58 protein-coding genes, 1 pseudogene and 2 riboswitches (2 of these 61 running past the window's edge) are annotated in these 57671 nt (G+C 41.6%); of the genes and pseudogenes, 13 read left to right on the forward strand and 46 right to left on the reverse strand.

What is annotated here, in order from left to right:
* Together rnjA and AWH49_RS06285 are read left to right on the forward strand one after the other, a co-directional pair.
* Nucleotides 1-1037, forward strand: the 3' portion of a protein-coding gene (gene rnjA, locus AWH49_RS06280) for a ribonuclease J1 (RefSeq protein WP_034285704.1). Its footprint begins 631 nt before the window's first position; the window shows 1037 of its 1668 coding nt (coding positions 632-1668); its start codon lies off the left edge, out of view; its stop codon occupies nucleotides 1035-1037.
* 60 nt (nucleotides 1038-1097) lie between these two features.
* Nucleotides 1098-1622 carry a C39 family peptidase gene (locus tag AWH49_RS06285; RefSeq protein ID WP_063964998.1) on the forward strand — a complete coding sequence of 175 codons (525 nt, stop codon included), beginning with the start codon at nucleotides 1098-1100 and terminating at the stop codon, nucleotides 1620-1622.
* Between the two features lie 15 nt (nucleotides 1623-1637).
* Here AWH49_RS06285 and AWH49_RS06290 read toward each other — a convergent pair whose 3' ends face one another.
* The 14 genes and pseudogenes from AWH49_RS06290 to AWH49_RS06350 form a co-directional block, all read right to left on the reverse strand.
* Nucleotides 1638-2297, reverse strand: coding sequence for a potassium channel family protein (locus AWH49_RS06290; RefSeq protein WP_018392207.1), 660 nt, complete (start codon nucleotides 2295-2297; stop codon nucleotides 1638-1640).
* A gap of 77 nt (nucleotides 2298-2374) precedes the next feature.
* The gene (locus tag AWH49_RS06295; RefSeq protein WP_063964999.1) at nucleotides 2375-3394 is read right to left on the reverse strand and encodes a cytochrome d ubiquinol oxidase subunit II; all 1020 of its coding nucleotides are present in this window, start codon (nucleotides 3392-3394) and stop codon (nucleotides 2375-2377) included.
* Nucleotides 3391-4734, reverse strand: coding sequence for a cytochrome ubiquinol oxidase subunit I (locus AWH49_RS06300; protein ID WP_034285711.1), 1344 nt, complete (start codon nucleotides 4732-4734; stop codon nucleotides 3391-3393). The genes AWH49_RS06295 and AWH49_RS06300 overlap by 4 nt, the downstream gene beginning before the upstream one ends.
* Before the next feature lie 226 nt (nucleotides 4735-4960).
* Nucleotides 4961-6082 (reverse strand): N-acetyldiaminopimelate deacetylase, encoded by a 1122-nt coding sequence (locus AWH49_RS06305; RefSeq protein WP_063965000.1) that lies wholly within the window; start codon nucleotides 6080-6082, stop codon nucleotides 4961-4963.
* 69 nt (nucleotides 6083-6151) lie between these two features.
* Nucleotides 6152-6862 carry a 2,3,4,5-tetrahydropyridine-2,6-dicarboxylate N-acetyltransferase gene (gene dapD / locus AWH49_RS06310; protein ID WP_018392203.1) on the reverse strand — a complete coding sequence of 237 codons (711 nt, stop codon included), beginning with the start codon at nucleotides 6860-6862 and terminating at the stop codon, nucleotides 6152-6154.
* A 71-nt stretch (nucleotides 6863-6933) separates the two neighbouring features.
* Nucleotides 6934-7824, reverse strand: coding sequence for a transcriptional regulator CcpC (locus tag AWH49_RS06315; RefSeq protein ID WP_063965001.1), 891 nt, complete (start codon nucleotides 7822-7824; stop codon nucleotides 6934-6936).
* 5 nt (nucleotides 7825-7829) lie between these two features.
* On the reverse strand, nucleotides 7830-9281 hold the full coding sequence (locus tag AWH49_RS06320) for an MDR family MFS transporter (protein WP_063965002.1): 1452 nt from the start codon (nucleotides 9279-9281) through the stop codon (nucleotides 7830-7832).
* 52 nt (nucleotides 9282-9333) lie between these two features.
* Nucleotides 9334-9774 (reverse strand): cyclic-di-AMP-binding protein CbpB, encoded by a 441-nt coding sequence (gene cbpB, locus AWH49_RS06325; protein ID WP_034285719.1) that lies wholly within the window; start codon nucleotides 9772-9774, stop codon nucleotides 9334-9336.
* 131 nt (nucleotides 9775-9905) lie between these two features.
* Entirely contained in the window at nucleotides 9906-10166 is a 261-nt protein-coding gene (locus AWH49_RS06330; RefSeq protein WP_018392199.1) for a YkuJ family protein, read from the reverse strand.
* A 129-nt stretch (nucleotides 10167-10295) separates the two neighbouring features.
* The gene (locus AWH49_RS06335) at nucleotides 10296-10523 is read right to left on the reverse strand and encodes a hypothetical protein (protein WP_063965003.1); all 228 of its coding nucleotides are present in this window, start codon (nucleotides 10521-10523) and stop codon (nucleotides 10296-10298) included.
* 55 nt (nucleotides 10524-10578) lie between these two features.
* Nucleotides 10579-11784, reverse strand: a complete 1206-nt coding sequence (locus AWH49_RS06340; protein ID WP_063965004.1) for an EAL domain-containing protein — start codon at nucleotides 11782-11784, stop codon at nucleotides 10579-10581.
* 100 nt (nucleotides 11785-11884) lie between these two features.
* Nucleotides 11885-11977, reverse strand: a pseudogene (locus AWH49_RS19660) (trehalose operon repressor); the annotation flags it as partial.
* A 147-nt stretch (nucleotides 11978-12124) separates the two neighbouring features.
* A complete protein-coding gene (locus AWH49_RS06345; protein WP_063965005.1) occupies nucleotides 12125-14227 on the reverse strand; it encodes an RNA degradosome polyphosphate kinase in 2103 nt (700 codons plus the stop codon).
* Between the two features lie 19 nt (nucleotides 14228-14246).
* The gene (locus tag AWH49_RS06350) at nucleotides 14247-15773 is read right to left on the reverse strand and encodes a Ppx/GppA family phosphatase (RefSeq protein ID WP_063965006.1); all 1527 of its coding nucleotides are present in this window, start codon (nucleotides 15771-15773) and stop codon (nucleotides 14247-14249) included.
* A gap of 105 nt (nucleotides 15774-15878) precedes the next feature.
* Between AWH49_RS06350 and AWH49_RS06355 the strand changes: the two genes are divergently transcribed.
* Nucleotides 15879-16367, forward strand: a complete 489-nt coding sequence (locus AWH49_RS06355; RefSeq protein WP_051080826.1) for a YkyB family protein — start codon at nucleotides 15879-15881, stop codon at nucleotides 16365-16367.
* A 45-nt stretch (nucleotides 16368-16412) separates the two neighbouring features.
* Here AWH49_RS06355 and AWH49_RS06360 read toward each other — a convergent pair whose 3' ends face one another.
* Nucleotides 16413-17315, reverse strand: a complete 903-nt coding sequence (locus AWH49_RS06360; RefSeq protein WP_063965007.1) for a chemotaxis protein — start codon at nucleotides 17313-17315, stop codon at nucleotides 16413-16415.
* 147 nt (nucleotides 17316-17462) lie between these two features.
* On the opposite strand from AWH49_RS06360, the gene AWH49_RS06365 reads away from it, so the two are divergent.
* Entirely contained in the window at nucleotides 17463-18620 is a 1158-nt protein-coding gene (locus tag AWH49_RS06365) for an aminotransferase A (protein WP_063965008.1), read from the forward strand.
* 40 nt (nucleotides 18621-18660) lie between these two features.
* Here the strand turns inward: AWH49_RS06365 and AWH49_RS06370 are convergent, their stop codons facing one another.
* The 3 genes from AWH49_RS06370 to AWH49_RS06380 form a co-directional block, all read right to left on the reverse strand.
* Nucleotides 18661-19530, reverse strand: a complete 870-nt coding sequence (locus AWH49_RS06370; RefSeq protein ID WP_063965009.1) for an NAD(P)-dependent oxidoreductase — start codon at nucleotides 19528-19530, stop codon at nucleotides 18661-18663.
* Nucleotides 19531-19694: 164 nt separating this feature from the next.
* Entirely contained in the window at nucleotides 19695-21419 is a 1725-nt protein-coding gene (gene ptsP, locus AWH49_RS06375) for a phosphoenolpyruvate--protein phosphotransferase (RefSeq protein WP_063965010.1), read from the reverse strand.
* Nucleotides 21419-21685: a phosphocarrier protein HPr gene (locus tag AWH49_RS06380; RefSeq protein WP_034290203.1), complete on the reverse strand. Its 267-nt coding sequence runs from the start codon at nucleotides 21683-21685 to the stop codon at nucleotides 21419-21421. Before AWH49_RS06380 ends, ptsP begins: the two co-directional genes overlap by 1 nt.
* Nucleotides 21686-21822: 137 nt before the next feature.
* Between AWH49_RS06380 and AWH49_RS06385 the strand changes: the two genes are divergently transcribed.
* Nucleotides 21823-22200, forward strand: a complete 378-nt coding sequence (locus AWH49_RS06385) for a PilZ domain-containing protein (protein WP_063965011.1) — start codon at nucleotides 21823-21825, stop codon at nucleotides 22198-22200.
* A gap of 352 nt (nucleotides 22201-22552) precedes the next feature.
* Here the strand turns inward: AWH49_RS06385 and AWH49_RS06390 are convergent, their stop codons facing one another.
* On the reverse strand, nucleotides 22553-22747 hold the full coding sequence (locus tag AWH49_RS06390; protein WP_018392187.1) for a hypothetical protein: 195 nt from the start codon (nucleotides 22745-22747) through the stop codon (nucleotides 22553-22555).
* A gap of 132 nt (nucleotides 22748-22879) precedes the next feature.
* Between AWH49_RS06390 and AWH49_RS06395 the strand changes: the two genes are divergently transcribed.
* Entirely contained in the window at nucleotides 22880-23095 is a 216-nt protein-coding gene (locus AWH49_RS06395; RefSeq protein ID WP_094777147.1) for a YkvS family protein, read from the forward strand.
* 65 nt (nucleotides 23096-23160) lie between these two features.
* On the opposite strand, the gene AWH49_RS06400 is transcribed toward AWH49_RS06395, so the two are convergent.
* The 3 genes from AWH49_RS06400 to AWH49_RS06410 form a co-directional block, all read right to left on the reverse strand.
* Entirely contained in the window at nucleotides 23161-25290 is a 2130-nt protein-coding gene (locus AWH49_RS06400) for an ATP-dependent Clp protease ATP-binding subunit (RefSeq protein WP_063965012.1), read from the reverse strand.
* A 117-nt stretch (nucleotides 25291-25407) separates the two neighbouring features.
* The gene (locus AWH49_RS06405; protein WP_063965013.1) at nucleotides 25408-26022 is read right to left on the reverse strand and encodes a CPBP family intramembrane glutamic endopeptidase; all 615 of its coding nucleotides are present in this window, start codon (nucleotides 26020-26022) and stop codon (nucleotides 25408-25410) included.
* 65 nt (nucleotides 26023-26087) lie between these two features.
* Nucleotides 26088-26525: a MarR family winged helix-turn-helix transcriptional regulator gene (locus tag AWH49_RS06410; protein WP_018392183.1), complete on the reverse strand. Its 438-nt coding sequence runs from the start codon at nucleotides 26523-26525 to the stop codon at nucleotides 26088-26090.
* 222 nt (nucleotides 26526-26747) lie between these two features.
* Here AWH49_RS06410 and AWH49_RS06415 point away from each other — a divergent pair, with 222 nt between their 5' ends.
* A complete protein-coding gene (locus tag AWH49_RS06415) occupies nucleotides 26748-27740 on the forward strand; it encodes an acyltransferase family protein (RefSeq protein WP_063965014.1) in 993 nt (330 codons plus the stop codon).
* Nucleotides 27741-27745: 5 nt separating this feature from the next.
* Complete coding sequence (locus tag AWH49_RS06420) at nucleotides 27746-29506, forward strand: B12-binding domain-containing radical SAM protein (protein ID WP_063965015.1); 1761 nt, start codon at nucleotides 27746-27748, stop codon at nucleotides 29504-29506.
* Between the two features lie 45 nt (nucleotides 29507-29551).
* Here AWH49_RS06420 and AWH49_RS06425 read toward each other — a convergent pair whose 3' ends face one another.
* The 4 genes from AWH49_RS06425 to AWH49_RS06440 all read right to left on the reverse strand — a co-directional run bounded on the left by AWH49_RS06425 (nucleotide 29552) and on the right by AWH49_RS06440 (nucleotide 36849).
* Complete coding sequence (locus AWH49_RS06425; protein ID WP_063965016.1) at nucleotides 29552-30346, reverse strand: TerC family protein; 795 nt, start codon at nucleotides 30344-30346, stop codon at nucleotides 29552-29554.
* 240 nt (nucleotides 30347-30586) lie between these two features.
* Complete coding sequence (locus AWH49_RS06430; protein ID WP_063965017.1) at nucleotides 30587-33670, reverse strand: efflux RND transporter permease subunit; 3084 nt, start codon at nucleotides 33668-33670, stop codon at nucleotides 30587-30589.
* A gap of 109 nt (nucleotides 33671-33779) precedes the next feature.
* Nucleotides 33780-35165: a Na+/H+ antiporter NhaC gene (nhaC, locus tag AWH49_RS06435; RefSeq protein WP_063965018.1), complete on the reverse strand. Its 1386-nt coding sequence runs from the start codon at nucleotides 35163-35165 to the stop codon at nucleotides 33780-33782.
* A gap of 112 nt (nucleotides 35166-35277) precedes the next feature.
* Nucleotides 35278-36849, reverse strand: coding sequence for a peptide chain release factor 3 (locus AWH49_RS06440; RefSeq protein WP_063965019.1), 1572 nt, complete (start codon nucleotides 36847-36849; stop codon nucleotides 35278-35280).
* A 382-nt stretch (nucleotides 36850-37231) separates the two neighbouring features.
* Between AWH49_RS06440 and AWH49_RS06445 the strand changes: the two genes are divergently transcribed.
* Nucleotides 37232-37483 carry a GlsB/YeaQ/YmgE family stress response membrane protein gene (locus AWH49_RS06445; RefSeq protein ID WP_034290182.1) on the forward strand — a complete coding sequence of 84 codons (252 nt, stop codon included), beginning with the start codon at nucleotides 37232-37234 and terminating at the stop codon, nucleotides 37481-37483.
* Nucleotides 37484-37525: 42 nt separating this feature from the next.
* Here AWH49_RS06445 and metC read toward each other — a convergent pair whose 3' ends face one another.
* From metC to AWH49_RS06470, 5 genes are all read right to left on the reverse strand, one after another.
* Nucleotides 37526-38677 carry a cystathionine beta-lyase gene (gene metC, locus AWH49_RS06450; protein ID WP_063965020.1) on the reverse strand — a complete coding sequence of 384 codons (1152 nt, stop codon included), beginning with the start codon at nucleotides 38675-38677 and terminating at the stop codon, nucleotides 37526-37528.
* 4 nt (nucleotides 38678-38681) lie between these two features.
* Nucleotides 38682-39782, reverse strand: coding sequence for a methionine biosynthesis PLP-dependent protein (locus AWH49_RS06455; RefSeq protein ID WP_063965021.1), 1101 nt, complete (start codon nucleotides 39780-39782; stop codon nucleotides 38682-38684).
* Between the two features lie 63 nt (nucleotides 39783-39845).
* A riboswitch (SAM riboswitch) is annotated at nucleotides 39846-39952 on the reverse strand.
* A gap of 59 nt (nucleotides 39953-40011) precedes the next feature.
* On the reverse strand, nucleotides 40012-41004 hold the full coding sequence (locus AWH49_RS06460; protein WP_063965022.1) for an aliphatic sulfonate ABC transporter substrate-binding protein: 993 nt from the start codon (nucleotides 41002-41004) through the stop codon (nucleotides 40012-40014).
* A 14-nt stretch (nucleotides 41005-41018) separates the two neighbouring features.
* Nucleotides 41019-41777, reverse strand: a complete 759-nt coding sequence (locus tag AWH49_RS06465) for an ABC transporter permease (RefSeq protein WP_034290175.1) — start codon at nucleotides 41775-41777, stop codon at nucleotides 41019-41021.
* Nucleotides 41761-42546 carry an ABC transporter ATP-binding protein gene (locus AWH49_RS06470; RefSeq protein WP_034290173.1) on the reverse strand — a complete coding sequence of 262 codons (786 nt, stop codon included), beginning with the start codon at nucleotides 42544-42546 and terminating at the stop codon, nucleotides 41761-41763. The genes AWH49_RS06465 and AWH49_RS06470 overlap by 17 nt, the downstream gene beginning before the upstream one ends.
* Nucleotides 42547-42812: 266 nt before the next feature.
* On the opposite strand from AWH49_RS06470, the gene AWH49_RS06475 reads away from it, so the two are divergent.
* The gene (locus tag AWH49_RS06475) at nucleotides 42813-43088 is read left to right on the forward strand and encodes a hypothetical protein (protein ID WP_063965023.1); all 276 of its coding nucleotides are present in this window, start codon (nucleotides 42813-42815) and stop codon (nucleotides 43086-43088) included.
* A gap of 35 nt (nucleotides 43089-43123) precedes the next feature.
* Here the strand turns inward: AWH49_RS06475 and AWH49_RS06480 are convergent, their stop codons facing one another.
* The 9 genes from AWH49_RS06480 to AWH49_RS06520 all read right to left on the reverse strand — a co-directional run bounded on the left by AWH49_RS06480 (nucleotide 43124) and on the right by AWH49_RS06520 (nucleotide 49946).
* Complete coding sequence (locus AWH49_RS06480) at nucleotides 43124-44035, reverse strand: diacylglycerol/lipid kinase family protein (RefSeq protein WP_034290169.1); 912 nt, start codon at nucleotides 44033-44035, stop codon at nucleotides 43124-43126.
* A gap of 36 nt (nucleotides 44036-44071) precedes the next feature.
* Nucleotides 44072-44833: a FixH family protein gene (locus AWH49_RS06485; protein ID WP_063965024.1), complete on the reverse strand. Its 762-nt coding sequence runs from the start codon at nucleotides 44831-44833 to the stop codon at nucleotides 44072-44074.
* A 108-nt stretch (nucleotides 44834-44941) separates the two neighbouring features.
* Nucleotides 44942-45811 (reverse strand): cytochrome c oxidase assembly protein, encoded by an 870-nt coding sequence (locus AWH49_RS06490; RefSeq protein WP_063965025.1) that lies wholly within the window; start codon nucleotides 45809-45811, stop codon nucleotides 44942-44944.
* 407 nt (nucleotides 45812-46218) lie between these two features.
* Nucleotides 46219-46857, reverse strand: coding sequence for a thiamine phosphate synthase (gene thiE, locus AWH49_RS06495; protein ID WP_018392169.1), 639 nt, complete (start codon nucleotides 46855-46857; stop codon nucleotides 46219-46221).
* A complete protein-coding gene (gene thiD / locus AWH49_RS06500) occupies nucleotides 46857-47660 on the reverse strand; it encodes a bifunctional hydroxymethylpyrimidine kinase/phosphomethylpyrimidine kinase (protein ID WP_034290164.1) in 804 nt (267 codons plus the stop codon). Before thiD ends, thiE begins: the two co-directional genes overlap by 1 nt.
* The gene (gene thiM, locus AWH49_RS06505; protein WP_063965026.1) at nucleotides 47657-48463 is read right to left on the reverse strand and encodes a hydroxyethylthiazole kinase; all 807 of its coding nucleotides are present in this window, start codon (nucleotides 48461-48463) and stop codon (nucleotides 47657-47659) included. Before thiM ends, thiD begins: the two co-directional genes overlap by 4 nt.
* Before the next feature lie 15 nt (nucleotides 48464-48478).
* Entirely contained in the window at nucleotides 48479-48964 is a 486-nt protein-coding gene (thiW, locus tag AWH49_RS06510) for an energy coupling factor transporter S component ThiW (protein WP_018392166.1), read from the reverse strand.
* 53 nt (nucleotides 48965-49017) lie between these two features.
* Nucleotides 49018-49123: riboswitch (TPP riboswitch) on the reverse strand.
* 1 nt (nucleotide 49124) lies between these two features.
* Nucleotides 49125-49439, reverse strand: a complete 315-nt coding sequence (locus AWH49_RS06515) for a metal-sensitive transcriptional regulator (RefSeq protein ID WP_063965027.1) — start codon at nucleotides 49437-49439, stop codon at nucleotides 49125-49127.
* 69 nt (nucleotides 49440-49508) lie between these two features.
* Nucleotides 49509-49946 (reverse strand): peptidylprolyl isomerase, encoded by a 438-nt coding sequence (locus AWH49_RS06520; protein ID WP_034290157.1) that lies wholly within the window; start codon nucleotides 49944-49946, stop codon nucleotides 49509-49511.
* A 228-nt stretch (nucleotides 49947-50174) separates the two neighbouring features.
* Between AWH49_RS06520 and AWH49_RS06525 the strand changes: the two genes are divergently transcribed.
* Nucleotides 50175-51872 carry an AAA family ATPase gene (locus AWH49_RS06525; protein WP_034290155.1) on the forward strand — a complete coding sequence of 566 codons (1698 nt, stop codon included), beginning with the start codon at nucleotides 50175-50177 and terminating at the stop codon, nucleotides 51870-51872.
* A gap of 40 nt (nucleotides 51873-51912) precedes the next feature.
* Here the strand turns inward: AWH49_RS06525 and AWH49_RS06530 are convergent, their stop codons facing one another.
* From AWH49_RS06530 to AWH49_RS06540, 3 genes are all read right to left on the reverse strand, one after another.
* On the reverse strand, nucleotides 51913-52635 hold the full coding sequence (locus AWH49_RS06530) for an amino acid ABC transporter ATP-binding protein (protein ID WP_034290153.1): 723 nt from the start codon (nucleotides 52633-52635) through the stop codon (nucleotides 51913-51915).
* Entirely contained in the window at nucleotides 52622-53287 is a 666-nt protein-coding gene (locus AWH49_RS06535) for an amino acid ABC transporter permease (RefSeq protein ID WP_063965028.1), read from the reverse strand. Before AWH49_RS06535 ends, AWH49_RS06530 begins: the two co-directional genes overlap by 14 nt.
* A gap of 70 nt (nucleotides 53288-53357) precedes the next feature.
* Entirely contained in the window at nucleotides 53358-54173 is an 816-nt protein-coding gene (locus AWH49_RS06540; protein ID WP_063965029.1) for a basic amino acid ABC transporter substrate-binding protein, read from the reverse strand.
* A gap of 396 nt (nucleotides 54174-54569) precedes the next feature.
* Here AWH49_RS06540 and AWH49_RS06545 point away from each other — a divergent pair, with 396 nt between their 5' ends.
* The gene (locus tag AWH49_RS06545) at nucleotides 54570-55049 is read left to right on the forward strand and encodes a hypothetical protein (RefSeq protein ID WP_018392159.1); all 480 of its coding nucleotides are present in this window, start codon (nucleotides 54570-54572) and stop codon (nucleotides 55047-55049) included.
* A 117-nt stretch (nucleotides 55050-55166) separates the two neighbouring features.
* Here the strand turns inward: AWH49_RS06545 and AWH49_RS06550 are convergent, their stop codons facing one another.
* From AWH49_RS06550 to AWH49_RS06560, 3 genes are read right to left on the reverse strand one after another with little or no spacing between them, the layout of a single operon-like run.
* Nucleotides 55167-55517 carry a 2Fe-2S iron-sulfur cluster-binding protein gene (locus AWH49_RS06550; protein ID WP_082862694.1) on the reverse strand — a complete coding sequence of 117 codons (351 nt, stop codon included), beginning with the start codon at nucleotides 55515-55517 and terminating at the stop codon, nucleotides 55167-55169.
* On the reverse strand, nucleotides 55510-56364 hold the full coding sequence (locus AWH49_RS06555; protein WP_063965030.1) for a family 1 encapsulin nanocompartment shell protein: 855 nt from the start codon (nucleotides 56362-56364) through the stop codon (nucleotides 55510-55512). Before AWH49_RS06555 ends, AWH49_RS06550 begins: the two co-directional genes overlap by 8 nt.
* Nucleotides 56365-56379: 15 nt before the next feature.
* Nucleotides 56380-56952 carry an IMEF encapsulin system ferritin-like cargo protein gene (locus AWH49_RS06560; RefSeq protein ID WP_063965031.1) on the reverse strand — a complete coding sequence of 191 codons (573 nt, stop codon included), beginning with the start codon at nucleotides 56950-56952 and terminating at the stop codon, nucleotides 56380-56382.
* A 258-nt stretch (nucleotides 56953-57210) separates the two neighbouring features.
* Between AWH49_RS06560 and AWH49_RS06565 the strand changes: the two genes are divergently transcribed.
* Nucleotides 57211-57671 carry the 5' portion of an arsenic transporter gene (locus AWH49_RS06565; RefSeq protein WP_063965032.1) on the forward strand. Its footprint extends 895 nt past the window's final position, so 461 of the gene's 1356 nt are visible here — the first part of the coding sequence; it begins with the start codon at nucleotides 57211-57213; its stop codon lies beyond the right edge, outside the window.

A 57671-nucleotide genomic window follows, 5' to 3' on the forward strand; every position in this document is an offset into this window, starting at 1 on the left:
TCGGCGAAAGTATCCGTAACATCTTTCGTAAAGTAGAAGGCCGGCTTATTTTCGCAACGTTCGCATCAAATATTCATCGATTGCAGCAAGTAGTCGAAGCAGCGGTTGAAGACGGCCGAAAAGTCGGTGTATTTGGACGAAGTATGGACAATGCCATTACGCTCGGTCAACAGTTAGGTTACATTCGCTGTCCTAAAGACACATTTGTCGATACACATCAATTGAATAAATTACCTGCCAACAAAGTCACGATTCTTTGTACTGGCAGCCAGGGAGAGCCTATGGCTGCTCTTTCTCGCATCGCGAACGGTTCCCATCGTCAGATTCAAATTCAGCCAAAAGATACCGTTGTCTTTTCATCCTCACCCATTCCAGGGAACACGGTGAGTGTAAATAGAATTATTAATTCATTGTCACGTGCCGGCGCGGATGTCATTCATGGACCTCTTAATAACATCCATACATCTGGCCATGGGAGTCAGGAAGAGCAAAAGTTAATGCTCAGTCTTATTAAACCTAAATTTTTCATGCCCATTCATGGTGAATACCGGATGCAAAAAACACACTGCCAGCATGCGATCGACTGCGGTGTACCGAAAGAAAACTGCTTTATTATGGACAATGGAGATGTACTTGCCCTCTCAAAAGAGGAAGCGCACGTTGCCGGCCGCATCCAATCTGGTTCTGTTTACATTGATGGAAGCGGTATTGGCGATATCGGCAACATCGTTTTGCGTGACCGCCGAATTTTATCGGAAGAAGGTCTTGTGATCGTTGTTGTGAGCATTAATAAAGCAACAAATAAAATTGAAGCGGGCCCTGATATTATTTCACGTGGATTCGTGTACATGCGTGAATCAGGCGATTTAATTTATGAAGCACAATCGGTGTTAAATCGTCATATTAAGCAATTACTCATTAGTAATACAACTCAATGGTCCGACATTAAAAATGAAATTACCGATACGCTTTCGCCATTTCTTTACGAAAGAACGAAACGCCGTCCAATGATTTTACCAATCATTATGGAAGTGTAACATAACAAAAGAGCTTTCCATTTCCTTTGGAAAGCTCTTTTTGATCGGGAGGCATAATTCATGATCCCCGTGAAAGGAAAATCGCAGTACGATGATGATATAAAACCGCAATTCCGTTCTTCAGCCTGTGGTCCAGTCACGGTTTCAGTTATATTAAACTACTGGTTTAGCGGGACTTATCCGATTCATGTGAACGAATTGTATACATCACTGTCCACGACACCGATCGGTCTGTTTCGTTTTATGATGGTTTATAAGCTTCGCCGTCTTCTTGGTCCAGACTGGCTAGTGAAAAGCACGAATCGAATTGATGAAGTAATGGATGAACTGCAAAAAGGACACCCTGTCGCAGCAAAATTCGACAAATATTTTACACTTCGTTTTTTTTCAAAACCGATGTATGCGTATCATTGGGTTGTCATAACCGGCTATGAAATGAAAAATGGTGAAATCATTTTATTCTTTCACGATAACGGGGCACCTGGCCGGGAAAGTAAACGAAGACATGTATCCTATAGAGAGCATTCTTCTATGCTTCGCTTCGTCCTTATTACACCACCTGATTCACAAAAAATCCCACTTTGAAGTGGGATTTTTCATTTAATCATTCATTTTTTTCTCAAAACGGTCAATATCTTTATCCGCTCCGATAATAATTAAAATGTCATTCACAACGATTGTTTCATCCGCCTGCGGTGAAACAATAATTTCTTTTCCCCGCTTAATAGCGACAATATTAATTCCATATCGGACACGAATATCAAGATCGATTATCGTGTTCCCTGCAAGAGCTTCATTCGCAATAATTTCTGTAATGGAATGCTCATCGGAAAGCTCTAAATAATCAAGTACATTATTTGACACAATATTGTTTGCAATACGCCGTCCCATGTCTCTTTCTGGATGAACGACTTGATCCGCGCCAATTTTTAATAATACTTTTTCATGGTAATCATTCTGTGCTTTTGCTGTTACTTTTTTGACGCCAACTTCTTTTAACATAAGCGTCGTCAAAATGCTTGATTGAATGTCATCACCTATCGCAACAATCACATGGTCAAAGTTGCGAATGCCTAGACTTTTCAATACGGATTCATCTGTCGTATCTGCGACAACAGCATGGGACGCAATCGATGCGAATTCATTCACTCGGTCTTCATCCCTATCGATCGCCATCACTTCCATTCCCTGCTCGCTCAACTCTCTGCAAATACTGCTGCCGAAGCGGCCGAGGCCAATAACGACAAATTCTTTTTTCATATTCATTTCCCCCCGCTCTCAAGGCTTAAAAGTGGTTCTTGCTATGAGAGTTTACCACGAATTTATTAAAACTTCGCTTATTTCTTTTTCCCTTTCACATAATCTGCATCGAAAAGGAAAAGTCTCATCAATAAGATAAGTGACGGGATCAGCAAGAGCAGTCCTAGAATAAACGCAATAACGAGTGCCAACGCCATCGTTTCATTCGTTACATTTTCATGGACCGTAATATACGGATACAAAATGTATGGCAAATGAGATGCTCCATAGCCGAAAAAGGCGAAGAAAAACTGCAGCATCACCATAATAAAGGCCGTGCCGTATCTTTTCCCTGTATAAATAAACCAGGAAGCAATACCGAAGCAGAGGAGCGATAACCCGAACATCCACCAATATTCTGTTATGGCTTTATTGTAATGTTCTGGATTGTGCATTTGCAGTGATATAAAGACGAGAAGGCTTGCCACAATTGTCGGCATGCTCCAGAACAGTGCAAACTGCCGGATCGTCCGGCGCGCTTGTCTGTCATCCGCACGATCTGCATAATACGTTAAAAACGTGGCGCTAATATACAAGACCGACACGATAGATAAAAAGACGACACTCCATGAAAATGGACTCGTAAACAACTCTTTAGCAAGGAATGTCACTTTATCATCCGTAACGGCCAAGAAGTCTCCTTCTGAGATCGTCAATACTGTTGATAACGAAGCAGGAATTAATAATCCTGTCGCTCCGTATAAGAAAAGGTAAAATATACTATCACGTGATCCATAATTATTAAACGCATAAAACGAACCACGAATCGCGAGCAAAATAATTGCGACACTCGCTGGAATAAGAAGCGCTGTTCCGAAATAGTACGCCGTAGTCGGAAAAAAACCGACAATGCCGACGAAAAAGAACACGAAAAACACGTTTGTTACTTCCCATACAGGTGATAAGTAACGTGAAATAAGATCATTCATAATATGGTCTTTTTTCTTCCACCTCGCATAGAAAGCGAAGAAACCGGCACCGAAATCAATAGACGATACTATTAAATAGCCATACAAAAATGTCCATAGAACCGTGATCCCGAGAAGTTCTAAATTCATGCTGATCCCTCCCCATTTGGAAAGCGTTTTTCAAGTTCCGCTTCCGCCGGCGAATTTTTAAACATTTTAATCAACACGACCACTGTCATCACACCGAGTACGAGGTAAAGCAGCGCAAACATGACAAACGTAATGCCTACATCATCATTTCTCGTCGCCGCTTCCGCTACTTTCATATAACCGCGTAAAATCCACGGCTGACGGCCCACTTCAGCTAAAATCCAGCCCGATTCATAGGCAATGAGAGAAAGCGGCCCTGATGCAACAACCGCCCATAAAAGCGGCTTATTTAGTTCATTCCACTTTTTCACTTTACTCATGATGACAAAGAGCGCCGTTATCGCCATGACGAACATACCAATGCTGACCATTATATCAAACATGTAGTGAATCCAAAGCGGCGGACGTTCATCTTCAGGCGTTTCATTTAAACCGATTACTTCCGTGTCAAATGAATTACCTGCAAGAAAGCTCAACAGTTTCGGAACACGAATTTCGTTTTCTATTTCGCCATCTTCATTGAGTGTTCCGTAGAAAATAATATCTGCTCCTTCTTCCGTTTCAAAATGCCACTCAGCCGCTGCTAATTTTTCCGGCTGCACTTCCGCTAAAAATTTCGCTGATACATCGCCCGCAATGGCTGTAAGGACCGAGAAAATTAACGTGCACGTAACAGTTAAACGAAGCGCTTTTTGCTCGTATTGACCGCGTTTTCCTTTTAAAATGGCAAACGCCACAATCGCTGCTAAAATGGCCGCTGACGTCATATATGATGTCGAAACAACGTGGAACACTTTTGATGGTGTTGCTGGATTTAACATCGCTGCTATCGGGTCAATGTTGATCGCCTGACCGTTTTTTAAATCAAATCCTTGCGGCGTATTCATAAATGCATTCACTGTCGTAATAAACAATGCAGACGCCGATGACCCAATCATAACTGGAATTGTTAAGAGCCAGTGTGTCCATTTTCCTTTAAACCGGTCCCACGTGTATAAATAAATTCCAAGGAAAATTGCTTCAAAGAAAAACGCAAATGTTTCCATAAATAATGGCAAAGCAATAACCTGTCCCGCTACTTCCATAAAACTTGGCCATAACAGTGACAACTGTAAGCCAATTGCAGTTCCCGTTACAACACCTACAGCGACTGTAATCGTAAAGCCACGTGCCCAGCGTCTTGCTAATAGTAAATAGTGCGGATCATTTTTCTTAATACCGATAAATTCAGCAATGGCAATCATAACCGGTACGCCGACACCGATCATCGCAAAAATAATATGAAACATTAATGTCATCGTTGTCAGCATCCGACTGAGCATGACGCTATCGAGTTCCATTCATATGACCTCCCGAGTGATTCAATTTAAATAAAATTATCACGCTACTCGTATTGTAAACCGAAAACAATAACAATGCTATAAAGGGGGTATGACTATTTTGTGACAAACTTCACAAACATGTCTAAAAAATTTTCTTCTCCTTGTTTATCCTTCTTTCATGTATAGAGACTTATCGAGACCTAACTTAGTTGTTAGGCCTCGATGAACATGTCTTCTATATAATTTACTTATGTCCAAGGGCGGTGAAATAGCGGGTAATAAACGAGATTGCCGTTTCAATGGCAGCTTCATCCGGGTTCAATTTTGCGTGGTGAAGGCCGTATTCAGAACCGACGCCCAGCCAGAACATCATGCCTGGTATTTCTTTTAGCATAAAGCCAAAATCTTCACCGGTCATCGCTTCACGTGAATGAACGAACTGAATATCCGTTTGCGCTTTGGCAAATTGAATAAATCGGTCCGTCACTGCTGGATCATTAAATACTTGATAGTAGCCGCTGCCATTATCAATTTCCGACTCGCATTCAAAGGATGCTTCAATGCCTTTTAATAGTGCTTGAACACGTGCTTTTGCCTTCATCATCGCTTCCGGTGACAACGTGCGGATCGTCCCTTCTAGACGCGCATGCTCTGCAATGACATTTTGCACAGTACCAGCTGTCATTTTACCAATTGTTACGACCGCGCTGTCGAGCGGATCGACGTTTCTAGACACGATCGATTGAAGCTGTGTAACGAAGTATGACGCTGCAACAACCATATCTTTCGTTTCATGCGGATAAGCTGCATGGCCGCCCTTCCCTTTAAAATCAATAAATAACTCTGACGTATTCGCGAACAAAAGACCTGGCTTTGTTGCAATAGTGCCAGCGGGATGTTCCGGCGCAATGTGTAGCGCATAAATTTCATCAGGCATCCATGCTTTTAATTCTTTAGACGCCATGAGCGGCTCTGCGCCACCCGGTCCTTCTTCTGCCGGCTGAAAGATAAAAACAAGATCGTCATTGATCGGATTTTCGGCGAAATGTGTAACAACACCGAGAGCAATGCTCATATGAAAGTCATGTCCACAGGCATGCATCCGGCCTTCATGTATCGATGAAAACGGGAGATCTGTTTTTTCAGTAATCGGTAAACCATCAATATCAGTACGCCAGCCGATTGTTTTCGACGGTTTCAATCCTTTCATTTTAACAATAATGCCGGTACGCCACTTTTTTAGTTCGATCCGGTCCTGCGGCAATGTATGTAAATAGTTTAATAAATATTGTTGTGTTTTCTCCTCTTCAAAGCCAAGCTCCGGAATTTGATGGAGATCGCGGCGAATATCGACAAAACGGTTCATGTGCACAGTCCTCCTCTTTTTTAAAAAGAACGCGTAGGCAACTGCCCACGCGTTCTTCCCTCACCGCTCTTACAGTTTGCGGAGTTCTTGAATAATTTCTGTTTTTGATTTTGTTTTATCATCAATTTGTTTAATAACGCGTGCTGGTGCTCCAACAGCAACCGAGAATGGCGGAATATCTTCTGTTACGATAGCGCCTGCTGCGATAACGGAACCTTCACCAATACGGCAGCCTTCAAGAACGACAGCATTTGCACCGATTAATACGTTATCTTCAAGTACAACTGGCGATGCGGATGGCGGCTCAATAACACCCGCTAGCACAGCTCCGGCACCAACGTGGCAATTTTTACCGACTGTTGCCCGGCCGCCAAGTATTGCATTCATGTCAATCATCGTGCCTTCACCAATAACAGCGCCGATGTTAATTGAAGCACCCATCATAATAACAGCATTGTCACCAATTTCAACTTGATCACGAATGATAGCACCCGGCTCAATACGCGCTGTAATATTTTTCATGTCGAGAAGCGGGATCGCTGAGTTGCGACGGTCGTTTTCAACAACGTAATCCGTCACTTTGTCTTTATTTTGCTCAAGTGCCTCTGATACTTCAGCCCACTCGCCAAATACGACAACGGATTTACCTTCGCCAAACACTTTCGCAGAAGCGCCAAAGTTGATTCCTTCCACGTCACCGTTTACATATACTTTGACTGGTGTTGATTTCGTGCTGTTACTAATAAATGAAATAATTTCATGTGCATCCATCATTTTCATAATTATGTATTCCTCCTCAGACTTTTTATATTAAATTTTTCTGCTTTTACTTTACCAAAGTAAAGCAATTTTCACAAGCAATTTTCATCCGATTTTTCCATAAACCGTTCAACCGTTTCAACAAATGCCTGCACTTGCCGCAGTTCAAACGCAGCATCATAGCCAAGCATCCACGTATCTCGCTGGATCGGTTCTCCGTCGCGGTCTAGAAGCGGCGTTTTATACAAATTATTTTCCTGATTTGAAAGCGTAATCGCCGGCAAAATCGCATAGCCGATTCCATTAAACGCCATTTGACGGCACGTTTCAATTTGATCAACAACAATAGAACGCTTTGGTGTCACCTGAAATCGATTATGCCACCATTCCTGAATTTCCTGATCGTAATTTGAATCACTTTTAAACTGAATGAACGGTTTTTCTGTCGTTAATACTTCTTCTACATCCTGAATGTCTTTATCAACTAAATAAAGCGGATCTTCAAACAAATGAATTTTTCGGCCTTTCCATTCAGGTGTGCCTCGAATGATCCCAATATGAACATCACCTTCATACAGCTCTTTTAAAATTTCACTGCTCCAGCCCGTCATAAGTTGAATTTTCGCATACGGATATCGCTCAACAAAGAGTTTTAATACTTTTGGCAGCCAATTTTGGCCGACAATGCTTGCACAAGCAATTTTTAGCGTTCCATGTACGTTTGGTTCCAGTGATTGCAATTCTTCGAGCAGTCGTTCTTTTTTCTCAAGCGTTTCTTTTGCATAATCAACAATAAGTTCACCTGCAGGCGTTAAAGACAGTCCTTTTGTTGAACGGTTAAATATTTTGTGCGCCCACTCTTTTTCAATCGTTTGAAGCCGCTGGGAAAGTGCCGGTTGAGAGACAAAAAGACGCTCGGCTGCTTTTCTCATATTCATTTCTTCTGCAAGCACCGTTAACAAGCGGATTTCTGAAAAGGACATCTTTTTTATTCCCCTTTCTTCAAAAACAACAGCAGCATGAACGAAACCACTGCAAATAGAAATACGATCCAGTATACGACGTGAAGCGATGTCGTCAACCCTTCGCTTAAAATGAAACGGGCGGATTCGCTCATCTGAACGCCTTCTCCAAGAAGCTCATTAATAGAATCAACGGTTAAATCATCAGACGCATCCGGATTGTTTTGCAAATAAGCAGTAAGACGAATATTCAATATACCACCAAGAAGTGCAGCACCGATCGTATTGCCAATATTGCGCATAAACATATTTGATGCCGTTGCCGCTCCCCGTTCATGCCAGTCGACGGCGTCTTGAATGGAGACAATAAAGGCTGTTGAAGTCAGACCCATGCCAATACCTGTTACAAAAGATGAAGCCGCTGCCCACCAAGGTCCGTAAGACGGATCCATAGAGGCGAACATAAGTCCACCCGTAAGCAGCGCCGCACCGCCAATCAATGTCGTCGTTCGATAGCCAGCAAACAAAATAAGCCTTCCAGACAACGATGAAGCAATCGGCCAACCAATAGACATAGCGGTTAATGTGAACCCTGCTATCGTTGCACTTTTCCCCATTACACTTTGCACATACATCGGTAAAAAGGTCGAAATGCCGATCAGCATAATCCCAGTCGTCAATGAGACAAGATTAGCGATTAAAATCGGACGCATTTTCCATAAATGAAATGGCATCATCGGCACAGCTGTCCGCTGCTCATGAAAGACAAAGAAAACGAGTGAAATCATTCCGACAATGAGAAGCGGAATCATGAAATCGGTTTTCCCTGCCTCGACAAGAAGATACATAAAAGATGAAATACTCATTAAAAACAAAACCGTTCCGATGTAATCAATATTTGGTTTCTTTTTCTCCACTTTTTCATGTAAAAAAAGAAATAGCATAATGATCGAAATAACGCCAAGCGGCACGTTCATCCAGAACACCCAGCGCCACGAAACAAATTCAACAAGCAATCCTCCCAGCGCTGGACCAGATACAGCAGAAATACCCCATACACTAGCTAAATAACCCTGTACTTTCGCCCGTTCTTCTTTCGTATAAATATCACCGACAATCGTTGTCACCACCGGCATGATCGCCCCAGCGCCTATTCCTTGTATAAACCTAAATAAAATCATTTGCTCCATCGATGCTGCAAAGCCGCATAAAACAGAGCCAATTAAAAAGATCGCGATCCCGGCAAATAAAACCGGGCGGCGTCCAAAAATATCGGAAAGTTTTCCATATATTAAAACGGTCGCTGCGTTCATTAACAAATAGGCTGAAAATACCCAGCTGTATAATGAAAAACTACCGAGGTCAGCTACAATATCCGGCATGGCCGTCGCCACAATTGTCGCTTCAATCGCGCTCATAAACATTGCCAGCATCACAGCAACTAGTACGAGGCGCTGGTTTGTTTGTCTTTCTTTCATAATTTGATCCTTCTTTCAACAAAAAAAGACCCGCCCCTTAGGCAGATCCCCGTTAATTCAGCTGATCGATGTAATGATTCAACTGTTTTAAAATGACCCGCCTCGTCAAAATCCCTTCAAAATAACCCTCTTCATCGGTCACACACAAAAAAGGATGATTAATTAACAGACCGAGTGCTTTTCGAAAATGATCATGAACCGTTAAACTCGGCTTATCCACTGCCATGACTTCTTTCACTTTCATATGTTCAAGCCGTTCGAATTCAACTCGTTCAAGACCCAGTATTGCTTCCGTGATCATTGGGATACTGATTAAGCCTTCAAGACGGTACTTTGTGTCCAGCACAGGAATCGCCGTATAGCCGCTTTTTGTCAAAATGAGAAGCGCATGCTCGAGGCTGTTACCGCGCTGAACGAATGCTACTTTCTCCCCTGGAATAATGTAATCCATAATATTTGTCTGTAATACATCTTTGTTTGTGAAGGAAATCATCTTGATTCTCCTTTTTCCTTTTGTAAGCGCTTAACTTATCTTTTATTATAGCAAACCGTGTAAGCAATTCGCCAGGTAGACGAGCCGTTCTTTTAAATTAAAAAAGATTCGGCTCACAAATGGCAACTGTCTTATGCCTGTTCCTGCTGTTTCGCTTCTTGAAGCAGTTCGAAAATTTCAATCGCGGTCATGTCAATATCGTCAAACGGATATTTACTTCCTTTTCCATCTTTATCATACACTTCAAGTTCAAATGTATCTTTATTCGGGAAATATTTCACCTGACAAAGCATTTTTCCGTTCAACTCAAAAAGGCGTTGCTGCACTTCACCCTGCTCTCCGCCCTCCTGCAATGACTTTAAACGCTGTACAATTCCAACTAGTTGCGACATATATTGTCGACCCCTTTCGATTCGTAATCCATTAAGTAAGCACAAGAAATATACCATACATCTATTTGATAATCCAACATTTTTATCCCTTTTTTTCACCGATTTCGCTCAAAAAGAGACGCCAAAAAATTAGCGTCCCCTAAACCAAACGATGAGAATAATACCTGCACAAATCACTGCGACGACCACGTACGTCCAGAAAATCGGATTGAGCGTATAAGGATGACTGCGTACGAGTACACCTAGATTTTCATCCTTTACTTTTCCAGCTGATGCTCGTCTCATGACGGCCACTGTACCGAAAAGCCCGGCAAGCACAACGATTAAACCAATTAGAAAAAATGCGATGACAGCCACCTTCTCATTCTTCGTGATATTTGCTAGTCTCCCCCGCTTTCCTTCTTCTTATACACTAATATAAAAGCCCTTCCTGATCGTACAAAAATTCATAAGGAATGTCGAAAAACAAATATTCATTATCTCTGATTGGACATGAAAACGTGCGAATCGTTTCTCCCGTTTCAATGTCGCTATATAAATCAGAAATAAGTCCACCACCATTTTTCCGCATTCTTAATATATTTTCTAGAAAATAAGGACGCCAGCTCCAGTTCTTATCGAAATACTCCGGCTGAAACACCCACTCGCCTTCTTTTTTAAAATAGTTAGGTGTCAGTTCAAAACCATTTTCATCGCATATATAAAGGCGAAAACACATGCCATCAAAATGCTGCCCAATTTCTTCCAATAGTTTTTCTTTAGAAGCTGATTTTGATTTGGACAAAATCGTATCGAGCTCCATTTCAATTTTATCTGCTAGTGTATATACGCTGTTTAGTGCCTGTTTTTCGTAAGAAATAAACTGACTGCATTTCTCTCGCAGCATAGCTTTTAACTGATCCGGATTTACAAATACAGGAGATGGTTCAGCAAGGTAAAACCCTTGATAATAGCGACCGCCATTTTTCCATGCATATTGCAGTTGATATTCGACTTCTACTGTTTCAAATAAAAGGGATGCGCCAATTTTCCTTGCAAACATAGATAGAGAATAAACTATGTTTTTATATGTTTGATCTCCTGCATCTTTGCGGAGCGCCTGCAGACTTACTTTTAATATATCCGGGGAGTAACTAGCAAAGTGCCGAATATCGTCTTCTGCTTCGCCAAGATGATCTACTGCCAGACGAATGCCAAGCGTCTTGTAATAGCGCAAAACGTTATCCAGCGAAGCGCTGTATTCTGCTGCCGAAATTTCAAGTACGATTTTATCAAGCGTCACCCCTTTATCTGTATAGCTTTCGATGATCGCAAGAAACGATTCACCGTAGTCTTCGAGAAGTCCTGATACCTGCCGATTAATAAATAGAAACGACTTCTGTTTTTCAGCTGTATAATCATCAAGCGCTTTTTTTAAAATAACATCCTCCACTTCATGGCGGTATTCATCCGGCGTATCTTCATCATGAAAAAAGCCGCCAAGACTCTTTGCCTTCTCTCCATCCATATAACGGCCAAGTACTTCGTAGCCAGCAATTTTATGTTCATCAGCGCTAAAGATCGGCTGATAATATGGGATGACCCGGTCGAGATTACTCATTATTTCCAGTGCATCCATTGAAGGACCCCCCCTTTTTTCCATCAAATCGCTTATTATTATACATGACTTTTCTCGAATATGCTTTCATCAGAAAACCCGGCCTGTTTAAGGACCGGGTTCATTTCTTATGACGCCGGGCAAAATCAACAAATCGGAATTTATCCAATCGTTGTCTTGACTCTGTATATTGAAATAGACTTGCATCATCCAATGTATATACAAGTCGTCAAGATAGAAAGAAAACGATTACGCAAAAAAAGACAGCGGAATTCACTGCCCGTTTATTAACATGGAAATTGATTAATCCCTTGTACGATAGAAAAGCTCCGTATAACGACTCTACACGGAGTTTTTCTTTTCACTCTTCGTCTTCTCTTACTCGATACGCAGCCGTTAACGATTCCATCTGGCTGTTAATGTATATATCGCCTTTATTACGTTCCACATAACGGGAATTTCCTTCACTATCTTGGTAACGCGCTTTTGCATTATCTGATAATTGTAATTGAAGGAAATTTGTTAAACGGTCTTTTAATTCATCTTCTATAATGGGGAATAAAATCTCCACCCGTTTAATCATATTACGTGTCATCATATCAGCGGATGATAAATATACCTTCCGCTTCCCCGCATGATGGAAGTAATAAATGCGGCTATGCTCTAAGAAACGACCAATGATGCTAATGACGCGAATATTTTCACTCACGCCTTGTATCCCTGGCTTCATGCAGCATATACCACGGATAATGCAGTCTATTTGAACACCCGCATTTGACGCTTCATAAAACTTCATGATCAAACGTTTGTCTGTTAATGAGTTCATTTTCGCAATAATCCGGCCGTTACCGTGTTTTTTATGAATCTCAATTTCTTCTTCAATCAATTTAATAAATGCCTCTTGAATGTCATATGGTGCGACGACAAGATGATTATATTTTGGCTTATCCATATAGCCGCTCAAATAGTTAAAGAAATTTGTTGCGTCAATGCCAAACTCTTTTTTCGACGTAATCAACCCGTGATCTGTGTATATTTTCGCCGTAGCATCATTATAGTTCCCCGTGCCGAGGTGAACAAATCGTTCAATTTTTCCCGCAAGCTTACGGACGACGAGCGTGATTTTACTGTGTGTTTTCAAATTGTGCATGCCATAAATAACATGGCAGCCTGCCTTTTCGAGCTCTTTTGCCCACTGCACATTATTTTCTTCATCAAAACGTGCTTTCAATTCAACAAGTACCGTCACCTGTTTTCCTTTTTCCGCGGCCCGTTTCAGTGATTCAATAATCGGTGAATCGCCGCTGACGCGATACAACGTCATTTTAATCGCCAGTGCTGATGGGTCGTCTGCTGCCTGTGAAATAAAATCGACGACCGGTTCAAACGACTCGTACGGATGGTAAAACAGAATATCTTGCTGCAATGTCTTTTCAAACACATCTTCACGCGATGATAAATCTTCCGGAAGCTGTGGAATAAACGTTTCGTACGTTAATCCTTCCCTCAATAAACTTAATTTTTTCGTAAATGAGAAGAATAAGGTTAAATCGACCGCACCTTCAATTTCATATACATCTTTATAGTGGATTTCGAGTTCATCCAATAAATAATCAAGCACATGCTGATCAAAATCCTGCGACTTAATCTCAAGGCGAACCGCAGCTCCCCATTTCCGCTTTTTCAACTCTTTTTCAATTTCAAGAAGCAAATCACGTGCGCCTTCTTCATGAATTTCCATATCCGCATTTCGCGTAATCCGGAACATGTTTACATTTTTCACTCTATATCCTTGGAAAATACGATCAATAAAATGAATAAGTACATTTTCTAAAAGGACATACGTTCCTCCCTTTGCATCAGAAGGTACTTCAATGACCCGCTCAAGGACACCTGGTACTTGAACGATTGCCACACGGTCTGCTTCTGCTTCAGGGTCATCATTTTCAAGCATAACAACTAAATTCAAACTTTTATTCAAAAGCATTGGAAACGGACGATACGCATCGATTGCCATCGGGGTCAGCACTGGAAACACTTCATTCTCAAAATAGTCTTGAAGGAACTTTTTTTGTTCAGCATTCAATTCGTTCGGTTTTACGAAATGAAACCCTTCTTCTTCAAGTGCCGGCAAAATTTCTTCTGTCAGGACACGGTTTTGTGTATGTACCAGTTCATGTGCTTTTTCACTAATCGCTTTTAACTGCTGTTTCGGTGTTAATCCTGCTTTGTTTTCCGGTTTATTGAAACCGGCTTTCACCTGATCCTTCAGTCCGGCGACACGCACCATAAAAAATTCATCCAGGTTGGAGCTGAAAATAGCTAAAAATTTCATTCGCTCAAGAAGTGGATTATTTAAATCCGATGCTTCCTGCAATACACGCTGATTAAAATTAAGCCAGCTCAATTCACGATTGTTATAATAACTTGGATTCGCTAAGTCCTTTTCCACCTGTCCATTCACTGGACATCCCTCATTTCAATCATTTTTGTTTAAACTGTAATGTAATCTCTTTATGCAGCGCTTTTTCAAGATGTCTTTTTTGCTTAACACTCTGGTAACGCTCCGCCATTTCATTGCCTTCACAATAGACAGTAATGAGAATACTATCTTGCTTCTCTTTGACATCAAGATCCTGTACGACGCTTCGTTTTGAGCTATTTAAGCTGTAGCATAGTTTCAACAGAGCACCGTATTCACGCATTTTTTGTATTTCTTCTTTAGTAAACCATCCATTAAATTCTTCTAAATACTGCTTTAATGTCGAATTATTTGTGAATGACGCAGTTAATGAAAGATACGCTTTTTCAGAGTGTGTAAATCCATCAAATAATGAGTTAATTAACAAATAAAATGTATGCCTGCTTTTAGAACTTGATGAGATATATTCCCCTAGATAAAATAGCGCTGCTGATTGTTCAATTATAAATCGTTCTTGCTTTGTGACGTTTAGTAAACCTTCTTTTTCAAAACCATTCACCATTTTTTCCATCAACGTCATCATTTGATGATGATGCTCATCGTCATGTCCGTACACTTTTAAAAGCCGTTTAATTCCGTTTCGCTTCACGTCTGCCGCTGTTTTATACTGTCCGCCTTTTATACGTTCAAGCATAATGCCATCGCGGAGCCCGCGTGAACTGACGATTAAGCCGTTTGCATTCGTATGAACGGCTAGCTGGTAAAATACTTCGATCGCTGGCAAAATCAAATCGGCCCGCTCATTGGAAAGACCATCCACCTTTTCCAGTTCTGAATACGATAATGATGACAGTTCTTCGCGCAGCCTATCAAGTGCATCTAACGTTAAATCATATCCATGAACACCGAGCGGCGGATAATTTTCTTTTAACTGCTGCACAATCGCAAGGTTCCGTGCACTTCCTCCAATGGCTGCAATAACGCCATCCGGTGCTTTTTGCAGCCACGGATACCTTGACAATTCACTTTGAATGTATTCCGCCATTTTTTTCTGTTCTTTCGGCTTCATCCGACCTTCTGCAATAAACAGCTGTTTAAGTGAGACAACACCAAATGGAAAGCTATGTGAATATTTCAATTTTCTATTTTCAAACAGTGTAATTTCTGTACTCCCCCCGCCAATATCAATCGTCAAGCCATTGTCTGCGGGCATCGTTTTTAATACAGCTGATAAACCGTATAATGCTTCTTCTTCACCTGATAAAAGCCGGATTTGAAAAGCGGTTTCTTCTTTCACTTTCCGAATGATTTCATCCCTGTTTTTTGCCTGACGGATCGCAGCAGTTGCCGTGCATTCCACTTCTGTTACATCATAATAATCAAGTACTTCACGAAAGTTTTTCAGTGCTTCAAGTAATAGTGCTATTCCTTCATCACTCATCACGCTCGATTCATCTAGAAAACGATTCAATCTGAGTGGCGCTTTTACGTTACGGAATTCCTCAATTCCTGCTCCTTGTTCTTTGTATAAAACGAGACGAACTGTATTCGACCCGATATCAATAATTGCTGTTCTACTGTGCTCCATCGGCTTTCCTGCTTTCTTTTTTATTCATCTTTTCCACTTAAATATACCACTCAAACCATTATGATTGCTTTCAAATCCGCCTGAAAAAGTGTATAATAAGAAAAAATGAATGCGAAAGGAGTCTCAATTGTGAGTAAATTATCTGAACCTTTCACCGAACCTTCATCTGATGATATCCTCGCCAAAGCGATCTTTACAGTTAACCGTCATGCAAAGACGGCTACAAATCCAAAATATTTGTATCAGTTAAAGAAGCAAGCCCTCTTAAAAATGATTAAAGAAGGCAAAGCGAAAAAAAAAGGCCTTCACTTTTCCCGAAATCCAAAGCATAGCCGACAGCAATCAGACGTCCTCGTTGAATGTGGTCATTATACATTCCATATACCGCCATGCAAAGAAGACTTCAATCTACTTCCTCATCTAGGACGCCTCAATGAGGAATTTCGTAATCCGCGATGCTCGATGAGTTTGTCAAAAGCAAAAGGAGTGTTGGAGGCGTATACTGGGATGAAAGAAGATCAGTCAAAACGTAACCCTCCAGGCCGTAAACAGTATACAAAGCCCGTTTTTAAACCACTTGGACAGTCATATTAGAACGAAAAAGGACGCAGCCCGCTTGGCAAGCGTCCTTTTTCTCTTTTACAGTGCAAGTTCGTCAATATATTCAACAAGACGGGCAATTTCCGGTTTGCTCACCTGGGCATCTGCACCGACACCTTTTCCTTTATGACGCAGCTCATCTGTAATGAGAGATGAGAAAATGATCACGGGCAATTTATTTAATTGCGGATGCTCTTTAATACGTTTCGTTAAATGATGGCCATCCATTTTTGGCATTTCAATATCCGTCACGATGAGCTTCACTTTTTCAAAGGTATTTTCTTGTTCAATGGTGGATTCTAAATAGTCGTACGCTAACTGACCATTTTCAAAAAACTCAACTTGATCATACCCTGCTTCACTTAGCGTATCGTGAATTAGTTTACGCAGCAGCGGCGAATCTTCTGCAACAATAAGTTGTTTTTCAGACCGTTCTCGTTTGCCAAGGCTCTGAATTTGATCGATATGAATACCTGAATACGGATTAATATCGACAACAATTTTTTCAAAATCAATCAACAAAATCATCGTTTCACTCATTTTGATCACACCGATAATTTGATTGTCGATGCCTTGGTACATTTCAGATGGTTTCTCGATATCAGTCCAGGAAATACGATGAATACGCGTTACATTTTGTACATGAAAAACGACTTTTTGCTGGTTAAATTCCGTCACGATATATTTATCTGTCGCTTGATTAGCCGATGGAGGCATACCGAGCACTTTCGCCATATCGATGACTGGAAGCACTTCATCACGCAGTTGAATGATCCCTTCAATGTGATCATGCGCATGCGGAATAAATGTAATCGGCATCGGTTGAATAATCTCTTTTACTTTCATGACATTAATACCATATTTGTTGTCCTGCACTTCAAATTCAACAATTTCCAATTCATTCGTGCCTGATTCAAGTAAAATACCATAATCATTTGTCATATGTCATTAGACCCCTTACGCATTTTTATTTTACTATATCACGAAATAAAAAAATGCGTATGGTTGAAAAATTTAGATTTTCTTAACATCGTTAACATTACGTTTACATTATAATAACAATAGTACTTAATAAAGGTGGCTTACAAAATGGAACATCGATTAAACGAACGTGTAAAAGAAATTGAAATATCCGGCATACGAAAGTTTTTCAATCTTGTCGGCACAACTGAAAACATGATTTCATTGACGATCGGGCAGCCTGACTTTCATACACCCGATCACGTAAAGGCAGCAGGTATACAAGCGATTGAACAAAATGCAACTGTCTACACACCAAATGCTGGACTGCCCGAGTTAAAAAAAGCAGCAGCTGAATTTTACAAACAAAAATATGATGTTTCGTACAATGCAGAATCAGAAGTCATTGTCACGGTCGGGGCGAGCCAGGCGATTGATATCGCTCTTCGTACCATTTTGCAATCTGGAGATGAAGTGATCGTACCCGGGCCCGTTTATCCGGGATATGAGCCTATTATTCATTTATGTGAAGCGAAAACGATCATGGTAGATACGACTAAAAATGACTTTCGCATGACAGCAGCCCTCATTGAACAGTCATTGACGCGCCGAACGAAGGCGATCATTTTGCCTTATCCCTCTAATCCAACCGGCGTTAGTTTAACAGATCGTGAACTTCAGGACATCGCACAGCTTGCAAAAAAACATGAATTATTCATTCTAGCGGATGAAATTTATAGTGAAATTATTTATGAACGACCGCACGTATCAATCGCCTCTTACCTTCCCGAGCAGACGATTGTCATTAATGGTCTGTCGAAATCGCATGCGATGACCGGCTGGCGAATTGGTCTTTTATTTGCATCTGAAATTATTACCCGTCACATATTAAAAGTACATCAATACAATGTTTCATGCGCCTCATCTGTTTCACAAAAAGCGGCAATTGCGGCGTTAACAGCCGGCATCGATGATGCAATCCCGATGAGGGAAGAGTATAAAATCCGCCGTGATACAGCTTATGATAAAATCCAAACACTCGGATTGAAAACAGTAAAACCGGATGGTGCGTTTTATTTCTTTGTCAAATTACCGGATGATTTCAGCGGCTCATCCTTTGACTTTTGCCTCACACTTGCGAAAGAGTACAAAGTGGCTGTTGTACCCGGCAGCGCTTTTTCCCCTGCTGGTGAAGGGTGGTTCCGTCTTTCATACGCTTGCAGCATTGAAGACATCCAAGAAGGACTAGCACGAATTGAACAATACCTTAACCATTTAAAAAAGTAAAAAAACAGCAGGTTCTCTTCGACTGAGAACCTGCTTTTCTTTACTTGTTATATGCTTTAATAAGTGCCTGCGTACCATTTTCCGCTTCACCTTGCGCTGCCAGCTTTTCATACATGTCTTTCGCCATTGACAGCCCCGGCAATTTTAAGTCCATCTGTTCTGCTTCTTCAAGGGCAATTTTCATGTCTTTAATAAAGTGTTTAATAAAAAAGCCTGGTGCAAAGTCCTCTTTCATCATACGGGGTGCAAGATTTGACAATGAATAGCTGCCCGCTGCACCGAGCGCTATACTTTTTAGAACTGTTTCTGGATCCAGTCCAGCTGTTTTCGCATAAGTAATCGCCTCGCACACACCTATCATGTTCGATGCAATCGCAATCTGGTTTGACATTTTTGTATGCTGTCCAGCTCCTGCTCTTCCTTGATACACAATATTTTCACCAATTGTATCAAATAACGGTTTCATTTCAGTAAAAATATGTTCATCGCCGCCAACCATGATCGACAACTTTCCTGACTGTGCAAAAATATCTCCACCTGAAACAGGCGCATCGAGTACAGAAATGTCTCTCTCTTTACCTTTTTCATATAGTTCTTGTGCAAGGCTCGGCTTCGATGTTGTCATATCAATAAAGACTTGTCCTGCATGACTCCCTTCAAACAGACCGTTTTCTCCTATGTATACTTGCTCTACATCTTTCGGTTCACCGATAATCGTAAATACAACATCTGTTTTAGATGCCAGTTTAGACGGTGTTTCGCACCAAGTTGCACCTGTCTCGAGTAAATCAGCCGCTTTTGATTTTGTTCGTGTGTAGACAAACAACGGATAGCCTGCTTTTTGCAAATGAGAAGCCATATGTTTCCCCATTACACCTATACCAATAAACCCAACTTTTTGTTTGTTCATCATGTCGCCTCCTTTATATAGTCTTCTTATTGTCGCATATTTCAGAATTTTTTTGCACAAAAAAAGTTCAGACAACGAGTTGTCTGAACAAAAGTGAGAGAAATGGAGAATAAAAACTGGTTACATTCGTATTATTCCCGCTCTCTCTTTTTTTACACCTATTTCTATATTATTTTTTGTGTACTCGCTTGAACACGTTCAACAACTTCTTCTGCTGTTGACAACGTAATGGCTTCAGCTGCCAAAGCTTCCATGTCTGATTTCGACAAATGCTTCAATTGCGCACGTGCTTTTAAAATAGATGTTGCACTCATCGAGAATTCATCAAGACCTAGACCTAAAAGAAGCGGTATGGCTAATTCATCTCCAGCCATTTCGCCGCACATACCCGCCCATTTTCCTTCTTTATGAGCCGCTTCAATCACCATTTTTACGAGACGCAAAATGGAAGGATTGTATGGCTGATACAAATAGGATACACGCTCGTTCATACGGTCAGCAGCCATCGTATATTGAATCAAGTCGTTTGTGCCAATACTGAAGAAATCGACTTCTTTCGCAAATAAATCGGCAATAACAGCTGTTGATGGAATTTCAACCATAATCCCAAGCTCAATGTTTTCAGAAACGGCAGTACCTTCTGATTCAAGCTTTGCACGTTCTTCAAGAAGTACGGCTTTCGCTTCACGGAATTCATTCACTGTTGCAATCATCGGAAACATAATTTTCAAATTGCCATGTACACTTGCCCGAAGCAATGCACGCAGCTGCGTACGGAAAATATCCTGTTCTTCAAGGCAAAGACGAATCGCCCGGAAGCCAAGAAATGGATTCATTTCATGCGGCAAATTCAAATATGGAAGTTCTTTGTCGCCGCCGATGTCAAGCGTACGAACGACAACTGGCTTGCCTTCCATTCCTTCAAGAACTGCTTTGTATGCTGTAAATTGCTCTTCTTCTGTTGGCAAAGAGTCACGGCCCATATACAAAAATTCTGTCCGATAGAGACCGATTCCTTCACCGCCATTTGCTTTGACACCTTTCAAATCTTCATGTGTACCGATGTTCGCGGCCAATTCTACATGATGACCATCAGCTGTCACCGTTTGTTCGTTTACAAGCTTTGCCCATTCTAAACGCTGCTGCTGATACGCTTCACTGCGCTTTTTATACTCTGAAGCCACTTCTTCTGTCGGATTAATATGCACTTCACCTTGAAGCCCATCAATAATGATTAAATCACCATTTTGAATATCAGAAGTCGCATTTTTCGTCCCAACCACTGCTGGAATTTCAAGTGAACGCGCCATAATGGCCGAGTGAGAAGTACGACCGCCAATATCTGTTGTAAATCCTTTCACGAATTCACGGTTTAACTGTGCCGTCATCGATGGCGTTAAGTCTTCAGCGACAACAACCACTTCTTCTGCAATAAGTGCCGGTGCCGGAAGTTCAACACCGAGAAGTGCCGCTAAAATGCGTTTCGTTACGTCTTTAATGTCTGCAGCACGCTCTTTCATGTATTCATTTTCCATCGCTTCAAACATACCAATAAACATATTCGCCGTTTCTTCAAGGGCAAATTCTACATTGACAGAATCACTTTTAATTTTTTCTTCAATAGGCCCTGTCAATTCCGGATCGTTTAATACAAGCAAATGCGCTTCAAAAATGGCCGCCTTATCATCTCCAAGATCGCGGCGCGCTTTCTCCTTAATGACTTCAAGTTCTGTTTCTGATTTTTTTAACGCAGCACGGAAACGTTTTACTTCAGCTGCTGTATCAGATTCTGTCCGCTTTTCAACTGTGAGATCCGGTTCCAATAAACGATACGCTTTCGCAAAAGCAATACCGTCAGAAGCTGCAATCCCTTTTAATAGGCCCACCATCAGTTTGCAAGACCTTCGCTTTTCAATAGCGTTTCAATGGATTCAAGCGCCGCTGTTTCATCACTACCGTCTGCAGAAATCACAATTTCCGCGCCTTTACCGATTCCAAGAGACATAACACCCATAATGGATTTCAAGTTCACCGTTTTCCCATTATACTGAAGATTGATATCGCTTGAAAATTTGCTTGCTGTTTGTACGAGAAGCGTTGCAGGACGCGCATGAATACCTGTATCCGCTATTACAGTATATGATTTTTTAGACATTAGTCAGTCTCTCCTTTATCATTATTCTTCATTGAGGATAGCATGAATCTTTCCCCCACTCAATTATTGCGTTTTCTCTTATTGCTCTTCCTGTTAACTTCTTCTAAAATAGACAATTATAAAGGGGGTATTTATCCATGTATTATAAAAGACAGGAAGCGTTTCGATATTCTTTTTCAGAAACCATTCCCACCATTTGCGAAGTGTATGTACATAAGGACGGCGTAAAAGAAAAAGTACAGTCATTTCAATCATACATTCTGGATTTAAGCCCTAATGGAATGAAAGTCGCTTCAAAAACAGATATTGAATTACGAGATGAATACATTCTCACCTGTTCTTTCCAACTGTCCGAAACTCTTATTCATTTTACCGGAAAAATGATTCGAAAACGATATGCAGGTACTTCATTTGAATATGGCATTCAAAGCGATGGCCATGAAGAACTGAAAAAACAAATTATCGCTTCTTTAAAAACATATTCAAAAGAACATTTGAAAAAACGGCGGACGTAAGGATGTTAAATCATCCTTTTTACCATACCGCCATTGATAATGATATTTTCCCCCGTTATCAATGTATTAGCCAAATCGGCAAGATTTAAATAATTTCGTATTCGGTTCGGACATGATTTTCCGTATCGAGCATCTATTCACAATAGCTGATCCCGAATACATGTGTCTGACTGCTGACTGCTTTACGCGAACAGACAAAGACCTTTGCGGCACTATCGGTTACCATCTTGTCCCAGCATTTCTTTTTATGTCCCGGAGGGACATAAAAAAAGAGACTTCTCCACTATTAATGAGAACATCCACTTGTTCACGCTAATGACCGTTTTTTTAGTAAACAAAGGCGGTCACTCCTCTAACTTCGAGGTATCTCTGTATATTCATAGTCTATATGTCCGCCATGTTGGGCAATTCCTCGGAATTGCTTGAAATCCGGCTGTTTTATTAATTCAGAACGGAACGTTAAAAAGTCTTCCTTTTGAATGCGTATGCGTTTTAATTTTCCATTTCTAAGGAACGTTATATCATTTTCAATTTCATCAATCGTCAAGCACCCACCCCCCTCATCAAAATAGTCAAAAAATTGTAATAACACAGTGTAAATCTCTTTACTATTTTCAAAAAATAAGGCAAACTTTACTTTAATACCTTATCTACTGATTATAGGAGATTACGTGAGAATATGGTATCGTCAATTGTCGAAAAGGAGCGTATTAGGATGACTAAAGCAGAAGTCGGCAACATTATTGAATTTAAAGACGGTCTTCGCGGGATCGTCGAAAAAGTAAATGAAAACTCTGTAATCGTTGATTTAACAATCATGGAAAATTTCGATGACCTAGAAGTGGAAGAAAAAACAGTCGTCAATCATAAAAATTATATCATTCTCCATGCATGAAAAAAAGAGCGGATTGCTATTCCGCTCTTTTTTTATTTATCATCGATTAAAATGGTCGTTTCACTTTATGCTGATACAATGACGATGCTGTCTTCCTGCAGTACAGCTTTTAATTTTGTTGTTTCCGGATGATCATAAATAAAATCAGCGATGCCGTCTTCAATTTGTTCTTGAATGACGCGGCGAAGTGGCCTTGCACCGAATTGAGGGCTATATCCGAGCTCTACTGTTTTCTCTTTCACTTCATCCGTTACATCGATTGTCATATTTTGTTCATGAAGCATACCGTTTACTTCATCAAGCATTAATTCCACGATTTTCTTCAAATCATCTTTTTCAAGTGCCTGAAACTCAATGATCGAATCAAATCGGTTTAAAAATTCAGGTTTAAAGTAGTCTGAGAGAGATTCAAGAACAGAAGCTGCACTCTCGGTCTGCGCTTTTTCAAATCCGACTGTTACGTTCTTCTTGCCCACTCCTGCGTTACTCGTCATAATAATGACGGATTCTTTAAAACTCACCGTGCGTCCTTGGCTGTCTGTCAAACGTCCATCTTCCATAATTTGCAGGAATATGTGCTGTACATCAGGATGCGCTTTTTCAATTTCATCCAATAAAATAATGCTGTACGGATTACGGCGTACCTTTTCTGTCAGCTGCCCTGCTTCTTCAAAACCGACATAACCTGGGGGTGAGCCTATCAATTTTGATACACTATGCTTCTCCATAAATTCACTCATATCAAGACGAATGAGCGATTCTTTGGAGCCGAAAAGTTCTTCAGCCAATGTTTTCGTCAACTCTGTTTTCCCGACACCTGTTGGACCAACAAATAAAAAGGAACCAATTGGACGGCTTTTTGCTTTTAGCCCTGCCCGGCTGCGTCGAACAGCTTTTGCCACTTTTTTCACAGCTTCATCCTGTCCAATAACTTTTCCAGCAAGATTTTCTTCAATGTGCTTCATCTTCTGTTGTTCATCCTGCTGGAATTTCCCGACTGGAATACCTGTTTTACGCTCAATTAACGACTGAATCTGTTCCGCCGTTATGTTCGGTGCCTCATGTGCTGATTCTCCTTGTGCAAGCTTTGCTTCAAGCACGGCTTCTTCATCACGAAGTGTCGCTGCTTCTTCATATGCTTCTTTTTGCAATGCAGCGTCTTTTCTTTTGGCAAGCGCCGTCAATTGCTCTTGAATCGTTTGGTTATCCGTTTCATCAATCGTCAAATTCAGTTTTGATCCTGCTTCATCGAGCAGATCAATTGCTTTGTCTGGTAAAAAGCGGTCCTGAATATAGCGATGTGAAAGAGAAGCACATGCATGAATGGCTTCATCCGTATAAGTAACACGATGGAAATCTTCATAGTACTTTTGAAGTCCTTTTAAAATCTGAACTGTTTCTTCTACATTCGGTTCTGTCACCTGTACCGGCTGAAAACGCCTTTCAAGCGCCGCATCCTTTTCAATTCGACGGTATTCTTTCAATGTAGTTGCACCAATTATTTGCAGCTCACCCCGCGCTAATGCTGGTTTCAAAATATTCCCGGCGTCCATAAAACCTTCTACTGATCCTGCGCCGACGATTTGATGAATTTCATCAATGAACAGCAACACATTTTTACGTTGCTGCAATTCTGCAATCAATTGCTTCATTCGCTCTTCAAACTGACCACGGATACCTGTTCCAGCAACGAGCGAAGCGACATCAAGCACATATACTTCTTTCGATTGCAGTTTCACTGGTACACGTCCTTCTGCAATAAGAATCGCCAATCCTTCTGCAATGGCTGTTTTCCCGACACCCGGTTCACCGATTAATACAGGATTATTTTTATTTCGTCTATTTAAAATTTCAATGACACGCGCCACTTCTTTATCACGTCCAATAAGTGGATCAATGAGGCCCGCTCTTGCCATTTCTGAAAGATTGCGACCGGATTCGTCCAGCAACCCTCCTCCTCCATGACCCGCTGGCGGCGTTTGTGGCTGATTCATCTGCTGTTTTGGCACATTCCCATTGTTCATAAATTCATCAAATGGAAAACCGAATGATTGAAATTTCATATTCATTCCTCCAATAGCCTTTTTTTCTTCTTTATAACAACTATTGCATAAATAATATTGATTTGAGCGTCCGTTGACACGGACACTCATTTGCACATTTACTTCGTTTTGCTGACACTTTTGGCATTTCATCCCTGTCATCCCCTTTTGTTTGACTTTGACTATCTTTGATTAATTATTAGTATACTTTGACCTTCTTTGACTTTCAAGCTTTTTGCTCAAAAAAAAAAGCGTCCTAAATCGGACACTTTAGCCAAGTGGTAAAAAAACAATGAGTAATAAATCAAAAATAAGATGAGATATAATGAGCATTGGAATACTTTTTTTCCATATGTATAGCCCTCCCCAGAAAAAACCTGCACAAAAGGCTGCTATCACCCAGATCCACTGACCTGAATAAAGAAAGACAGATCCAAATAAAGCTGATGCAATAAAAGCTGATGCCCACTCATTCATATAATAACTTAATCGTTTTTGAACAAACCCGCGCCAAAACAGCTCTTCTCCTGGAATGAAAATGAGGACGAGAACGATGTAATGCCAGACAAACTGCGGAGTAAATTGTGCATAAATCGCTGACACATGCGTCGACACGGACAATGGTAGCACACTCATCACCCAAAACCCTACCGCAAATAACGCATAAAGAATAGCACCTGATAATAGTCCGTACATCATAAAGCTGTTTGTTTTTTGTTGATCGTCAATCGGTCCACTAATAATCGAAATGCTCATAAAAAATAAATTAGCAGCTGTATAAATATACCAGAATATGTCTTGATCTGAAAACGTCACAAATAATAGTACATGTGCAGCCGCAATACTAGCAATAAGTCGCCAGTCTTTCACAAAGCCGATTCGCATCTAGAGCCCCCTTTCGTTACTGCCGCCGTCATTTTACCATACCAAATCAGAATGTACCAAATAGATTACGACAAATCTTTCACTGACAGCCCAAGCTTTCGTAATATTTTTGTAGCAGAATCTACCTCTTCTTCCGACAGAACGCTGATCAAGTCATGAATATTTTGTTCATGCTCCGGAAAGACACCCTCAATTAATTCGATGCCATCCTGCGTAATCGCTGCATGAGTAATGCGACGATCTTCCGGACAGGCAACTCGTCTAAGCAGCTGTTTTTTTTCTAATTTATCCACAACATACGTAATGCTTCCGCTTGCGAGCAATATTTTCCCGCCAATTTGCTGAAGCGGCTGTGGTCCTTTATGGTATAACAGTTCCAATACGGCAAACTCTGTCGGATTAAGTCCGGTTTGCTGTATATAACGATTCACCTGTTCGTTTACTACTTTATAAGCTCGTGAAAGCACGATAAATAACTTTAATGATTTTTTACTGTCTTCCATTTATAATCCCTGCCTGTCTATTCATCTTTTTGATCACTCATTAACGAGCAATAAGACCCATTAAATGAAGTTTCACTTTACTATACGTTACACATTTTTCACCTATTTTAAAAGGGTTTAAAGCTTAATTTTATGTTTTTACAAGAATTGATCAAATTTCTGCTATACTGTCGTGTATAATAACGTCATATGTCTATCCTATCATACAGGTGATTATTACTTATGAAAAAACGTGATTATTATTTTGATAATGTCCGGTTTGTACTCATTTTCTTTGTTGTTTTCGGTCATTTGCTCCGGCCTTATATTGATGAAAGCCCGCTTATTTACGCATTGTATATGAGCATTTATTTATTTCATATGCCCGCTTTTATTTTTGTGTCTGGATATTTTGCGAAAGGAATTATGCGCCCAGGCTATATAAAAAAAGTTACCCGCAAACTACTCATTCCACTACTTATTTTTCATGTTATTTATTCGGCCTTTTACTTCTGGATTGAGCACGAAGAAACGTTATCCATCAGTCTGCTTATTCCAGAATGGTCGCTCTGGTTTTTACTAAGCTTATTTTTCTGGAATATATTGTTGCGGATTACGGTAAAGTGGGTGAAACCCTCTCTCGCTATCGTACTTGCTATAGGGCTGGGGCTTTTAATTGGTATGGTTCCCGAATCACTTCATGTGCTCAGCATCGGCCGCACATTTGTCTTTTTTCCATTCTTTTTAATTGGTTATTATACAAAAAGAGAATGGTTTGCGCCACTTTTTACGACACGTGCACGGATTGTTCTTCTTTTGATAGCAGCCATCTTGTTTTTATTTTTTTATAAAAACACAAGTATTCAAATTGAGTGGCTGTTTGGCTCGGGATCATATGACGACCTTGGAGCAAATTCTCTGTCCGGTGTTGCATGGCGTTCTCTTGTTTATATCCTCAATGTGATCATGATTGCGTTTATTTTATCTATTGTGACACATAAGTCGTTTTTCTTTACAACATGGGGGCAAAATACACTTTATGTATACTTACTGCATGGATTTTTCATCCAAACGTCAAGACATTTGAATACACTTGAACGGCCGCCTTCCCTATTTGTTTTATTTTTAACAGCAGCGGCACTGACACTTCTTTTGTCATCGCCGCTCGCTGCTGCTTTGTTCCGGCCATTTCTCGAACAAAAGCGGCCTGGCTTTTTAATTAAAAAAGGAGATTGAAAAACTTGAACATTACCGTATGTACATTAAATGCAAAATACATCCATACGAACCTCGCCATCCGTTATTTAAAATCGTATTGTGAAGATGCCTATAACATTCATATCGCGGAATATACGATTAAAGACCCCGCAATGAATATCGTGACGGATTTATACAGCAAAAAACCTGATGTAATCGGCTTCAGCTGCTACATCTGGAACATTGAAGAGACGATTCGTGTGGCGAGCATGATTAAAAAAGTATTGCCTGACTGTACCATTATATTCGGTGGTCCTGAAGTCACGTATGACGTGCCGTATTGGCTTGATCGTTTAACTGATGTCGATTTTATCGCCATCGGTGAAGGCGAAGAAACATTCCGAACCCTTTTAGACGAACTTTCAGGCAGCCGTGATTTTTCGAAAGTTGCTGGAATCGGTTATAAAAAGGACGGAAAACATCATATTCAACCGCAAACGAATAAAATTGATTTGCGCAAGCTCCCGTCTCCGTTTCATTTTGAAGAGGATCTTCCGTTTCTTTCTAAACGAATTACATACATCGAAACGAGCCGTGGCTGTCCGTTCCGCTGTCAATTTTGTCTCTCTTCCATCGAAACGGGCGTCCGGTATTTTGACCGTGATAAAGTGAAAGAAGATATTCGCTTTTTGATGAAAAATGGGGCCAAGACGATTAAATTTGTGGACCGTACCTTTAATATTAGCCGCAGCTATGCGATGGAAATGTTTCAATTTTTAATTGATGAACATGTGCCAGGTACTGTTTTTCAATTTGAAATTACCGGTGATATTATGCGTCCAGAAGTCATCAATTTTTTAAATGAGCATGCACCTGCCGGACTTTTCCGTTTTGAAATTGGCGTCCAGTCAACAAATGATGATGTCAATGAACTCGTCATGCGGAAACAAAACTGGGAAAAACTTGTCCGTACGGTTACGATGGTCAAAGATGGCGGGAAAATCGACCAGCATCTCGATTTAATTGCTGGACTGCCCGAAGAAGATTATGATTCATTCCGTAACACATTTAACGATGTATTTGCGCTTCGTCCCGAAGAAATGCAGCTCGGCTTTTTGAAACTGCTGCGCGGAACGGGTCTACGTTTAAGTGCAAATCAATACGGCTATGAATACATGGATCAGTCGCCTTATGAAATGCTGTCGAACCGAGTATTGCCGTTTGATGATGTTATTCGTATTAAACAGACAGAAGATGTGTTGGAAAAATATTGGAACGATCATCGAACCGATGAAACAATTGAATTTATTATGGATCACTTAGTCAAGACACCGTTCGACTTTTTCCAAGACTTTGGTGCGCACTGGGAAATGCAAGGCTGGGGAAGAATTGGCCATCAGCTGGAAGATTTATTTAATCGTCTCTCTTCTTTTTTGCAGGCCGCCTATCCGGAAAAAGCAGCACAAGTTGAAAGTATAATGAAATATGATTATTTGAACAACCAACGCTATAAGCCGCGGAAGCCGTGGTGGGATGACCGTCTTGATAAAGCGGCTCGCTCGACTGTATATCGTTCGATGATTGAACAGCCTTCCATCGCCGGAATTGAATTTGAAGCACTCCGCCTTCCTGAAAAAGATTTGTATAAACATACTATGATTGAGCCCGTAACGATGATGAAGCAAGATCGACAATGGGTTGAAATGGCTGGCTATATGGTTGCCTGGTTTGATCCTTCTGGCAGCGGATCCAGACTGTTTTTCTTAAAAGAAGCAGATTTGCCTCTTTCGCAACAGAAAGCATGAAGAACAAAAAAGCAGTGAACCCGAATTGGATTCACTGCTTTTTCATTATATATTTGTTTCTTCAATACCCTTTTGCGAGCCTTTACTACGGGCGACTAAGTAACCACCCACCGCGAGAACGATTAAGACAACCCAAAAGACCGTTTTCCACGGTGTTGATTCCGGGAAATGCTCATCGAGTACGGCAAGTGAAGGATGCGAGAGTGTAAAGACGGCAAGCTTTACTCCTACCCAGCCAACAATCAAAAACGCTGTTGTTTCAAGTGTCGGATATTTCTGAAGCAACTGGACAAACCATGTTGCCGCAAAACGCATAATGACAACACCAATGAAACCACCGGCAAACATAACAAGGAATTGACCTGAATCAATACCGCCAATGTGCCCCCATCCTGTTTCAGGAAGTGTAACAGCGAGTGCAACCGCTGCAAGCATTGAGTCAATCGCAAAAGCGATGTCCGCAACTTCAACTTTCAAGACCGTCATCCAGAAAGAAGAACCTTTGCTTTCTTTTTCGATTCCATGACCTTCAATACCTTCATCTTCGCCTTTTTCTTTCCACTTTTTATACAAGTGGTTAAAACAGATGAAGAACAAGTAAAGTGCACCAATGGCCTGTACTTGCCACACTTTGACGAGAAATGAAATGAGGAACAAGGCACCAAGACGGAACACCAATGCCCCCAATAATCCGTAAAACAATGCTTTTTTCTGTTGTACTTTCGGTAAATGCTTCACCATCACGGCCATAACGATCGCATTATCAGCAGCTAAAATCCCCTCAAGAACAATGAGGACACCGAGTACCCAGGCGTATTCAAGTAATAATACTGTATCCATTTTCCCTCTCCTTCCGGTAATCACGTACCCATTTAAACTGAAACAAGAACGTGCATCAAAGAACACAAAAAGCGAGACCTTTGCCTTTTATTAGGCAAAGGTCTCGCTGAGCATGTCTCGTCTTCATGCCAACAAAGCCGGTGAAATACTATCCACGAATTGACGACTTTGTTTTAGGTTTACACCTAACGCTACTCCCCTTCGACTTACGTCAAAAGAAAATTCAATTATATTACTTTTTTATTGTATCAATTTATCTTCCACGTGTAAACCTTTTTTTCTCAGCATTGGTCGATCAAAGAAACTGAACACGACCGGAATAACAAATAGCGTTAAAAAAGTACTTGATAGTAAACCACCAATGACGACAATGCCTATCGGCTGATTGATTTCCGTTCCCTCACCGATGCCGGATGCGAGCGGTACAAGTCCTAAAATAGTCGTCAGCGCGGTCATTAAAATCGGCCGGACACGGTCCTTCACCGACTGAACAATGGCATCTGTTCCTGAGTAACCTTCCCGCTTTCGCTGTAAAATGTAATCAACGATGACAATTGCATTATTGACGACGATCCCAATGAGAATTAACACACCAATCACAGCGGGAATACTAAGCGGCAGCTGCGTGACAATAAGTGAAAGTGCAACGCCAATAATCATGAGCGGTACGGTAAACATAATAACGAACGGATATTTAAATGATTCATATTGCGCAGCCATTACGATATAAATAAGTACGACAGCGAGAATCATTGCCATGATCATATCATCTTTTGATTTATTCAAAAGCTCTTGATCTCCACTATAGGAGAGCTCTGTTTCATCAGACAAGTTCAAATCTGCGATTGCCTCATCTACTTTCGATGACACATCCCCAAGATTCGTTGTTGCTGCGTACTGTAACGTAAATTGTACGGCATCCTGTCCACCAATTCGCCGTACATTCACAGGACCGTCTTTTATTTCAATATCCGCTATCTCTTCAAGCGAAACGAAAGTCCCCGATGGCGTTTTGACAAGCATACTGCTCAGCCCATTCAGATTTTCTATCACATCTTCATCATATCGAACATAGACGGTCTTCACATTCGATGATTCTTCTTCAATGATTTGCGTCGCAAAAACACCACGCGTTGCATCATTGACGATTTGTGCGACTTGCGCCGGTACGAATCCGGCTGCCTGTGCTTCGGAGCGGTTCACTGTCATTTGAATCTCTTTCACCGTTTTATCGCGATTCGTTTGCACTTCAGTTACACCATTAATACCCATCATCGCCGATTCAATATCGGCTACTGTTTCATCTAGACGATCTTTATTCGCATCGCGGACATTAAATGTTAATGTTTGCGGCGCAGTACCCGATGCCGATTGCAGACTGAATGTGACCTCTGCTGTTTCATTAACTGAACGTGCCGCTTTTTCAGCTGCTGGTTTCACATCATCCACAAACTCAAAAATCGAGCGACTGCGCTCTTCCGTCATTTTCACATACATTTCCGCTTCGTTCTCTTTGCCTGTGCCACGGAACGAATCTTCCTGCGTAGAACCGATTAAACTGACATACACTTGCGTATCTTTTTCTTTCGCCAGCACGTCTTCTACCGCCTTTACCGCTTTATCTGTTTCTTCAAGCGATGTACCGTGTTCGGTTTCAACACGGACTGTGACAAAGCCTTCATCCGTCGGCGGTAAAAATTGTGTACCGACTTTCGTTAAGCTATAAATACCGCCAAGCAGCAGCACAAGTGCCATGCTAAGTACCGCAAAACGGTGAGCTAGCGACCATCTGACCGCCTTTTCAAACAGGACGAGGCGACGTGATTTTTGCCGTTTTATTTCGACATTTTCAGGCATTGCAGTTAAATAGCGGCTCGCCATCATCGGAACCACCGTTAATGCGACAACGAGTGACGCCAGTAAACTGAATGAAATCGTCAGCGCAAATTCCTTAAAGATTTGCCCGAGAATACCTGAAATAAAGACGACCGGTAAAAAGACGGCAACTGTCGTAAGCGTTGACGCCGTAATGGCCGTGCCTACTTCTTTCGCCCCGTCATAGGCTGCTTTCTTCGGATTTTTTCCCATTGACAGGTGCCGATATATGTTTTCGATGACGACAATGGCATTATCGACAAGCATCCCGATTCCGAGTGCAAGTGCACCGAGCGTCATAATATTTAAATTAAATCCAGCAAAATACATGAGCACAAATGTCATAATGACCGAGTATGGAATCGCGACACCAATAATAAGCGGACTTTTAATGTTGCGCAAAAAGAAAAACAAGATCGCCATCGCAAGCGCGCCTCCGACAATAAGCGAGTTGGCAATGTTGCCGATCGCGAGACGAATGTAATCCCCCTGGTCAAATAAAATATCGGCCTGCACACCCTCATATTGATCTCTTAATAACAACTCATCTAACTTTTCTTGAAATTCTTCTGACACATCCGCTGTATTCGCGTCTGATTCCTGTAGAACACTTAGTAAAATGGCTGGTTTCTCATTCGCACGCGTTACCGTGTCTTCGTTCAGCGGCTTCAATTCTACCGTCGCGATATCGGAAATCTTGACTTCTTCTCCATTTAAAGGGTTAACGGAAATCGTTAAGTTTTCAATGTCAGCCGCTGTCGTTAACTGACTCATAATGCGTGTCGTTAACGTTTTCTCTTCTGATTCGACCGTGTTGCCCGGCAATGAAATGTTGTTGGCTTGAATCAATTGAACAACATCCGACTGACCGATCCCGTATTCCTCAAGCTTCTCTTCATCGAGTTCAACGATGACTTCATCAGCTGTAACACCTGTTACCGATACGTTAGCCACTCCTTCTACTGACGATAAATCAGTCTGTAATGTTTTGGACAACTGCTCAAGATCAACCTCTCCATCTGATTGCAATGACAGCTGAATAATCGGAAACTGGGACGGATCAAATTTCAAAAACTGCGGCTCGCCGGCGCCCGTTGGCATTGGCGTCTGACCGATCCGTTGCAGGACATCATTTTGAACTTCATCAATGTTTGTGCTCCATGAAAACTCAAGCAAAATGAAGTTGGAGCCTTCCTGTGATGTCGATGTAATCGTATCAATTCCTGGAAGCGTCGATAAACTGGCTTCCAGCGGCTTCGTAATTTTTTCGGACACTTCTTCCGGCCCTGCTCCGTCATACGTTGTCACGACAACCGCAATGGGCGGATTCAAATCCGGAATGAGTTTCAATGGAATACGCATCAACGACACGATGCCAAGAATGATCACTAAAAACATTAAGACCGTCGTAAAAACCGGCCGATCAATGGAGAATTTACTGATTTTCAATCTTTCTCCCCCTCTGCGATTTGCACTGCTGTCTTTTCACTATACCTAATATTTCCTCGAGTTAACAAATTCAAACGGATTCGGTTCCACAAAAAAACCGACCTTAACGTTAAGATCGGTTTTCTTTCGTGATCGTCCAGCCCGTGTATCCATACAAAATCGTCAACAGGGGACTGGCTAAACAAAAGAATGCGAAAAAGAAATAGTCCGTCACCGGAACACCGAGCACATCCGCAATAAAGACACCGCATACGCTCCATGGAACAAGCGGATTCACAACGGTTCCTGCATCTTCAAGTGTCCTTGATAAATTCTTTTTTACCAGTCCCAATTTTTCAAAATGGCGGCTAAACGCTTCACCTGCAAGTAATATGGATAAATATTGCTCACCGATTACGACGTTGATCCCTATTGCGGAAGCAGCTGTCGCAGCAATCGAATGCCCTGCCGTTGTTAGTTTTCTCTCAATTCGTTCAAATAGACACGGAATAACGCCAAGTGTAAAAAGCAAACCACCAAGACTTAATGACAGCAATATAAGCGACACTGTGAACATCATGCTATCGATTCCTCCCCGTGACAGCAATGCATCCACTTCAGCATTCCCTGTGTCGGACACAAAGCCGGCAAATAAAACGGCCGCTGTGTCTGCGATTGATTTTCCCGAATGAAGAAAAGAAAACGCTGTGGCAAACGCTGTACTGGCTGCCAGCGTTAAGAGCGGGGGCGTTCTTCTAACTGAAAGGATAACAAGCAGTAGAGCCGGCAACCAAGAATACCAGTGAATAAAGCCCATCTCTTGAATAGTGTCTCTCATCCGCTGAACATCTTGAAATGAGCTACCATCAAGATCGGGAGACAAAACCGCAAATCCGACAAGTGATAGGATAAAGGCCGGCACTGTCGTCCATGCCATATTTTGAATATGAACGAACAAATCCACACCAGCGATCGATGCGGCTAAATTGGTTGTGTCTGATAAAGGCGACATTTTATCACCAAAAAAAGCACCGGACACTACTGCGCCTGCTGTAATAGCGGCTGACGCATCCATCGCAGATGCCACCCCGACAAGCGCAACGCCAATTGTCGCCACTGTCGTTAATGAACTGCCAATAAACAATCCGATTAATGAGGCAGTTAAAAACACAGCACCGTAAAAAAAGCCGGGCGATACAAAGAAAAAAGCGGTGTCCATTAGTGCGGGAATCGTTCCTGACAGCAGCCATGCACTAATTAACAGCCCGATCATGAAAAAAATAAACACGGCTGAAATTCCTGATTTCGCTCCGTCTACCAGTCCTTTTTCAAGAGAGACGTATGGAACGCGCTTCATAAGGCCAAACAGAATCAGAACGAAAATCGCCACAATGACCGGTATGTGCGGTACTGTTCCCGCAAAAATAATCATTGTACTTATAATGGCCACAATCATAAAAATTAAGCTCATTGCTTCAAAAAAAGCGGGTTGATACACCTGCTTTATGTTAAACATTTCAACACCCCTGATTCCTTACACATTTTACACGTCTTATTATTGCGAAATAAAAATCACCCGTCAACATAGAAAAGCCCCTCTATGAGCAAGAGAGGCTACCTTGTTCCATTTATCCCATTAAGTTGTACAAACGAATATTTTCATGTTTATCCTGGAACCAGCGCAGCGCAAAATCATTTTCGAATAAAAAGACGAGTTTGCCTGCACGATCTCGAACGAGCGTGCTTCTCGATGATGACATGGAATCTTTAATGTCTTCTTCATTTTCTATCCAGCGCGCAATTTTCGATCCGATTGATTCCATCCGTACTGCCGAATTGTATTCACCTAGCATGCGGTGTTCGAACACTTCAAACTGAAGCTGGCCGACCGCACCGAGAATGTATTCTTCTGTACGAACCGTTTTGTATAATTGTATGGCACCTTCTTGAACGAGCTGATCGATTCCCTTATGGAAACTTTTTTGTTTCATCACATTTTTAGCGGCTACTTTCACGAACAATTCCGGTGTAAACTGAGGCAATTTTTCATATTGAAAAATCGGTTTACCACTAGTGATCGTATCACCAATCTGATAATTACCTGTGTCATACAACCCAATGATGTCGCCACTTACCGCTTCATTGACCGTACTCCGGTCATCCGCAAGAAATTGTGTGGACTGGGATACTTTCGTCGTTTTTCCCGTCCGTGCAAGTGTCACAGCCATCCCACGCTCAAATTTGCCTGAGCAAATACGTAAAAAGGCAATCCGGTCACGATGAGCTGGATTCATATTTGCCTGTATTTTAAAAATAAAGCCCGAAAATTGTTCATTTAACGGATCAATTTCACCGATGTCGGCTGTACGCGGCTGTGGCGCCGGCGCAAATTGCAAATACGTTTCTAAAAATGTCTGCACGCCAAAGTTTGTCAAGGCGCTGCCGAAAAATACGGGTGACAATTCACCGGAATCAATTTTCCCCCGTGAAAAATCATTTCCTGCTTCATTAAGCAACATAATATCGTCCATTGCTTCTATATAATGAGATGTTTGTTTAATCGGATGATCTGCGGCAATATGTCCCTCTTCATCAAGCGATAAAAAACGATCGGCCTCTTCTGTCCGGAACTGTTCGACCCGTTTGTTATAGCGGTCATAAATGCCGAAAAATTCTTTTCCCATCCCGATCGGCCAGTTCATTGGATACGACTGAATGCCGAGGACTTCTTCTAATTCTTCTAACAGTTCAAGCGGCATTTTCCCCTGACGGTCAAGCTTGTTAATGAATGTGAATATCGGAATACCTCGCATACGGCATACTTTAAATAATTTTAATGTCTGTGCTTCAATTCCTTTCGCCGCATCGACAATCATGACCGCACTATCTACAGCCATAAGCGTTCGGTACGTATCTTCACTGAAGTCTTGATGCCCTGGTGTATCCAAAATATTGACATTAAAATCTTTATATGCAAACTGCATAACAGATGATGTAACTGAAATACCACGTTGCTTTTCAATTTCCATCCAGTCAGATGTCGCAAATTTCCCTGACTTTTTTCCTTTCACCGTTCCCGCATCTCGAATTGCGCCTCCAAATAAAAGCAGCTTTTCGGTCATAGTCGTTTTCCCGGCATCCGGATGAGAGATAATCGCAAATGTCCGTCTTGATAATACGTCTTCTTTAAATGATGTCATACTCTTTCTTCCTTTCCATTCTTACACATTTATAGTCTGTCAATTCAGATAACATATATAGTAAGTGTTTTTAATTTTTACGTCTTTTTCAAACAGTTCAATAGCCGACGGATTTAATTATAAACTAGACAGATGTTTTGTGTAACTAAAAATTAAGGAGTGGCCATGTTGACGTATGTATGGGAATTATTCGACATATGTATCGTTCGTTCTTGAAATCGACTTTCTTTTTTCAACGAATAGATATCATAATTAATTGGCCATTTATTTTTTAAATATTCAGAATATATTTTCATTGACTTTTTTGGTTTTTTATTTAAGATAGCGGGAATACATAAACCAACACAGTATTACAATTTAAATTTTTAGGAGGAAAAAAATCATGGGCTTTATTATGTTCTTAATTGTCGGTGGAATCATTGGCTGGCTTGCAGGACTTATTCTAGGTAAAGACATTCCGGGTGGAATCATTGGCAATATCATTGCAGGTATTATCGGCGCATGGATTGGTGGCGCACTCTTTGGCAATTTGGGTCCAGACATTGGTGGTATGGCGATTATTCCAGCTTTAATCGGTGCGGTTATTCTCGTTGCTATCGTAAGCTTCATCCTTAAAAGAATGCGTCATGCCTAATCACAAAAAAGTGTCACTCCGCTCAGGCGGGTGACACTTTTTTTATGTTAATGTTTGAAATGCTTGATCAAAGTCACGGATTAAATCATCCGGCGATTCAAGACCTACTGACAAACGAAGAAGACCGTCTGTTATGCCACGTTTATTCCGTTCTTCTAGCGGCATCGCGGCGTGAGACATTTTTGGCGGATACGATAAGATTGATTCAACCGCACCAAGACTTACGGCAAAAACCGGAATCTTTACATTGGCGCTAAACTGACGAACAGCGTCTTCATTTTCAAGTTCAAATGATAAAACGGCGCCTCCCCCTGATGCCTGGCGGAAATGTATAGAATGACCTGGATGAGCAGCCAGACCTGGATAATACACATTTTTCACGTGCGGATGCGAAGCTAAATAATTTGCTATTTCAGCCGCACCTTTTTGTGATTGTTCTAGCCGGACAGACAATGTTTTTAATCCACGCAGTACGAGCCAGCAGTCCTGTACTCCTAATACGGCACCAAATGAGTTTTGAAGCGCATAAACCTTTGATGCGATGTTTTCATCCTTTGCGACAGCAAGACCTGCTAACACGTCACTATGGCCCGATAAGAACTTCGTTGCACTGTGTAAAACAAGGTCGACTCCGAATTCGATTGGACGCTGCAATACAGGCGTTAAAAACGTGTTATCAAGGAATGTCAGACAGTCATTTGCTTTCGCAAGTTTGACGATCCCTTCAATGTCGGTCACTTTTAAAAGAGGATTGGACGGTGTTTCCATGTAAATGACTTTCGTGTTTGGCTGAATCGCTTTCGCAACTGCATCGAGATCCGTCATATCAACGAATGTATGTTCAATACCGAATCGTGTCAATACCGCTGTTACCATGCGGAATGTGCCGCCGTATACGTCTTCTGTTACGACGACATGATCTCCTTTAGATAATAGAAGAAACGCGGTTGAAATCGCCGCCATCCCGGATGCAAACGCAAATCCGCGCACGCCTCCTTCTAGTTCCGCAATCGCCGCTTCAAGTGTTTCACGCGTCGGATTTCCTGACCGGCTGTAATCGTACTGGCCAAATGAATCAAAATCGGATTGGTGAAAGGTTGATGCGTGCTGAATCGGTACACTAACTGCCCCTGTATGCGGATCAAATTTATGGCTGTTATGAAGCAATTTTGTTTGAAATGTATAGTCGCTCATCTAATCATCCTTTCATCTTTTCAAATGCTTGCGTTAAATCCTCCATCAAATCTTCCACGTGCTCAATGCCGATTGAGAAACGCAGAAGCTTATTACAGATACCATTTGCGATTCGTACATCTTCAGGAATATCCATATGTGTCTGCGTCGCAGGATACGTAATGAAGCTTTCTACGCCCCCAAGGCTTTCCGCAAATGAAATCAACTTCATATTTCGCAAAAATGTATTGACCCAGTCTTCCGATTTTAAACGGAACGAAAGCATCCCACCTTGTCCGGGATATAACACATCTAAAATATCATCGTGTGTTTCTAAAAACGCAGCGATTTTTTGCCCATTTTCCGTGTGCTGCTTCATACGCAGGCTGAGCGTTTTCATCCCGCGGGCAAGCAGCCAGGAATCAAACGGTGACAGCACCGCACCAATCGCATTTTGAAATTCAAATACTTTTGCCGAGAGCTCTTCTCCTTTTACTGCGATAAGTCCAGCAAGTACGTCATTGTGACCGCCTAGATATTTCGTCGCGCTATGGAGAACGATGTCAGCCCCTTGCTCGATCGGACGCTGCAGCACCGGTGTATAAAACGTATTATCAACAATTAAAATTAAGTTATGTTCTTTTGCAAAAGAAGCAACTGAAGCAATATCTGTTTCCTTCATTAATGGATTCGTTGGTGTTTCTAAGAAAATGGCTTTCGTTTTATTTGAAACGTGCTTTTTCGTTTTAGTCAAATCCTCAAAGCTGTCGTATGTAAATGCCAGGCCGAACTTTTTCCATCCTTTTTCAAACAGACGGTATGTGCCGCCATACAGATCAGCTGAAACGAGAAATTCATCGCCTGGCTCAAATAAAGATAGCAGCGTATGAATGGCTGCCATGCCAGATGAAAAAGCAAAACCTGCATCCGCTCCTTCCAGGTCTGCAATCGCTTTTTCAACGACTTCACGTGTCGGATTGCCTGTACGTACATAATCGTATCCCGTTGACATACCGATTCCTTCGTGACGGTACGCTGTAGAAAAATAAACAGGCGGATTAATTGTACCTGTTGGATTATTTGTCCGGTTGCCAATTTGCGCTAATTTCGTTTCAATATTTGTCATCACTATCGCTCCTTTTCATAAAAAAAACAAGCCTTCATGGAAGAAGGCTTGTTTTTACACTTCTTCTCATCTCCCGGACGGTATCGGTCCGCTGGATTTAGCACCTTTGCCCTGCGAGGCCGGTTGCTGAAGCATCGTCGGGCCAGTCCCTCCGCTTCTCTTGATAAGGTATGTTTAATTAGTCTTATTTTTTATAATGTACAGGAAAATGAGCTCAATGACAACCTTTTTATTGTATAAATTGTTTGTCAATCAATGCTGCAAAATCTGGTTTTTCTTTCAAAAACTTAAGATCATATGAGGATGCAGCAAATTCCTTTACCACTTCTTCATTAATATCTGCTGTATACGTAATCCGTTTCCATGCGCTGTCAACGACATCTACAGGCAGTTCCTGTTTCGTCGTTTCTTTAATATCTGCAATCGTTAACGTTTTTGTTTCATCCGGGTTACTATTAATAAAGTCAATCGCTTTTTCATGGGCACTAACAATTGATTGAACAAGCTCAGGGTTTTTCTCTATTAAAGCACCATTTGTTGCGAGAACCGAGTTCGGCAGCGTCGTTCCGTATGAAATTTCTGTACTATCAACGATGATTTTTGCATTTTCTTCTTTGACAAGAAGAGATCCCCATGGCTCTGGAACAGCAGCCAGATCTACTTTTCCTGATTCAAATAAGCCCGCATATTGCGCCGGTTTCCCTGTCGTATGCTTTAACGTACCGCCGATCCGGTTTGATTCAATGCCATAATCGCTAATGAACGTTTCCATTTGAACATCGTGTGTACAGCCGACACCCGGTGTGATAAACGTTTTTCCTTCAAAGTCTTCCACTGTTTCAATCCCGCTGCCATCGCGTGCAACGATCACTGTCCCACCTGAAGAGCTTCCCGCAATTACTTTCACGTCTGCTCCATTTGTAAAGTTATTCATAACCGGTCCAGGACCGACAAGGCCCGCATCCACATCACCGGTTTTGAGCGCTACCATAAATGCGCCACCGTCCGGGAATGTTTTGTACTCCACATCATATTCGTCGCCAAGTGCTTCTTCATAATACCCTTTTTCTTTGGCAACAATCGCTGGAACGTGATCAAGATTCGGGAAATAGCCAATAACGATCTTTTCTTTTTCGCCTTCTCCTTTTTCACTTGACCCGCACGCTGCGAGTGTTAACGCTGTTGCCGCGGCAATAAAACCAGCTGCCCATTTCTTCTTCATATTATTATCCTCCCTTAGTTCATATCCAGTCCCCAGCGTTTCATAACGTTTCGTTCAATACGCTGGAAGAAAATCAAATCTACAATCGAGCCAATGACACCAATTAAAATCATAACAGCGATCACGAGGCTCATATCACCGAAATCTGATGCATATTTCAGCGTATAGCCGAGACCGGGCCCTGTACTTAAAATTTCAGCAGCCATTAACGCTCGCCAGGCAAATGCCCACGCAAGACGCATGCCCGTTACCGCATAGGGCACAGATGCCGGTAAAATAACGCGAATAAATTGATCAATCCCTTTTGAGCCCATCGTTTCCGCGGCACGTATGTAAAGCGGCGGTACATTTTTAATACCCATTCGCATATTAATCGTCATCACAAGCGTTCCACCGAGCACGACGATAAAAATAACGGCTTTTTCGTTTAAACCAAACCACATAATGGCCAATGGAAGCCAGACGATACTTGGCACGCTTTGTAAAGCAAGAATGAGCGCACCGAGCGTGTCATCCGCTGTTTTGGATTTTGCCAGGATAATGCCAAGCGCTGTTCCAAGAGCGAGTGAAATAGCAAGGCCAATAAACAACCGAGTAAAACTAGCCCGTAAATCATACAAAAGCGTCTTATCCACAAATCCGCGTTTCATTGCTTCCCATACATCAGTCGGTTTCGGCATGACATCTGGTGTCCACCCTCCCGCTCTGACGATAAACTCCCACGCAATAACTAAAACAATAAAAAAGATAAATTGCTTACCGATTTTCTGCATATGATAATTCCTCTTTTACAACTTTATCGATTTCTTCTTTTAACAACTGGTTAATTCGTTTCTCAAGCTCTATCGTTTCTGGCGCATCGAAGCGACGCGGGCGAGGCAGCTTAACTGGAATGTCCGCAATAATACGCCCTGGCCGCGTTCCCATAACGATAATGCGCTCAGACAGTTTAATGGACTCAGAAATACTATGTGTAACGAACAAAACAGTTTTTTTCGTCTCCAGCCAAATACGTTCCAATTCTCCATGCATACGTGTTCGCGTTTGTTCATCAAGCGCACCGAATGGTTCATCCATTAATAACACTTTCGGATCCATCGCAAATGCCCGGGCAATCGCGACACGCTGTTGCATACCGCCGGATAATTCATGCGGATAATGCTTGCCATAATTAGACAGCTGCACCATTTGCAAATAGTGGCGCGCCTTTTCGATAGCTTCTTCTTTTTTCATTTCTTTTTTATAAGGAAACATGACGTTTTCTTCCACGTTTAGCCATGGAAATAACGCAGCCTGTTGAAAAACCATCCCTCGGTCTTGACCAGGCTTTGTGATCGGTACACTATCGAGTAAGATTGTGCCGCTTGATGGTTTGACAAGACCCGCGACCATAGATAAAAGTGTTGATTTTCCGCACCCTGATGGTCCCAGTATTGAAATAAACTCTCCTTCTTCAACAGCTGCCGAGACATTGTCGAGCACAATATTGACCACTTTATTATTTGTATATTCTTTGTTAATTTGATTAATTTGCAAAAACATCATAACACCTACTTATTTAGTAATTCCTATATATTAAATCAGATTTATACGTATTATACGTTATACCTTGAAATTGTCAACAGCCGTGACAATATCGAATAAAAAACTCATCTTTCTGAATTCTTTATGTATAAACAAAAGTTTACAGCATATAAATAAGGAGATTATAAATATTCTTTAATTAAATATTAATCTTTTGTAAATTTTATGTTAAGATATAAACATAAGTATTGACAAATGGATTGGAGGAAGGAGTGTCATGTGTTATGACAGTAGCTGAATTTTTTGGAGGAGTCGAATATTCTGTTACACAATTTGCTGTGCAGCTTACGAAAGAAACAGAAGAGAAAATCGCAAAGCGCGAATTGTTTTACAAAGATCAGATTACCCGCTACATTGATCACCGCGCAACATTATTCATCCAATCATTACCCCTCACTTTGGCCGTCTCAGCGGTAATGAAAAAAGAAATAAAAACACATGTTCTTTTTAAGCTGAAACCGGTTATGAACCGTCATATCGTATTCCATGTAGTAAACTAAAAAAGAGACGCTTCGCAAATTGCGAAGCGTCTCTTTCATGTTGTTAAAATAAGATGGAGTGCTTTTGCATGAACAGTAACTTGAACCGGGGTTGTACCGATCTGTTCCCCATCGACCATAATGGAAATCGGTCTATCTGTATCGATTTTCACGACTTTCCCTTTTTTATAGGTAACACCGTGCTTTAAAACAGGGGTACCACGCAATAGTGCCGGGAACAGCTGAAAGAGAATATTTCTCCGCTTCACTGTATGAAGCATCGTTACATCTAATACACCGTCTATCGGGTGTGCATACGGACAAATAACGAGTCCTCCGCCGTAAGATGATGTGTTTCCGCAGGCAAGTAGCCACGTTTCATCTGATACGAACTTGTCATTGTCAATCATGATTGTGCTTTTAAATGGTTTAAATAACAGTGACGATAAAATCGCTCCGATCATATAAGTAAATGAACCGGCCCCTATCTTATTAAACCACTTTTTATAAAATGCTCTATTTATACGCTCCGCAATATCTGCGTCAAGTCCTGCTCCTGCGACCGTTAATCCATAGCTCGTATTCACTTTCATTACATCAATCTGTTTTCGTTTGCGGGCGGTAAGCAACTGATCTACAAATTGACCTGGATGATCCGTTAAACCGAAAATGCGGGCGATATCATTTCCTGAACCTGCTGGTAAAACAGCGATCGCTGTATCCGTATAGACAACATCCTGCAAAATGGCATTGACTGTTCCATCACCGCCAATGACCACTACGGCTTTTACTTTAACTTCCTGCATTTTTTTCCAGACAAACTCACGTGCCGATGCTTCCGAACCGCCGATCAGTGCATCGTACTGGACGTGCTTCTTTTTTAAGTGCCGTTCCACTTTTGTCCAGAGTGACCGGGCGTTCCCGCTTCCTGATGATGGGTTGACAATAATAAGGTAAATATGGACCACTCACTTCTTTATGACAAGTATGACTTGAGTTGTTTATTATTTCACATCCACTTGATGCTCTTCATGTTCATGTAGTCCTTCGTCATTTTCAACATGAACTTTCACGGTGAACGCACCTGCTTCTGTAAATGTGTAGGCAGCTGTATATTCGCCTGGACTCGTTTCTTCCGCATCAGCCCATGTATGTTTTTCAGTATTGCTGTTGTTCCAAATCTCATAGCGGACTTGGGCTTTCTCCAATGGAGCTCCTTCATTTTGCAAATGGGCTGTTAGAATCGTTTCTTTTTCAGCTTCCACACCGTCAGGCTCCATAAAATGCATAGAAAAGCCTGTCTCACTTTCTCCATGTTCATGCTCATGAAGCTCTTTTTCTTCCTGAATAGCTTCATCATGAGCAGCACCCGTTCCAACGGTAACGGACTTTTTCGGCATCGTGTGAAGCCCTCTCGCTGTTACGTGCACTTGCACCGTAAAAACACCATCGCGGTCAAATGTCGTTTCCGCTTCATACGTACCATCATTATTATTTTTCGCTTCAATCATACTGCTTTCTTCTTTTGCTCCTTCTTCCCACACTTCAAACTCCACTTTATCTGCATCTGCTACTTTTTCGCTTCCCTGTGTCACAACTGCTTTCATTGCTATTTTCCCATTTACTTCAACAGTTTCTGGAACTTCAAGCTGGACCTCAATCGCCTGTGGTACTTCAGATTCCTCCACTTTTCCTTCTTCTCCGCCGCACGCAGAAAGCACAGCCATGACCAAGGCCAACATAATCATCCAATATTTTTTTTGCATATGTACTCCTCCCCTGCTTTTATTTATCTCTATTTTAAAGGCAGCATCAACCTTACCTATTTTATCTCATTTACCAACTAAAATCTCTATCATTCTATCGTCTTACTTTTAATGTTTCATAAATCGATGATGATAAAAAGAAGGAAGCACACATGAACATTCTTTTTCCTCCCAAGGGTCTAACACTTTGTTTCCAAAATGAGAGGTCATCTTCAATCCAAATTTGTGCATTCCTAACATAAAAATTCCTGCTAACTGTTGATCATACTTCATATTAAACGGAGATGGAAACAGCTCCTGAGCAGAAGATGAAGATGGCAGACAAAGTTCTAATGTGAGTTGCATAAGATTAGGATTACTCACCCCATCTATAAAAGCACTGAAAATGAACAGTAAACAAGCAGGCATTAGAATCATCCCGTTCAAAAATGCATATCGTTTCCTTTGACCTTTACAATAGCGTTGATTCGGATCTGGGGATGCAAGAGGCCACCACATACTAAAAGATAACGCTATTAGCAACAACATATAGCCATTATGGAGAAAGGAATGTTGCAGAATCACATCTAAAACAATTGGTAAATGGTAGATAAAAAATAATACAGCAAAAACAATTAAAGATATCATCGGTGGTAAAAAAAACTTACTTATTCCTCTAACGAGTGAAATTTTCCGTACTTTCTGAAATAATGATTCAGGAATCCCTAACAAAAAAACAGGAGGGATAATAAAATATAAAATACTCATCTGAATCATATGCATACTGAATGAGAGATGCCCCATTGCTGATAAAGGACTGGCAATAGTTACGTAAAATAGAAATAAACTGAAGAAAAAGAGAAGTGGTTGTTTTTGATACATTTCCGTTTTTGTAAAGGCTTTCATTAATATAATATATAGTACAGCTACACAAATAACGCCTATTAAATAGGGGGGATTCCATAACGATTGACCGCTAAACAACATTTCAAAAAACATGCTATCACTCCTTTTGTTCTAATCGTGTTAAAATTTGTTACCCTCTTATTCTATTAGCCTTGTTTATTTCTTCTATAACGTCGTTATATATCGATAATCGACCATCCTATAAAATGATGTCATTCATCTTACATACTAAAAAATACTAGTACTTATAGGTTTTTGTATAATGTCATCGATTAAGATTGATCATATTAAACTCTATGTTTTAAGTATTGTAAAAAACGGAAAGCTGTTATAATTGTTGTTAAACAACAACATTTATAACAGCTTTCATTGATTATACTATTCGAGCAGAAAAGGATGTTGACATTAAGCATTCACCGTCTTCATTTATAAAAATAGCCTTGAATTTCTCGTTAGTGAGAAACATCAAGGCTTTATATCGTTCATTATTCTCTTTCTTTTTAATTGCTGCCTTCAACAGCCGCTTTCAGTTCTACAGCGGCCTGTTTTACGTCATCTGCAAGGCTAATCGTTGAAATCACCGAAACACCGTCTGCGCCAGCAGCAATAACAGGCGCTGCATTATCAATAGTAATACCGCCAATGCCTACGATCGGGATAGTAAGATTTTGGGCCCGCATCGTTTTAATGAGTGCCGTTCCGGCAACTGGCCCCGTATCGGTTTTCGTACCTGTCTGATAAATCGGACCGGTTCCGACGTAGTCTGCACCGTCTGCGATTGCTTTTTTCGCTTCGTCCATCGTATGAACAGATACACCGACGATGCCTCCGTTTATTTTCCCCCGGACGCTAGAAGCTGCTTCGTCTTCCTGTCCGATATGTACACCATCCGCGCCAATTTCAACGGCCAGTTCGATATCATCATTTACAATAAACGGAATATTTGCTTCTCGACAAAGAGCTTGTAGACGAACAGCCTGCTCTTTTTTTGCGCTTCCTGCCAATGCATCTTTTCCCTTTTCGCGAAATTGGAACATTGTAATACCGCCGTCAATCGCTGCTTGCAATGTCTCTTCAATCGACCGTTTGCAGTTAGGTGTGCCTGCGATAAAGTAAACGGCCAGTTGTTCTCTTTTCATTAGCATCCACCTCGCTGCCGGTACGCCCAGTGATTCGTCGGACCGTGCCCGCTGCCGATGTTAATTCCATCTTCAATCGCCGCCTGAATAAATTGTTTCGCCATTTCAGCTGCTGTTCGCACAGATGCACCTTTCGCTATCGCTGCTGTCATCACGGCAGAAAATGTACAGCCCGTTCCATGCGTATGTTTCGTGTCAATTCGCTTTCCTGTAAATGTGTGGAACTCTTCACCATCGTACAGTAAATCATATGTCACGGCTCCTTCGTCATGTCCGCCCTTAATAAGCACATTTTTCACACCGAGTGCCGCAATCACTTTCGCTGCCTCTTTCTTATCTTCCTCTGATTTAATCGTTCGCTTTGAGATCACTTCTGCTTCCGGGATATTCGGGGTCACGACGAGCGCAAGCGGCAGCAATTTTGTTTTTAATGCTTCCATCGCTTCTTCCTGCAATAGCGGCGCGCCTCCTTTTGCGATCATGACTGGATCCACGATAACATTTGTAAAATGATGTTCTTTTATTTTCATTGCGACTGCTTCAATAATGTCAGCCGAGAATAACATGCCCGTTTTCAATGAATCTACGCCAATATCCGATGCAACCGCATCAATCTGCTTCTCAATCGCTTCCACACTCATTGGGTACACACCGTGAACGCCGAGTGTATTTTGTGCAGTGACAGCTGTTAATACGGATGTGCCAAATACACCAAGCTCTTGAAATGTCTTTAAATCGGCTTGAATACCTGCTCCACCCCCACTGTCCGAACCAGCAATGGTTAATGCTTTACGAATCGTCATTGCTTCCATTCCTCCCATTTCGCCTGTTGAATGATTTCATCTCTTCCTGTTAACGATAATTCATTTAAAAACGCTGTGGCAAACGTACCTGGACGATTTGGCCCTGATGTTTCTACTGCGCGCTCGGCTGCTACCCCGTAAAAGATGAGTGCGGCGGCCGCTGCTTTTGCATAGTTTTTTTCGACTGCACAAAACGATGCGATCACAGAACCGAGCAGACAGCCCGTTCCTGTCACGCTCGTTAAGATCGGATCGCCATTTTGAACAATAAATGATTCATTTCCTGCAACAACATCTTCCGCTCCTGTAATAACGCACGTGACGCCGAGCATTTTTTCTGCTTCTTTTGCAAGATGACGAACATTCGCATTTCCGCCGCCATCCACGCCTTTTACTTGAACCGATTGTCCACATAAAACCGCAATTTCACCGGCATTTCCACGTAAAATGTCCACATTTACTTCCGCTAAAATTCGTTTTGCACTTTCGGTCCGGTATGGTGTTGCACCTGCTCCAACAGGGTCAAATAACACCGGAACACCCGCTTCGTTCGCTGCTTTTCCTGCTAAAATCATTGCATCGACTTTCGATGCAGTTAACGTACCGATGTTTAACACAACTGCACCGGCGATTTTCGCCATATCAGCTGCTTCTTCCACTGCATCTGCCATGACCGGTGAGGCACCGAGTGCAAGCAGACCATTAGCCGTAAAGTTTGTGACGACTGTGTTCGTTAAATTATGTACGAGCGGTTTATTTTTTCTGACATGTTCAAGCAATTCTGCTGCAAATACATTGTTCATCTATTTTCATCCTTCCTACTTTTTAAAAATGTTTGTTTTCTGTAACCGAATGGCTACAATGACACCAAGAATAGAGCCCGTTATACTGCTGATGAGAAAGGCTGGCATAAAAAAGAGGGCGGCTGCTTCCATTCCTAAAAATAGATTTGCTATTGGTACGGATACAAGAGATGCTATTACACCCGTTCCCATGATTTCACCCGCTGCCGCAAATGAAGGCTTCTGCCATTTCTTATAAGCATAACCTGCGAGCAGCGCGCCAATCATACTTCCAGGAAACGCAAGAAGCGAACCGATCCCTAACAAGTTTCGAACAACAGCTGTCATAAAAGCAATGACAAGAGCTGGACCTGGTCCAAGCAAGATCGCAGACAACACATTGATAGCATGCTGCACAGGATACGCTTTGGCCACACCCGCCGGGAACCAAATAAATGTGGCGCCAAGTACAGAGATGGCTGTCAACAGTGCCATGATCGCCATATTTTTCGGTGAAAACATAAAATTCCTCCCATACAAAAAACCAGATCAGCAATACGTCTGATCCGGTTTGTCGTCAGTGATTGCTACTTCCCTACGCCGGTATTAACCGGATCAGGTAGTTGGGGTTAGGATAAGAATTCCCTCTCAGCCATGATATCGGCACCCCCAGTAGTCCTGTTTATTTTTTCATTAATTTTTGTACGGTCACAATAAGTTCTTCAATGACTTCAAGATCGCCTTCTTGAATGCGTTCAGTCACGCATGTTTTTACATGCCCTTCTAAAAGCATCGCTGCTACACTGTTTAATGCAGACTGTGTCGCGGCAATTTGCGTAACGATATCATCACAGTACATATCTTCTTCAATCATGCCTTTTATTTCGGGAATCTGTCCTTCAATGCGGTTCAGACGCGTCACTAATTTTTTCTTGACACTTTCGGGATGGTGGCTTTTCTGCTCTTCGGCGGCACATGCCGCGTGTTCTTCCATCATGGCCGTCAACTCCTCTTATGCCAACTATAATAACATAAAAAAGACCGGCGCGGGGCCGGTCAACATTGATTACGCTTCAAATACGGTTACTTTTTTCATTTTGTCGCCTTGTTTCATGTTTTTAGCTGTTTCTAAGCCTGATGTAACCTTTCCAAAAACAGTATGAACTCCATCTAAATGAGGCTGTGGCTCATGTACTAAGAAGAACTGACTTGAACCAGTATCTTTCCCTGCGTGAGCCATTGATAAGCTTCCTGCCTCATGTTTGTTAGGATTGTTGGCAGTTTCACATTTGATCGTAATGCCGCTTCCGCCCATTCCTGTACCTGTAGGATCGCCGCCTTGACTAACAAACCCCGGGATTACTCTGTGAAATACAACGCCATCATAAAAACCTTCATTCGCCAATTTTTCAAAGTTAGCTACTGTGTTAGGAGCATCCCCTGGGAAAAATTCAATCTCAATTTTTTCGCCATTTTCCATTTCAATCGTACCTTTTTTAGCCATAACAAACATCTCCATTTCAGATAAAATTAATCAGTCTTTATGATAACATTATTACCGTCATAAAAAAAGCAGAGAGCTTTTTATCATGCCTTTACCTTCTACGACTCATAATTTTTGTTTTTTCCCATAAACATTTTACTCCTACCTTTTTGTGAAATGTTTTCCGCTTTCAAGATGGCTCTTTTTTTCATATAATAGAAGTATTCTAGAAAAGGGAGTGTGATAGTGATGAAGACACGTCCCGGATTGCTGTGGAAAGCAGCTGTATTGTTTTTACTGCTTGCAGCCGGTGTATTCTGGTATGTACAGAAAACAAATGTAACGACCGTTATTCCATTTTCGTCAGTGGAAAACATTATCCAAAAAGAAAAGGGACAAGAGGTCGGACTAGAAGAACATCCAGATGGTACTCTTCATATTTCCACGCAAAGCGGAGAATATACGTCTTATATTTCACCCGGAAGTACAGCTGTGGATCGATTGAATGAAACGTACAATATTCGCTACGAATATGTAAAAGCGGAGGCGTATGAAAATTGGATCGCCATTGGTTTCATTTTAATCATTGCTGGAATCGGGTTTTATATTTATCGCAAGAAAGGCGGCGTTGGTGTTGCCCATTCAATGAAAAACAGTGTCTCTCATGCCCGTCCACTGCCGAATATTACATTACAAGACGTTGGTGGTTTGTCAGATGAAATGAAGGAAGACATCTTGCAAACACTTTCCATATTGAAAGAAAAAGACTTGTCCACACGACTTGGCATCGAACCGCCACGCGGCATTTTATTGTACGGGCCACCGGGTACGGGAAAAACATTGCTTGCCCAAGCCATTGCCCGTGAAATGGGTGCTTCCTTTTTCTCATCAAGCGGATCAGCTTTTACCGAATTATTTGTCGGCGTCGGCGCATCACGTGTTCGCAATCTGTTTAAAGAAGCCCGGAAACAAAAACCAGCTGTCATTTTTATCGATGAAGTGGATGCGCTGGCTGGCCGCCGAAAAACAAATGGCGGTGAAGAAGGTGAAAAAACATTGACCGAACTGCTCGTACAGCTCGACGGCGGCCACGATAACGACGGGCTGCTCTTCATTGCTGCAACGAACCGGAAAGATATGCTGGATGAAGCGTTTCTTCGTCCCGGCCGCATCGATTTCTCGTTTCATGTGACACTTCCCGATGCAAGAGGCCGGAAAGAAATTATCGACATTCATGCGCGCGGCAAAAATATGGCGGACAACGCCGCCGCCATGCTACATGATTTAGCTGAAGCAACCGTCGGCTTTTCCGGCGCTGAACTGTCTGCTTTATTTGAAACAGCTAGCAGAAGCGCGATCCGGAGTGGCCGTGACACAATTGAAAAGAAAGATTTTGACTACGCGCTTGACCGGACCATTCTCGGCACGTCAACGCGTCCGCTCGCCGATCCAGCTACGAAACGGCGTGTTGCGATTCATGAAGCGGGACATGCTCTTGTTGCCGCACTCACAAAGCCAGGTTCCGTCCGAAAGGCGACGATCATTCCGCGTGGACATGCCCTTGGCTATGTAGCACCTGTTCCGAAAGAGCTTCACTTATCAACGGCAAGTGAACTCATTGACCAAGTAGCGATGATTTTATCCGGTGGTGTAGCAGAACGGCTTTATCTCGGTGAACATTCCATCGGTGTCAGCGGTGATGTGCAGCAAGCCAAACAAATTTTAGTACGGATGGTGGATACCGGTATTTTTCAAGATCGGTTTACCATTACATTCCGACAATCCGACAAAGAAACAAAAATGATTGAATTGTTTGAACTGGCATTAGCACGTTCCGAAACCCTTATTGAAGAACACCGAACGGCGTTTGACCGGCTCGTTGAAGCACTGATGACGCAGGAAACACTTGAAGGAATTGAAATCGAAGCGCTTATTCACCAATTTTAAAAAAGGAGGTCTCCGAGTGCCGGAGACCTCCTTTTTTTCGTTAAAGTACTTTGCTTAAAAATGCTTTCGTTCGTTTATGCTGCGGCTTATCAAACAGCGCTGTCGGTTCATTTTGCTCGATAATGTAGCCGTTATCCATGAAGATGACGCGGTCCCCCACTTCACGAGCAAAGCCCATTTCATGTGTGACGACGATCATTGTCATTCCGTCTTTCGCCAGCTGTTTCATGACCTCAAGCACTTCGCCGACCATTTCCGGGTCAAGTGCAGAAGTTGGTTCGTCAAATAACATAATTTTCGGCTCCATTGCAAGCGCACGTGCAATCGCCACACGCTGCTTTTGTCCGCCAGAAAGCGACTCGGGATAAGCGGATGCTTTTTCTGCAAGACCGACTTTCTCCAGAAGCCCCATTGCTTTTTCCTCTGCTTCTTTTTTCTTCATCTTACGCACGTTCATCGGCGCAAGCGTAATATTATCAAGAATCGTCTTATGCGGAAATAAATTAAAGTGTTGAAACACCATACCAACATCGGTGCGAATGGTATTGATATTTGTGTTTTTATCAGTTAAATCTTTCCCATCAATGAGGACTTGACCCCCGTTAATCGTCTCAAGCATATTTAAACAACGAATAAACGTTGATTTCCCGGAACCGGATGGCCCAATCACAACAACAACTTCCTGCGAATCAACATCCAGTGAAATATCTTTTAAGACTTCATTATCCCCAAACGATTTTTTTAAGTTTTTAACGGAGATCATCAGTTTTCATTCTCCTTTCAACGTAGTTCATCAAGTACGTAAGAGAAAGTGTCAGCACTAAATAAATAAGGGCCACGGTCAGGTACGGTTCCCAAATACGAATATACTGCCCGGCTGCTGCACGGCCCCAATACATGAGCTCCGGCGCCGCAAGAACGGATCCGAGAGAGGATTCTTTTAACAGGACGATAAATTCATTGCCGAGCGGCGGAATAACGCGTTTCACTGCCTGCGGTAAAATAACAAGTTTCATGGCTTGCACGCGCGTCATTCCGAGAGAACGGGCCGCTTCCATCTGCCCTTTATCAATCGATTGAATACCTGCACGAAAAATTTCCGCAATGTACGCCGCGGAATTTAATGAGAGTCCAATAATGAGAGATACGAGTGGATCCGAAGGTGACATAAACATCGGCACAATCCCAAAATGGATAATTAACAATTGAACAAGTAATGGCGTCCCCCGAAAAATATTAATATAAATATTAAATGGCAGCCGAATAAGTTTATTCGAGGACATATTACCAAGAGCAATAAACAAGCCTAGAATAAGACCTATTAATATGCCAGCAAGCGACACGCCAATTGTTACGGCCATTCCTTTCAAGAAAAACGGCATGTAATCCTGAACGATTTCAAAACGAAAATCCATACTATTTTTCTCCTTTCTTCCGCCAAAAACGGCTGTCCATAAAAAAGGGACAGCCGTTTTTGATTTTTATTTATTGCACCGCTGCTTCTTTTAATACATCGAGGTTTGGCTCTTCGTCAAACCATTTTTTATAAATTTCCGTGTACGTTCCATTTTCATAAAGTGTGTTTAACGCTTCGTCAAACTCTGCTTTCAATTCGCTGCCTTTCGAGAAAACAATTCCATAGTATTCTGGCGTAAATTGCTCGTCACTGACTGTTTTAACGCCTGCATCTGGATTGTTTTTCACATATTCAAGTGCAACTGCAATATCCGTCACGACCGCTTCTACGTCACCGCTTTGAAGCGCCTGAAATGTCAGAGCTGCTGCTTCATATTTTGAAATAGAGCTGTCATTCTTACCGACAATCGCTTCTGCTGCAATTTGACCTGTTGTCCCGTTTTGAACACCAATCTTCTTTCCCTTTAAATCTTCTGCCTTCGTAATATTCGTACCCTCTTTAAAGACAATCATGCTGACAGATTCAAAATAAGGGCTTGAGAAATCATACGTTTCTTTTCGCTCGTCTGTGATGGTGACACCAGACATTCCGATATCAAGCTGATCACTTTGCAACCCTGCAAGCATCGCATCCCAGCCTGTATTTTTAATATCGACTTCATATCCCGCTTCTTCTGCTGCTGCATTAAGAAGATCCACGTCAAAACCGGATACTTCGCCTTTATCCATAAATTCAAACGGGGCAAAAGTTGCTTCCGTTCCAACATTTAATACTTTTTTATCTTCTGAACCGCTTTGTTGTTCGCCGCCGCTTCCACATGCAGACAAGAGCAGTGAACAACTAGCAGCTATCGCGATTGTTGCTTTTTTAAATGTGAATGTCATGATGATAACCCCTCTATTTTTTTGTATACTAAAATAATAACGCGTTATTGATCGTATTTCAATCATTTTTCGCCGAAAAACTTATTTTTATGCATTAATATTCATTTAAATCGATATATTCCCGTTAATTTCCTTGACTGGATGAATAAATTTTGCATAAATAAGGAATTTTCAGATTTATAAACAGTCGTAAGCATGTGGGGATGCATCGTGAATCATTTTGACAAATGAGGGATCTACTCGATATAACGGTTTTCTACGTATACAAGAAGCATTAAAGGTTCTAAATGATACTATTGAAGAATAAAATAACTCAAGCCTGTTTTTTATTGACAATGATTATCATTCCTCTTAAAATGAGAGTAACAACAACGACGATGGAATGAGGGACGCTCGATGAATGGAATGCTGCATGGACTCAAAGACATCCATATGGTCATTGCGAACAGCCGTAAACTTGGCGGTGCTGCGGAAGCTGAGTCTATTACACTTGCATCCGGTGAAACATACATGAATCCGGTCTTTACAAATGTCGATTTGTCACAGGGAAAATATATTTCATTTAGCTTCATTGCAGAGAACGGTGAAAATGTCACAGCACATGTTGATCAAATTGGTGTGATGAGAGGACTTCGTCACAAGCTCATTTGCCAGCTTAAAAATGTGTCAGTCCGTGAAATGATGACAGAAGAAACACTCCGCTACTTACGTAAACTTTGTGAAGTGAATGAAGGATTTGTAACGAATTCGTTTAAAAAAGAAGCGCTTAAAATCGTTCGTGATGTAAGTGTTGATGAAATCGAAAAACGGGATGTCGTATTGCCGTTTACGGTCGAGAATAATCTTGTCCTGATAGACAAACGCCGCTACGCTTGACAGCTAACGATTCGGGGGCTTTTGATCATTGCATCCTGTAATACTCCACAGCTTCCTTTCCAATATTTAGACTTAACTTAACAAAAATCCGCCCATTGTATCTAGGGCGGATTTTTGTTATTTCATCACGGCCTGGCAAGCAAGCCGTTTCGCTGACTGTCCAAGCTTTTTTTGTTCAGCTTCATTTCGCGATGACAGATGATCGCTGTCCGACAATATATCAACTGTACAGACGCCGCATGTCCCTTTCCGGCATTTATATTTAATGCCACAGCCTTGCTCGAGTGCACCGTCAAGTAAAATGACGCCTGATTTAACCGGGACCGAGCAAGAAACACTGCCCTGCCGAATCTCAACGACCGGTGCTGTCTTGTCCACTTTTTTTTCTTCCACAACCTGGACAGGCACTTCCCGTACGGTTTCCATTCCTGGAATGAGCGAGCCGACTGTCCACTTCTTCTTATTCATCGTCTTTTGGATCAGCGAATGTACATATGGCAGACGGACGTTTAATGCGAAGTACAGCCGTCTCAAATACACGGAACGGATGATTCATCCCTTCTTCGCCAAGGTATGCTGTTTCAAAGTCTTCTGAAATAGCAAGATCCAGAATGTTACGCCCTGTATTTACAAGCACACCTGTCTTCCCTTTTAGTACAGGCGACTGGAATACGCCGTCTGTCACAAGCTCACGCACATGCTCAATTTCAAGCACGTTTGTGTCGCGGTGAACACGGTGCAAGAGTGCATACAATTCCGGTGACAAAACGAGGGCATAAGGACCGTTATGATTCATCTCCATTAATTTCCCACGTGCATCTACAACATCCTGAAAGGCAGTTCCGGATTCGTACCAATTGCTAATTAAATGCGTCTGGCGTCCTTTAACATTCATTAATCCTGGTATACCAAATTGCTTCGCCCCATGGAAAATCATTCCATCTTCTAGCAATGCCACATCGCGGGCGGCATTAGATGCGGATGAAAAATCTATTGGTATATCAAGCGTTTTCGCCTGCTCAATATCACGCCAGTATAAAACAAAATCTTTGTATAATAGTGGAATCGTGTAATTTACACGGCGTGCTGATTCAATCTCTGTATCAAATGAACCTTGAAAATCCATATGAGCCGCGCTTTTTTCAGCGAAAACGTCCGTGTGAATACTTTGTACACCACGTCCAAGCGGGCCATACAATTCAATGAACCGGCGTCCCGTTAATTGTTTATTCGCCGCTTCAATAATGATGCGGTCCAGTTCATCGAAATCGCTTGCTGAAAGTGGTGCGTCCGGATACAAGTGAGCTTTATTCATAAAAGTCTCTCCTCCTTATTTCGAGATCAATGATCCAACGGTAAATGAACGTTTCGTTTTTTGAATAGGAGCTTTAGCGGCCGGTGCGGCATGAGCTTGATGATCTAAATGGTCACCATGTTCATCGTGATGTGCATGAGGGTCTGTATAACCGGTATCAAAACGGGCATTAATGCCAGCAAGCTTTTCTTTTACGAATTGATAGCTCTTATGGTTCGCACTACGCATTTCAGATAACTTTGCCTGTCTTTCTGCATCTTTGAACTGAAACAAGGCTAGATCAAGATGTTCAACAAAGTTGTGCAAACCAAATTTTTCTAAATTCAGTTCCTGCAGCAAACGGTTAAACGTATTGTTTGATGGGACGAAATCTCCGCCTTTCCCTGCCTGAAATGTTTCAATAAGCGGGATCATTTCAGCAAGACGCGAAAGCCGTTGCTCTTCTTCTTCATAAATATGATGGTAATAAAGCCGTTCATGGTCGTCATTCGCATGATTAATAACCGGATCAAGCATTGCCATAAAGCTCTCAATGTCTTTTTTCGTGTCAGTGAAAATGTTGTAAAATTCAGTTAATTCATCCTTCAACACGTACACCTCCTAATTAATTGCTATCCCTATTATAATCTGTGAAGTGCCCAGGTGGCAAAAATTACAGCAGAAAAGGACAAAAGGAGTTAGTCTACTAGGCCTTTCACTCTTCATTTATATTAAATACACACATTATTTTAAAAGATTAGGCCAGTTATCCAGTTCATTTTAATAGGGGTGAATATACATATACTAATAAATCGGACAAGGGGGGGCATTTGACTTAAGACCCTTTATAAAAAAGGAGAAAGTAAAATGAGCTTCGATATTGGATTGACGATTTTGGTGTTTATCATGACGATGGTTGTCATATTTTTACGGCCGGGGGGAATAAATGAAGCATGGCCCGCATCTATTGGGGCAATGATTATTTTACTAACAGGAAGGGTCTCTTATGAGAATATCATAGATATTATCAATAAAATCGGCGGCGCATCGATTACCATTATGGCCACGATTGTCATGGCTGTCATATTAGAAAGTTTTGGTTTTTTCCACTGGGCAGCTGCAAGACTTGCAAGCTTAGCTAAAGGTTCTGGTTACCGCCTCTATTGGTACATTCAGTTGTTATGTTTTTTGATGACTCTTCTATTTAACAATGATGGCAGCATTCTCATTACAACTCCAATTTTAATTTTGCTCCTAAAAAACCTACGGCTAAAGCCATATGAACAGCTTCCCTATCTTTTAAGTGGAGCTTTGATTGCAACAGCTTC

Source organism: Domibacillus aminovorans, from assembly GCF_001643235.1.
Taxonomy (GTDB): domain Bacteria; phylum Bacillota; class Bacilli; order Bacillales; family Domibacillaceae; genus Domibacillus; species Domibacillus aminovorans.

Excerpts from the sequence above, each read along its gene's own strand:
- AWH49_RS06285 (WP_063964998.1), top strand. The coding sequence starts at position 1,098 with ATGATCCCCGTGAAAGGAAAATCGCAGTACGATGATGATATAAAACCG.
- AWH49_RS06290 (WP_018392207.1), bottom strand. The coding sequence starts at position 2,297 with ATGAAAAAAGAATTTGTCGTTATTGGCCTCGGCCGCTTCGGCAGCAGT.
- AWH49_RS06295 (WP_063964999.1), bottom strand. The coding sequence starts at position 3,394 with ATGAATTTAGAACTTCTCGGGATCACGGTTCTATGGACATTTTTGTAT.
- AWH49_RS06300 (WP_034285711.1), bottom strand. The coding sequence starts at position 4,734 with ATGGAACTCGATAGCGTCATGCTCAGTCGGATGCTGACAACGATGACA.
- AWH49_RS06305 (WP_063965000.1), bottom strand. The coding sequence starts at position 6,082 with ATGAACCGTTTTGTCGATATTCGCCGCGATCTCCATCAAATTCCGGAG.
- dapD (WP_018392203.1), bottom strand. The coding sequence starts at position 6,862 with ATGAAAATGATGGATGCACATGAAATTATTTCATTTATTAGTAACAGC.
- AWH49_RS06315 (WP_063965001.1), bottom strand. The coding sequence starts at position 7,824 with ATGTCCTTTTCAGAAATCCGCTTGTTAACGGTGCTTGCAGAAGAAATG.
- AWH49_RS06320 (WP_063965002.1), bottom strand. The coding sequence starts at position 9,281 with ATGAAAGAAAGACAAACAAACCAGCGCCTCGTACTAGTTGCTGTGATG.
- cbpB (WP_034285719.1), bottom strand. The coding sequence starts at position 9,774 with ATGATTTCCTTCACAAACAAAGATGTATTACAGACAAATATTATGGAT.
- AWH49_RS06330 (WP_018392199.1), bottom strand. The coding sequence starts at position 10,166 with ATGTCGCAACTAGTTGGAATTGTACAGCGTTTAAAGTCATTGCAGGAG.
- AWH49_RS06340 (WP_063965004.1), bottom strand. The coding sequence starts at position 11,784 with ATGGATGCACTGGAAATAATGAGTAATCTCGACCGGGTCATCCCATAT.
- AWH49_RS06350 (WP_063965006.1), bottom strand. The coding sequence starts at position 15,773 with ATGGAGCACAGTAGAACAGCAATTATTGATATCGGGTCGAATACAGTT.
- AWH49_RS06355 (WP_051080826.1), top strand. The coding sequence starts at position 15,879 with ATGAATGCGAAAGGAGTCTCAATTGTGAGTAAATTATCTGAACCTTTC.
- AWH49_RS06360 (WP_063965007.1), bottom strand. The coding sequence starts at position 17,315 with ATGACAAATGATTATGGTATTTTACTTGAATCAGGCACGAATGAATTG.
- AWH49_RS06365 (WP_063965008.1), top strand. The coding sequence starts at position 17,463 with ATGGAACATCGATTAAACGAACGTGTAAAAGAAATTGAAATATCCGGC.
- AWH49_RS06370 (WP_063965009.1), bottom strand. The coding sequence starts at position 19,530 with ATGAACAAACAAAAAGTTGGGTTTATTGGTATAGGTGTAATGGGGAAA.
- ptsP (WP_063965010.1), bottom strand. The coding sequence starts at position 21,419 with ATGGTGGGCCTATTAAAAGGGATTGCAGCTTCTGACGGTATTGCTTTT.
- AWH49_RS06380 (WP_034290203.1), bottom strand. The coding sequence starts at position 21,685 with ATGTCTAAAAAATCATATACTGTAATAGCGGATACAGGTATTCATGCG.
- AWH49_RS06385 (WP_063965011.1), top strand. The coding sequence starts at position 21,823 with ATGTATTATAAAAGACAGGAAGCGTTTCGATATTCTTTTTCAGAAACC.
- AWH49_RS06395 (WP_094777147.1), top strand. The coding sequence starts at position 22,880 with ATGGTATCGTCAATTGTCGAAAAGGAGCGTATTAGGATGACTAAAGCA.
- AWH49_RS06400 (WP_063965012.1), bottom strand. The coding sequence starts at position 25,290 with ATGAAATGCCAAAAGTGTCAGCAAAACGAAGTAAATGTGCAAATGAGT.
- AWH49_RS06405 (WP_063965013.1), bottom strand. The coding sequence starts at position 26,022 with ATGCGAATCGGCTTTGTGAAAGACTGGCGACTTATTGCTAGTATTGCG.
- AWH49_RS06410 (WP_018392183.1), bottom strand. The coding sequence starts at position 26,525 with ATGGAAGACAGTAAAAAATCATTAAAGTTATTTATCGTGCTTTCACGA.
- AWH49_RS06415 (WP_063965014.1), top strand. The coding sequence starts at position 26,748 with ATGAAAAAACGTGATTATTATTTTGATAATGTCCGGTTTGTACTCATT.
- AWH49_RS06425 (WP_063965016.1), bottom strand. The coding sequence starts at position 30,346 with ATGGATACAGTATTATTACTTGAATACGCCTGGGTACTCGGTGTCCTC.
- nhaC (WP_063965018.1), bottom strand. The coding sequence starts at position 35,165 with ATGTTTAACATAAAGCAGGTGTATCAACCCGCTTTTTTTGAAGCAATG.
- AWH49_RS06440 (WP_063965019.1), bottom strand. The coding sequence starts at position 36,849 with ATGACATCATTTAAAGAAGACGTATTATCAAGACGGACATTTGCGATT.
- AWH49_RS06445 (WP_034290182.1), top strand. The coding sequence starts at position 37,232 with ATGGGCTTTATTATGTTCTTAATTGTCGGTGGAATCATTGGCTGGCTT.
- metC (WP_063965020.1), bottom strand. The coding sequence starts at position 38,677 with ATGAGCGACTATACATTTCAAACAAAATTGCTTCATAACAGCCATAAA.
- AWH49_RS06455 (WP_063965021.1), bottom strand. The coding sequence starts at position 39,782 with ATGACAAATATTGAAACGAAATTAGCGCAAATTGGCAACCGGACAAAT.
- AWH49_RS06460 (WP_063965022.1), bottom strand. The coding sequence starts at position 41,004 with ATGAAGAAGAAATGGGCAGCTGGTTTTATTGCCGCGGCAACAGCGTTA.
- AWH49_RS06465 (WP_034290175.1), bottom strand. The coding sequence starts at position 41,777 with ATGCAGAAAATCGGTAAGCAATTTATCTTTTTTATTGTTTTAGTTATT.
- AWH49_RS06470 (WP_034290173.1), bottom strand. The coding sequence starts at position 42,546 with ATGTTTTTGCAAATTAATCAAATTAACAAAGAATATACAAATAATAAA.
- AWH49_RS06475 (WP_063965023.1), top strand. The coding sequence starts at position 42,813 with ATGACAGTAGCTGAATTTTTTGGAGGAGTCGAATATTCTGTTACACAA.
- AWH49_RS06485 (WP_063965024.1), bottom strand. The coding sequence starts at position 44,833 with ATGCAAAAAAAATATTGGATGATTATGTTGGCCTTGGTCATGGCTGTG.
- AWH49_RS06490 (WP_063965025.1), bottom strand. The coding sequence starts at position 45,811 with ATGTTTTTTGAAATGTTGTTTAGCGGTCAATCGTTATGGAATCCCCCC.
- thiE (WP_018392169.1), bottom strand. The coding sequence starts at position 46,857 with ATGAAAAGAGAACAACTGGCCGTTTACTTTATCGCAGGCACACCTAAC.
- thiD (WP_034290164.1), bottom strand. The coding sequence starts at position 47,660 with ATGACGATTCGTAAAGCATTAACCATTGCTGGTTCGGACAGTGGGGGT.
- thiM (WP_063965026.1), bottom strand. The coding sequence starts at position 48,463 with ATGAACAATGTATTTGCAGCAGAATTGCTTGAACATGTCAGAAAAAAT.
- thiW (WP_018392166.1), bottom strand. The coding sequence starts at position 48,964 with ATGTTTTCACCGAAAAATATGGCGATCATGGCACTGTTGACAGCCATC.
- AWH49_RS06515 (WP_063965027.1), bottom strand. The coding sequence starts at position 49,439 with ATGATGGAAGAACACGCGGCATGTGCCGCCGAAGAGCAGAAAAGCCAC.
- AWH49_RS06520 (WP_034290157.1), bottom strand. The coding sequence starts at position 49,946 with ATGGCTAAAAAAGGTACGATTGAAATGGAAAATGGCGAAAAAATTGAG.
- AWH49_RS06525 (WP_034290155.1), top strand. The coding sequence starts at position 50,175 with ATGAAGACACGTCCCGGATTGCTGTGGAAAGCAGCTGTATTGTTTTTA.
- AWH49_RS06530 (WP_034290153.1), bottom strand. The coding sequence starts at position 52,635 with ATGATCTCCGTTAAAAACTTAAAAAAATCGTTTGGGGATAATGAAGTC.
- AWH49_RS06535 (WP_063965028.1), bottom strand. The coding sequence starts at position 53,287 with ATGGATTTTCGTTTTGAAATCGTTCAGGATTACATGCCGTTTTTCTTG.
- AWH49_RS06540 (WP_063965029.1), bottom strand. The coding sequence starts at position 54,173 with ATGACATTCACATTTAAAAAAGCAACAATCGCGATAGCTGCTAGTTGT.
- AWH49_RS06545 (WP_018392159.1), top strand. The coding sequence starts at position 54,570 with ATGAATGGAATGCTGCATGGACTCAAAGACATCCATATGGTCATTGCG.
- AWH49_RS06550 (WP_082862694.1), bottom strand. The coding sequence starts at position 55,517 with ATGAATAAGAAGAAGTGGACAGTCGGCTCGCTCATTCCAGGAATGGAA.
- AWH49_RS06555 (WP_063965030.1), bottom strand. The coding sequence starts at position 56,364 with ATGAATAAAGCTCACTTGTATCCGGACGCACCACTTTCAGCAAGCGAT.